General features: G+C 47.2%; 56 protein-coding genes and 1 pseudogene (2 of these 57 cut by a window edge). 25 read left to right on the forward strand and 32 right to left on the reverse strand.

Going from position 1 to position 57,671, the window contains the following annotated elements; genetic code table 11:
* The 3 genes in view from liaF to ASF99_RS01700 are tightly spaced (at most 59 nt apart) and all read right to left on the reverse strand, a layout consistent with a single transcriptional unit that may run on beyond the window.
* Positions 1-308, reverse strand: partial view of a cell wall-active antibiotics response protein LiaF gene (gene liaF, locus ASF99_RS01690; RefSeq protein WP_023467258.1) — the 5' portion only. Its footprint begins 412 nt before the window's first position; the window shows 308 of its 720 coding nt (coding positions 1-308); it begins with the start codon at positions 306-308; its stop codon lies beyond the left edge, outside the window.
* A 59-nt stretch (positions 309-367) separates the two neighbouring features.
* Complete coding sequence (locus ASF99_RS01695; protein WP_023467259.1) at positions 368-985, reverse strand: hypothetical protein; 618 nt, start codon at positions 983-985, stop codon at positions 368-370.
* A gap of 51 nt (positions 986-1,036) precedes the next feature.
* On the reverse strand, positions 1,037-1,414 hold the full coding sequence (locus ASF99_RS01700) for a lmo0954 family membrane protein (protein WP_023467260.1): 378 nt from the start codon (positions 1,412-1,414) through the stop codon (positions 1,037-1,039).
* A gap of 273 nt (positions 1,415-1,687) precedes the next feature.
* Between ASF99_RS01700 and rsgA the strand changes: the two genes are divergently transcribed.
* Positions 1,688-2,737: a ribosome small subunit-dependent GTPase A gene (gene rsgA, locus ASF99_RS01705; RefSeq protein ID WP_055966661.1), complete on the forward strand. Its 1,050-nt coding sequence runs from the start codon at positions 1,688-1,690 to the stop codon at positions 2,735-2,737.
* Between the two features lie 72 nt (positions 2,738-2,809).
* Here the strand turns inward: rsgA and abc-f are convergent, their stop codons facing one another.
* The 4 genes from abc-f to pflB are packed head-to-tail and all read right to left on the reverse strand — an operon-like array spanning position 2,810 to position 7,788.
* On the reverse strand, positions 2,810-4,510 hold the full coding sequence (gene abc-f / locus ASF99_RS01710) for a ribosomal protection-like ABC-F family protein (protein WP_055966666.1): 1,701 nt from the start codon (positions 4,508-4,510) through the stop codon (positions 2,810-2,812).
* A gap of 20 nt (positions 4,511-4,530) precedes the next feature.
* Complete coding sequence (locus ASF99_RS17195; RefSeq protein ID WP_156357178.1) at positions 4,531-4,791, reverse strand: hypothetical protein; 261 nt, start codon at positions 4,789-4,791, stop codon at positions 4,531-4,533.
* Positions 4,785-5,504 (reverse strand): pyruvate formate-lyase-activating protein, encoded by a 720-nt coding sequence (gene pflA / locus ASF99_RS01715; protein ID WP_023467263.1) that lies wholly within the window; start codon positions 5,502-5,504, stop codon positions 4,785-4,787. The genes ASF99_RS17195 and pflA overlap by 7 nt, the downstream gene beginning before the upstream one ends.
* Positions 5,505-5,538: 34 nt before the next feature.
* Entirely contained in the window at positions 5,539-7,788 is a 2,250-nt protein-coding gene (pflB, locus tag ASF99_RS01720) for a formate C-acetyltransferase (protein WP_055966668.1), read from the reverse strand.
* Between the two features lie 339 nt (positions 7,789-8,127).
* Here pflB and ASF99_RS01725 point away from each other — a divergent pair, with 339 nt between their 5' ends.
* Genes ASF99_RS01725 through ASF99_RS01735 form a run of 3 tightly spaced genes read left to right on the forward strand, consistent with a single transcriptional unit; the run spans position 8,128 to position 10,398 of the window.
* Positions 8,128-8,556 carry a hypothetical protein gene (locus ASF99_RS01725; RefSeq protein ID WP_023467265.1) on the forward strand — a complete coding sequence of 143 codons (429 nt, stop codon included), beginning with the start codon at positions 8,128-8,130 and terminating at the stop codon, positions 8,554-8,556.
* 28 nt (positions 8,557-8,584) lie between these two features.
* Positions 8,585-9,757 (forward strand): DEAD/DEAH box helicase, encoded by a 1,173-nt coding sequence (locus tag ASF99_RS01730; protein WP_023467266.1) that lies wholly within the window; start codon positions 8,585-8,587, stop codon positions 9,755-9,757.
* Entirely contained in the window at positions 9,754-10,398 is a 645-nt protein-coding gene (locus tag ASF99_RS01735) for a hypothetical protein (protein ID WP_023467267.1), read from the forward strand. The genes ASF99_RS01730 and ASF99_RS01735 overlap by 4 nt, the downstream gene beginning before the upstream one ends.
* Positions 10,399-10,453: 55 nt before the next feature.
* On the opposite strand, the gene ASF99_RS01740 is transcribed toward ASF99_RS01735, so the two are convergent.
* From ASF99_RS01740 to ASF99_RS17405, 7 genes are all read right to left on the reverse strand, one after another.
* Positions 10,454-12,241: a GGDEF domain-containing protein gene (locus tag ASF99_RS01740; protein WP_035398791.1), complete on the reverse strand. Its 1,788-nt coding sequence runs from the start codon at positions 12,239-12,241 to the stop codon at positions 10,454-10,456.
* 10 nt (positions 12,242-12,251) lie between these two features.
* Positions 12,252-14,093 (reverse strand): GGDEF domain-containing protein, encoded by a 1,842-nt coding sequence (locus ASF99_RS01745; RefSeq protein ID WP_023467269.1) that lies wholly within the window; start codon positions 14,091-14,093, stop codon positions 12,252-12,254.
* A gap of 171 nt (positions 14,094-14,264) precedes the next feature.
* Positions 14,265-16,166, reverse strand: a complete 1,902-nt coding sequence (locus ASF99_RS01750) for an ABC-F family ATP-binding cassette domain-containing protein (RefSeq protein ID WP_055966670.1) — start codon at positions 16,164-16,166, stop codon at positions 14,265-14,267.
* A gap of 1 nt (position 16,167) precedes the next feature.
* Positions 16,168-16,866: a lysophospholipid acyltransferase family protein gene (locus ASF99_RS01755; RefSeq protein WP_023467271.1), complete on the reverse strand. Its 699-nt coding sequence runs from the start codon at positions 16,864-16,866 to the stop codon at positions 16,168-16,170.
* A 78-nt stretch (positions 16,867-16,944) separates the two neighbouring features.
* Entirely contained in the window at positions 16,945-17,202 is a 258-nt protein-coding gene (locus ASF99_RS01760) for a hypothetical protein (protein WP_023467272.1), read from the reverse strand.
* Positions 17,203-17,240: 38 nt separating this feature from the next.
* Positions 17,241-17,546, reverse strand: a complete 306-nt coding sequence (locus tag ASF99_RS01765) for a hypothetical protein (RefSeq protein WP_023467273.1) — start codon at positions 17,544-17,546, stop codon at positions 17,241-17,243.
* 125 nt (positions 17,547-17,671) lie between these two features.
* Complete coding sequence (locus tag ASF99_RS17405) at positions 17,672-17,839, reverse strand: hypothetical protein (RefSeq protein ID WP_023467274.1); 168 nt, start codon at positions 17,837-17,839, stop codon at positions 17,672-17,674.
* Between the two features lie 233 nt (positions 17,840-18,072).
* Between ASF99_RS17405 and ASF99_RS01770 the strand changes: the two genes are divergently transcribed.
* From ASF99_RS01770 to map, 5 genes are all read left to right on the forward strand, one after another.
* On the forward strand, positions 18,073-18,927 hold the full coding sequence (locus tag ASF99_RS01770; protein WP_023467275.1) for a CvfB family protein: 855 nt from the start codon (positions 18,073-18,075) through the stop codon (positions 18,925-18,927).
* A 332-nt stretch (positions 18,928-19,259) separates the two neighbouring features.
* Complete coding sequence (locus ASF99_RS01775) at positions 19,260-20,819, forward strand: DEAD/DEAH box helicase (protein WP_035398788.1); 1,560 nt, start codon at positions 19,260-19,262, stop codon at positions 20,817-20,819.
* Positions 20,820-20,925: 106 nt separating this feature from the next.
* The gene (locus tag ASF99_RS01780) at positions 20,926-21,192 is read left to right on the forward strand and encodes a hypothetical protein (protein ID WP_023467277.1); all 267 of its coding nucleotides are present in this window, start codon (positions 20,926-20,928) and stop codon (positions 21,190-21,192) included.
* A gap of 72 nt (positions 21,193-21,264) precedes the next feature.
* Complete coding sequence (locus tag ASF99_RS01785; protein ID WP_023467278.1) at positions 21,265-22,455, forward strand: EAL-associated domain-containing protein; 1,191 nt, start codon at positions 21,265-21,267, stop codon at positions 22,453-22,455.
* 13 nt (positions 22,456-22,468) lie between these two features.
* Positions 22,469-23,230: a type I methionyl aminopeptidase gene (gene map / locus ASF99_RS01790; protein WP_023467279.1), complete on the forward strand. Its 762-nt coding sequence runs from the start codon at positions 22,469-22,471 to the stop codon at positions 23,228-23,230.
* Positions 23,231-23,528: 298 nt separating this feature from the next.
* Here map and menC read toward each other — a convergent pair whose 3' ends face one another.
* The 6 genes from menC to ASF99_RS01820 form a co-directional block, all read right to left on the reverse strand.
* A complete protein-coding gene (gene menC / locus ASF99_RS01795) occupies positions 23,529-24,599 on the reverse strand; it encodes an o-succinylbenzoate synthase (RefSeq protein WP_055966673.1) in 1,071 nt (356 codons plus the stop codon).
* Complete coding sequence (gene menE, locus ASF99_RS01800) at positions 24,596-25,969, reverse strand: o-succinylbenzoate--CoA ligase (protein ID WP_055966676.1); 1,374 nt, start codon at positions 25,967-25,969, stop codon at positions 24,596-24,598. Before menE ends, menC begins: the two co-directional genes overlap by 4 nt.
* A 72-nt stretch (positions 25,970-26,041) precedes the next feature.
* Complete coding sequence (menB, locus tag ASF99_RS01805) at positions 26,042-26,866, reverse strand: 1,4-dihydroxy-2-naphthoyl-CoA synthase (protein ID WP_023469886.1); 825 nt, start codon at positions 26,864-26,866, stop codon at positions 26,042-26,044.
* Between the two features lie 18 nt (positions 26,867-26,884).
* Positions 26,885-27,661 (reverse strand): 2-succinyl-6-hydroxy-2,4-cyclohexadiene-1-carboxylate synthase, encoded by a 777-nt coding sequence (gene menH, locus ASF99_RS01810; protein ID WP_055966678.1) that lies wholly within the window; start codon positions 27,659-27,661, stop codon positions 26,885-26,887.
* The gene (gene menD / locus ASF99_RS01815) at positions 27,658-29,301 is read right to left on the reverse strand and encodes a 2-succinyl-5-enolpyruvyl-6-hydroxy-3-cyclohexene-1-carboxylic-acid synthase (RefSeq protein ID WP_055966685.1); all 1,644 of its coding nucleotides are present in this window, start codon (positions 29,299-29,301) and stop codon (positions 27,658-27,660) included. Before menD ends, menH begins: the two co-directional genes overlap by 4 nt.
* A complete protein-coding gene (locus tag ASF99_RS01820; protein ID WP_055966688.1) occupies positions 29,291-30,676 on the reverse strand; it encodes an isochorismate synthase in 1,386 nt (461 codons plus the stop codon). The genes menD and ASF99_RS01820 overlap by 11 nt, the downstream gene beginning before the upstream one ends.
* Before the next feature lie 159 nt (positions 30,677-30,835).
* Here ASF99_RS01820 and ASF99_RS01825 point away from each other — a divergent pair, with 159 nt between their 5' ends.
* The 4 genes from ASF99_RS01825 (at position 30,836) to ASF99_RS01840 (ending at position 34,271) form a co-directional block, all read left to right on the forward strand.
* The gene (locus ASF99_RS01825) at positions 30,836-31,729 is read left to right on the forward strand and encodes a 1,4-dihydroxy-2-naphthoate polyprenyltransferase (RefSeq protein WP_023467284.1); all 894 of its coding nucleotides are present in this window, start codon (positions 30,836-30,838) and stop codon (positions 31,727-31,729) included.
* Between the two features lie 178 nt (positions 31,730-31,907).
* Complete coding sequence (locus ASF99_RS01830) at positions 31,908-32,819, forward strand: PfkB family carbohydrate kinase (RefSeq protein ID WP_029340887.1); 912 nt, start codon at positions 31,908-31,910, stop codon at positions 32,817-32,819.
* A gap of 28 nt (positions 32,820-32,847) precedes the next feature.
* Positions 32,848-33,276 (forward strand): NUDIX hydrolase, encoded by a 429-nt coding sequence (locus ASF99_RS01835; protein ID WP_023467286.1) that lies wholly within the window; start codon positions 32,848-32,850, stop codon positions 33,274-33,276.
* An 86-nt stretch (positions 33,277-33,362) separates the two neighbouring features.
* On the forward strand, positions 33,363-34,271 hold the full coding sequence (locus ASF99_RS01840; protein WP_050677394.1) for a YihY/virulence factor BrkB family protein: 909 nt from the start codon (positions 33,363-33,365) through the stop codon (positions 34,269-34,271).
* Positions 34,272-34,322: 51 nt separating this feature from the next.
* Here ASF99_RS01840 and ASF99_RS01845 read toward each other — a convergent pair whose 3' ends face one another.
* The gene (locus ASF99_RS01845) at positions 34,323-36,272 is read right to left on the reverse strand and encodes a heavy metal translocating P-type ATPase (protein WP_023467288.1); all 1,950 of its coding nucleotides are present in this window, start codon (positions 36,270-36,272) and stop codon (positions 34,323-34,325) included.
* 185 nt (positions 36,273-36,457) lie between these two features.
* Between ASF99_RS01845 and ASF99_RS01850 the strand changes: the two genes are divergently transcribed.
* Both ASF99_RS01850 and ASF99_RS01855 read left to right on the forward strand, forming a co-directional pair.
* Complete coding sequence (locus tag ASF99_RS01850; RefSeq protein ID WP_023467289.1) at positions 36,458-37,387, forward strand: DMT family transporter; 930 nt, start codon at positions 36,458-36,460, stop codon at positions 37,385-37,387.
* 163 nt (positions 37,388-37,550) lie between these two features.
* Positions 37,551-37,838 carry a hypothetical protein gene (locus ASF99_RS01855; protein ID WP_023467290.1) on the forward strand — a complete coding sequence of 96 codons (288 nt, stop codon included), beginning with the start codon at positions 37,551-37,553 and terminating at the stop codon, positions 37,836-37,838.
* Positions 37,839-37,879: 41 nt separating this feature from the next.
* Here ASF99_RS01855 and ASF99_RS01860 read toward each other — a convergent pair.
* The 3 genes and pseudogenes from ASF99_RS01860 to yfkAB all read right to left on the reverse strand — a co-directional run.
* Positions 37,880-39,031: pseudogene (locus ASF99_RS01860) on the reverse strand (MFS transporter); the annotation flags it as partial.
* 71 nt (positions 39,032-39,102) lie between these two features.
* Positions 39,103-39,285 carry a hypothetical protein gene (locus tag ASF99_RS01865; protein WP_023467292.1) on the reverse strand — a complete coding sequence of 61 codons (183 nt, stop codon included), beginning with the start codon at positions 39,283-39,285 and terminating at the stop codon, positions 39,103-39,105.
* A gap of 87 nt (positions 39,286-39,372) precedes the next feature.
* A complete protein-coding gene (gene yfkAB, locus ASF99_RS01870) occupies positions 39,373-40,485 on the reverse strand; it encodes a radical SAM/CxCxxxxC motif protein YfkAB (protein WP_055966694.1) in 1,113 nt (370 codons plus the stop codon).
* An 84-nt stretch (positions 40,486-40,569) separates the two neighbouring features.
* On the opposite strand from yfkAB, the gene ASF99_RS01875 reads away from it, so the two are divergent.
* Positions 40,570-40,782, forward strand: coding sequence for an SE1561 family protein (locus tag ASF99_RS01875; protein ID WP_023467294.1), 213 nt, complete (start codon positions 40,570-40,572; stop codon positions 40,780-40,782).
* 40 nt (positions 40,783-40,822) lie between these two features.
* On the forward strand, positions 40,823-42,208 hold the full coding sequence (gene rlmD, locus ASF99_RS01880) for a 23S rRNA (uracil(1939)-C(5))-methyltransferase RlmD (protein ID WP_055966696.1): 1,386 nt from the start codon (positions 40,823-40,825) through the stop codon (positions 42,206-42,208).
* A 50-nt stretch (positions 42,209-42,258) separates the two neighbouring features.
* Here the strand turns inward: rlmD and ASF99_RS01885 are convergent, their stop codons facing one another.
* From ASF99_RS01885 to ASF99_RS01915, 7 genes are all read right to left on the reverse strand, one after another.
* On the reverse strand, positions 42,259-43,137 hold the full coding sequence (locus tag ASF99_RS01885; protein ID WP_055966699.1) for an aldo/keto reductase: 879 nt from the start codon (positions 43,135-43,137) through the stop codon (positions 42,259-42,261).
* A 31-nt stretch (positions 43,138-43,168) separates the two neighbouring features.
* On the reverse strand, positions 43,169-43,735 hold the full coding sequence (locus ASF99_RS01890) for a TVP38/TMEM64 family protein (RefSeq protein WP_055966702.1): 567 nt from the start codon (positions 43,733-43,735) through the stop codon (positions 43,169-43,171).
* Positions 43,732-45,126: a sensor histidine kinase gene (locus tag ASF99_RS01895; protein ID WP_055966705.1), complete on the reverse strand. Its 1,395-nt coding sequence runs from the start codon at positions 45,124-45,126 to the stop codon at positions 43,732-43,734. The genes ASF99_RS01890 and ASF99_RS01895 overlap by 4 nt, the downstream gene beginning before the upstream one ends.
* On the reverse strand, positions 45,123-45,806 hold the full coding sequence (locus tag ASF99_RS01900; RefSeq protein ID WP_023467299.1) for a response regulator transcription factor: 684 nt from the start codon (positions 45,804-45,806) through the stop codon (positions 45,123-45,125). Before ASF99_RS01900 ends, ASF99_RS01895 begins: the two co-directional genes overlap by 4 nt.
* A 127-nt stretch (positions 45,807-45,933) precedes the next feature.
* Positions 45,934-46,494 (reverse strand): GNAT family N-acetyltransferase, encoded by a 561-nt coding sequence (locus ASF99_RS01905; RefSeq protein WP_023467300.1) that lies wholly within the window; start codon positions 46,492-46,494, stop codon positions 45,934-45,936.
* 230 nt (positions 46,495-46,724) lie between these two features.
* Positions 46,725-47,864, reverse strand: a complete 1,140-nt coding sequence (locus tag ASF99_RS01910; RefSeq protein ID WP_055966708.1) for an amidohydrolase — start codon at positions 47,862-47,864, stop codon at positions 46,725-46,727.
* Positions 47,865-47,882: 18 nt separating this feature from the next.
* The gene (locus ASF99_RS01915) at positions 47,883-48,791 is read right to left on the reverse strand and encodes a TIGR01777 family oxidoreductase (protein WP_055966711.1); all 909 of its coding nucleotides are present in this window, start codon (positions 48,789-48,791) and stop codon (positions 47,883-47,885) included.
* A gap of 133 nt (positions 48,792-48,924) precedes the next feature.
* Between ASF99_RS01915 and ASF99_RS01920 the strand changes: the two genes are divergently transcribed.
* The 5 genes from ASF99_RS01920 to ASF99_RS01940 all read left to right on the forward strand — a co-directional run bounded on the left by ASF99_RS01920 (position 48,925) and on the right by ASF99_RS01940 (position 54,514).
* The gene (locus ASF99_RS01920) at positions 48,925-49,743 is read left to right on the forward strand and encodes a RecX family transcriptional regulator (protein ID WP_035398763.1); all 819 of its coding nucleotides are present in this window, start codon (positions 48,925-48,927) and stop codon (positions 49,741-49,743) included.
* A gap of 318 nt (positions 49,744-50,061) precedes the next feature.
* Positions 50,062-51,789: an ABC transporter ATP-binding protein gene (locus ASF99_RS01925; protein WP_055966714.1), complete on the forward strand. Its 1,728-nt coding sequence runs from the start codon at positions 50,062-50,064 to the stop codon at positions 51,787-51,789.
* Between the two features lie 14 nt (positions 51,790-51,803).
* Positions 51,804-53,864 (forward strand): ABC transporter ATP-binding protein, encoded by a 2,061-nt coding sequence (locus ASF99_RS01930; RefSeq protein ID WP_055966716.1) that lies wholly within the window; start codon positions 51,804-51,806, stop codon positions 53,862-53,864.
* Positions 53,865-53,924: 60 nt separating this feature from the next.
* Positions 53,925-54,245, forward strand: coding sequence for a DUF1811 family protein (locus ASF99_RS01935; protein ID WP_023467306.1), 321 nt, complete (start codon positions 53,925-53,927; stop codon positions 54,243-54,245).
* Complete coding sequence (locus tag ASF99_RS01940) at positions 54,242-54,514, forward strand: YfhJ family protein (protein WP_023467307.1); 273 nt, start codon at positions 54,242-54,244, stop codon at positions 54,512-54,514. Before ASF99_RS01935 ends, ASF99_RS01940 begins: the two co-directional genes overlap by 4 nt.
* Before the next feature lie 47 nt (positions 54,515-54,561).
* Here ASF99_RS01940 and ASF99_RS01945 read toward each other — a convergent pair whose 3' ends face one another.
* Positions 54,562-55,545, reverse strand: coding sequence for a metal-dependent hydrolase (locus tag ASF99_RS01945; RefSeq protein ID WP_023467308.1), 984 nt, complete (start codon positions 55,543-55,545; stop codon positions 54,562-54,564).
* A 103-nt stretch (positions 55,546-55,648) separates the two neighbouring features.
* Between ASF99_RS01945 and mutY the strand changes: the two genes are divergently transcribed.
* From mutY to ntdP, 3 genes are all read left to right on the forward strand, one after another.
* Entirely contained in the window at positions 55,649-56,665 is a 1,017-nt protein-coding gene (gene mutY, locus ASF99_RS01950; RefSeq protein ID WP_023467309.1) for an A/G-specific adenine glycosylase, read from the forward strand.
* Complete coding sequence (locus ASF99_RS01955; RefSeq protein ID WP_023467310.1) at positions 56,665-57,090, forward strand: SRPBCC family protein; 426 nt, start codon at positions 56,665-56,667, stop codon at positions 57,088-57,090. Before mutY ends, ASF99_RS01955 begins: the two co-directional genes overlap by 1 nt.
* 116 nt (positions 57,091-57,206) lie before the next feature.
* On the forward strand, positions 57,207-57,671 hold the 5' portion of the coding sequence (gene ntdP, locus ASF99_RS01960) for a nucleoside tri-diphosphate phosphatase (protein WP_023467311.1). 78 nt of this gene lie beyond the right edge of the window; only the first 465 of its 543 coding nucleotides appear in the window; it begins with the start codon at positions 57,207-57,209; the stop codon falls past the right edge of the window.

Here is a 57,671-nt window from a genome sequence, read left to right on the forward strand (position 1 = left end):
AATTCGCGGACAGAATGTCGTGTCACGAGAATGATCCCAAGGTAGAGCAAGATACCAGCAATGACAAAACCGATGGCAGCCGAACTAAGGACGACGCCAGCAAGAATGATCGTACCGACGATGTAGAAGAGGATTGCTAATTTTTCATGATTGCGTCGCCGGAAATGAATCCCGACATAATACAGCAGGAACGGAAATAAGACACCAAACAATACATTTCCTGCACCGGACAATAGGTCATAGAACAGACCGAGGGCGAACAGGATCGATACGTAACCGACCAGTTGTTTCGTACTTAATCGTCGCACGATCAATCTCCTTTCTAACATGACAAAGGGAGGCATACGCCTCCTTCATCATTGACTGCTTATTGGTGAATGCGGCGTTCGAGTTCAGCGATACGCGCATCGATATCATCTTCATCAACGGCTGGTTGTTTTGCTTCAGGCTCTTCTGCCGTGAACGGATGTGCTTCTTCTTTTATAGTAGCATTTGGTTCGCGATCTAGCACCTGGTTCATCTTGTTTTTTAAGTTCGAGACGTTTTCGCGCATCATCCATTCGTACCGTTTGTTTTGTAGATCTTCGAGCTTTAACTTCAATTCGAGGGCTTCACGTTCCAATTCGTTCAGCTCGCGTTTCGTCTCAGCGACGAGTTCTTCAAAGAACCGGTACTGCTCCCCGTAATGCTTCGATTCGATGGCTGCACGCTCAGCCAGTTGTTGTTCACCGGCTTCGTTCGCGATTTCGACTTGCTTGAAGCGTTTATCGGCTAAATCCTTCGCTTCTTCCTGTTTTTGTGTCAGTTCCAGCAGCAATGTCCGTTGACGCTCGAGTAGTCGATCAATCTCTTTTAAATCAGCTTCTGTTGATCGGATATGACGAACAAGTTTCTTAGCAGGTACTTCGCCCTGTTCAGCAGCTTTTTTGACTTCTGTCATCATTTGTGTCGCAAAATCGTTGAGTTGATCAAATACGTTTTTCATGAAAAAATTCCTCCTTGGAAGTGGCGAATGATATCGGGTCACACATTTTGATTAGAAACGTTTTTCGTCTAGGTCTTTCCAGTCTGCTTCGAAATGTGTCGTTGATGTACGGCGACGGTTAAAGAGATCTTGAACATTGACACGTTGTAGTTTCATACGCATGTAACCGACGTACAATGCGATGGCTGCTGCGATTCCGATGACTGCCCAGATGTTCGAGAGGGCAAGCCCGATTCCGATGGCTGCTAGGAATCCGAAGCCGAGTTTCGCTGGCCATTTGTTCGACTGCATGAACTTACTGATCGAATAGAACGCGAGTAACGCCCCTAAACCAAGTCCGATCATATGCGGTAATGTTCCGATGACGACGGCAAGTAACGCCAGTCCGGCGAGAATCATCACCAGTTGTTTTCCTTTCGATTGCTTCATGAGGAAGCCTCCCTTGTGTTGATACCTTTATGATACGGGAGTCCTTCTATTCCTACGACACTCTTTGGACCGTATTTGCTCTCGGGCTTAAGGCGGAGAGAAGGTCTGACTTTAAGGGAAGCGCTATCAGCACCAATGATTCATGTGATACTCTATAAGGGAATCGAATCGAGAGGAGTGATGTTGATGAGTGCAACAATCAACGTAAACCAAGTAACATGTGTCGGAAACCAGGGAGGGGTTTCCCTCCCTTAAATCAGAGGAGGAAACCATTTGAACGAATGGGGTACACCACCTGTCTACGAAACGACAGGAACAGAACGATTAGGACGGATCATAGCCGTCTATCAAACACATTATCGCGTCATGACGGAAACAGGAGAATCGCTGAGCGAACTGTCTGGTAAATTGCGTTTTCAATCGGGAACGAAAGCTGAATTGCCAGCGGTTGGTGACTGGATCATCCAAACAGAGCGAGAGCCAGGCAAAGGACGGATCGAACGTGTCTTGCCACGATCTTCTCAATTTTCCCGAAAAGCGGCAGGAACGGAAACCGAGGAACAAATCATCTGCGCGAATGTTGACGTCGCCTTGCTCGTCATGGCTTTTGGACATGACTTCAACGTCCGTCGACTGGAACGTTATTTAACGGTTGCTTGGGATGCAGGGGTGACACCAATCATCGTCCTGACGAAAAAAACTTTGATGCCGTCGATTGAAACGGAAATACAGGCTGTCGAAGCGATTGCGTTCGGAACACCAATCCTTGCCGTTGATTCTTTAACTGGTGACGGATTAGAGGAGTTGCGTGAACAGTTACAAATCAAGCAGACAATCGTGTTAGTTGGGTCGTCCGGCGTCGGGAAGTCGACGCTCGTCAATGCTTTAGCTGGAGAACAGTTAATGGAGACGGGTGGCGTACGAGAAGACGATGAACGTGGACGTCACACGACGACACATCGCGAACTGAAACGACTATCGAACGGTCTATTGCTTGTTGATACACCGGGGATGCGAGAATTGGCCTTATGGGATGGCAGTGACGGTTTATCGTCGACGTTTTCCGATATTGAGGAGCTTGCTGAAAACTGTCGTTTCCGAGACTGTGAACATGATAAGGAACCGGGCTGTGCCGTTCGGACAGCTTTAGAAGATGGCACACTAACTGCTGAACGCTGGAATAGCTTCGTCAAGCTAAAACGAGAAATCGCTTATGCGGAACGCAAGCAAAATGTGGCGTTGCAGGCGGCGGAGAAAGAAAAGTGGAAAAAAATCCACAAGCAGGCCCAAGCGCATACGAAAGTGAAGTATCAAAAGCGATAATACGACTGAAATATGAAAAGCATCTGCAACGGAAAAAGGAGTCTCTTTTTCTATGCAGATGCTTTTTTCTCGTTATTCTTTTGAAAGGAATTCATTTGGTTCTGTATGGAACGGCACGTTACCCGTCAACGCATCAAGACGATGTAAGTCGGATTGAATCGCTTCAGGGTCACTTCGGCGCGCGTTTCGTACCGTGGCCGTTCCGACCGGATGATCGTTGAATCCAGTCGTTAAATCAAACGTCCGATTCGACAGCCGATCAGTAAAATAACGATCGTGGGAGACGAAGAGGAGCTCACCAGGGAAAACATCGAGGGCGGCTTCGATTTGTTCACGAGTCGCAAGGTCCAAATAGTTCGTTGGTTCATCGAGAATAAGCAAGTGAGCACCAGAAAAATACAGGCGTAAGAAAGCAATCCGACATTTCTCACCCATACTGGCGTCGGAAATCGACCGGTAAACATCATCGCGACGGAATAAAAAACAGGCGAGCAACGTCCGGGCGTCCGTCTCACTCATCGTGCCGTACTCAAGTAATGCCTCTAACAACGTACCTGATGTCGGTAAGTGGGAAAGGGCTTGTGAAAAATAGCCGGTCTTCAATCGAGGATGACGGATTATGTTCCCTTGATGAGGAGCATATTCGCCCTCAATGAGACGCAGTAAGGTCGTTTTCCCGCTTCCATTCGGTCCGATGACAGCAATTCGGTCGCCACGTTCTACCGTAAACGAAACATCCTTTAGGATCGGTTTCGTCTCATGCCTAAACGAGACACGTTCGAACGAAATCAGTCGTTTCGCACGAATCGCTTCATGTTCGAATGCGACGTGAACAGTCGGTGCAACTTGTGGTTTTTGTACACGATCCTCGAGTAGACGCTCGAGTTGCTGCTCTTTTGCCTTGACCTTCGTCGCATGTTTAGCAGCCTTCTTTTTCGCATACGGATCCCGTTCACTCGCTTGATTCGAGGCTTTTTGATGCCATTGCCGGTATCCTTGAATCATGCGTGTCAGCTCTTTGCGGGTGCGTTCTTGTTTTTCGTACGCTCGTTGTTGCGACAGAGCTTGATGTTCCTTTTGTTCTTTATAGGACTGATAGTTTCCGTTGTATCGCGTTGCCCCTGATTCAGATAATTCAATGACGGCATCAGCTGTTGCGTCGATGAAGAATCGTTCGTGTGAGACGTAGAGAATCGAGGTCCGTGACATGTTGACCCATTCCGTGAGCCACTCGAGCGTCTCTTGATCCAGATGATTCGTCGGTTCATCGAGAATGATGAAATCAGGTCGTGACAGAAGCAGGCAGGCAAGTTGGAGGCGCGTCTGTTCACCACCGCTTAAACTGGATGCTTTGTGTGTCCAGAGTGCTTCCTCTAATTTGACTTCTTTTAAGACGCGTGCTGCATCTGCTTCAAGCGAGAAGGCGTCCTGATCGAGTGCTTGTTGATAGATCGTCAAGTCACCATTCATGGCATTAGCGCGAAGTTGATAACGAACCGCATCCGCTCTTTCGACGACATCAAGAACGGTGTGATCGCCCGCTACGAAGTGTTGTGATAGTAGACCGAGTTTTTTGTAATGACGCTTGATCGAACCGTCAGTCGGCTGAAGTTGGTCAGCGATCAAGTGTAACAGTGTCGTTTTTCCGATGCCGTTCGGACCGATTAAGGCGACATGTTCACCGGTATGAATATGAAAAGAAACGTCCGAGAAAAGACGTCGTTCGTCGTAGTCCATCGATAGGTGTTGGATCGTAAGTGTTTCAGTAGGCATAAAAGCAGCTCCTTTAGTGTTCATTTCCGATAAGATGAAATGAAAAACACACCATCCGAAGCGAGCGGATGGTGTGCCGGAGTGTAACTCAAAGAAGGTGCTGGCCAGAGGTTGGTCACACCGAAATAGAGCAGACTCGTAGCGTCAGACATCCGCAACTGCATTGCGAAAGAGATGATTTCATTCATCAAGCGACGTGTACGAGTGATTGCTTCATTTCGGTGTTGTACCTCCTGTTCATAGTCTATGCCGTCATTGTAACAAACTGGAAACGTTAACACAAGTACGATTCAAGTAAGGTTTGCGCAGTATCCGTTTCTTCTGATGAAGGGGGAAGCACATCAGTTAACGGATATGCGAGACCGAGGTTTTCCCACTTATAGACACCGAGTTGATGATACGGGAGTACTTCAACGCGCTCGACGTTTCCGAGCGTCCGGATGAACTCGCCGGTCTGACGGAGGAAATGTTCCGACATCGTAATACCTGGAACGAGAACGTGGCGAATCCAGACGGGAATGTTTCGCTCGGCTAGGCGTTTTGCGAAGGCGAGTGTATTGGCGTTACTCCGTCCAGTCAAGACGCGACAAGCGGCATCGTCGATATGTTTGATATCGAGTAGTACCAAATCCGTCGCATCGAGAATCGCATCGATGTTTTTTGGGACGACGGATCCCGCGGTATCGATGACCGTATGCAGTCCATGGCGTTTTGCTTCTGTTAAAGCAGCCTCCAAGAATTCTGGCTGAGCGAGTGGTTCACCTCCAGAGAAGGTGATTCCACCACCCGTGGCCTCGAAAAAGGAGCGATAGCTGATCGCTTCTTTTACGACTTCGTCTGCTGAGACACGCCGTCCGCAACCGAACTCCCATGTATCCACGTTATGACAGTATTGACACCGTAGTGGACATCCTTGCGTAAAGACGATGAATCGAATGCCAGGACCATCGACTGTTCCACATGATTCAACGGAATGGATCATACCATAGGTCATCCTGCTCACTTCCTTTCACATACTACACATCATTTTAGAGAGAACCGTGGAACGTTCGATTGATGACATCGATCTGTTGTTCACGCGTCAGTTTAATGAAGTTGACTGCATAACCGGATACCCGAATCGTTAACTGTGGATATTGTTCTGGATGCTCCATGGCATCGAGTAACGTCTCACGGTCAAAGACGTTGACATTCAAATGGTGTCCTTTTGAAGTCGTACCACCCATATATCCGTCAAGTAATCCGACTGTATTGCGAATGCGTGTGGCTTCATCCTTACCAAGTGCTTTTGGCACGATCGAGAACGTGTAGGAAATCCCGTCGAGCGCATGTTCATATGGTAATTTTCCGACAGACGTCAAGGCGGCGACAGCACCACGGGTATCACGTCCATGCATCGGGTTAGCACCCGGTGCGAATGGTTCACCCGCACGGCGTCCGTCGGGTGTATTTCCTGTCTTTTTACCGTAGACGACGTTTGAAGTGATCGTCAGGACAGACTGCGTCGGAAGGGCATTGCGATACGTTGGATGTTTACGGATTTTCTCCATGAACAGTGTGACGAGATCGACCGCCATCTGATCGACCCGTTCATCGTTATTCCCGAACTTCGGAAACTCGCCTTCGATCTTGAAATCAACTGCAATCCCATCCGCATCTCGGATTGGACGAACTGTTGCGTAACGGATGGCAGATAGACTGTCAGCGACGACCGATAAACCAGCGATACCGCATGCCATCGTCCGTAAGATTTCTGGATCATGTAAAGCCATCTCAATCCGTTCGTAGCTGTACTTATCATGCATGTAGTGGATGACATTCAGTGTGTTGACGTACAGTTCTGCGAGCCAATCGAGTTGACGATCATAAGCCGCCATGACGGTTTCGTAATCGAGTACTTCATCAAGCATCAATGGACTTGCTGGGGCGACTTGGATTTTGAGCTTCTCGTCCATTCCGCCATTGATCGTATAAAGTAATGCTTTTGCCAGGTTTGCTCGCGCACCGAAGAACTGCATCTGTTTCCCGATCTTCATCGCGGAGACACAACAAGCGATGCCGTAATCATCTCCATAAACCGGTAACATCAAATCATCGTTTTCATATTGAATCGAGCTTGAAACGATCGACATCTTCGCACAGAATTCCTTGAATCCTCGTGGAAGCTGAGTAGACCAGAGAACGGTTAGATTCGGTTCCGGTGCCGGACCAAGTGTCGAGAGAGTGTGTAAGAAGCGGAATGAACTTTTCGTGACGTTTGATCGTCCATCTTCACTCATTCCACCGATTGATTCCGTTACCCACGTCGGATCACCCGAGAATAGATCGTTGTAGTCTGGTGTCCGTAAGAACTTAACGATCCGAAGCTTCATGACGAAATGATCGACGAGTTCTTGTGCAGTCTCTTCCGTCAAGCGACCAGCCGCAAGATCACGTTCGACATAAATATCAAGGAACGTCGAGACTCGACCGAGTGACATGGCTGCCCCGTTTTGCTCTTTGATGGCAGCAAGATAGGCAAGATAGACCCACTGGAATGCTTCTTGTGCTGTTTCTGCAGGGCGGGAGAGATCGAAACCATAGCGAGCTCCAAGCTCGGTCAATTCCGTTAATGCGCGCAACTGTTCATTCATCTCTTCACGGTCGCGAATCATCGATTCAGATAAGAACCCGCCACGTGCCTTTAAATCCTTCTTACGTTCTTCGATCAAGCGTGCCGTTCCGTACAAAGCAACACGACGATAGTCACCGATGATCCGTCCGCGACCATAAGCATCAGGTAATCCGGTGATAATACCGGCTTTACGTGCAGCGCGCATTTCAGGGGTATAGGCATCGAAAACCCCTTGGTTATGTGTCTTCCGGTACTCGCTGAAAGTTTTCGTGACGGTCTCGTCTGCTTCAAAGCCATACGCAGCTAGGGCATCATTCACCATCCGAATCCCACCGTTCGGATGAATCGAACGTTTAAACGGTTCGTCTGTCTGTAAACCGACGATTTTTTCAAGTGAGCGATTCAGATACCCTGCATCATGCGAGAGGATCGTTGATGGTGTTTTAGCATCGACGGCATATACACCACCACGTTGTCGTTCTTCATTCGTCAGCTGTAGAATTTGTTGCCAGAGACGTTCCGTTGCTTGCGTCGGACCGACTAAAAAGTGATCATCTCCTGTATATTCCGTGCGATTGAGTCGAATGAAGTCTGCGACATCGATCGTCTTTACCCATTCACCAGACGTAAAGTTCGTCCAAGCACTCGTTTTTTCTAATAACATGGATACCACTCCTTTAATATTGAGCTAATCATCAGTTCCTTATGTGAATAGTGTAACAAAAGGAAGGGGTGATTCCCTTTACGTTCATGTGAATGTTTTAACAAGTGGACAAACGTTGATATGACGGGCTTTCTTTATTTCTGTATTCATATGAAAATAGTTTTAAAAAAACAGTTTTAGATTGCTAATTCAAGGTTTTTTGGAAACTGTATGAGTTGATTTGAAAAAGATTCACTAGAACAGTTGAAACTGTGAGGAATGTCACGCTACGGTGCCTTGTATTTTTAAGACGTATCGTTGACAATGAAAAAGGGAATATAGAACGTGGAGGTGTGCCAAATGGAGTATGTATCATTAACACAACAAGGAGAGTATCAGTCGGGAGACTGGGTCTCGCTGAAAATCGGATCGGACGGTTCAACGCGAACGGGAATGATCACGGAATTCGAAAATGATGGATTCTGGATTCGATTTGAAGATGATTTTGATTATGAAGACTTTATCGGCTATGATGAATCGTATTGGATTGCGCTTGTTCGTCGTCCGGTTGACGTAAAAGCGACGTATGCGAGTCTTGCGGAGTACCCGGCACTCGCTGCAGAATTACAGGATCGTGTCATCCAAGGATTCGAGATTTTAGAAGAAGAAGCCGGTGAAAGCGAGATTCGATTCCACATTCGATTGCTCGACGCAGGAAATGAATATACACAGACATTACGGGGATACCGTGATGCATCAGGAGATCATGTCGAATACGTAACGGCATGATGGAATTAAGAGAGTAGGAGAAATCGTTATGAACTTTACAAAACCATTTTTACAGGAAGCATGGGAACGGGCGCGCTTTACCGAGTTGATGCCTGTTCAAGAACAAGCGATTCCGTTGTTGCGCGAAGGAAAAGATGTCCTGGCTGAAGCGCCAACAGGAACAGGGAAGACGCTTGCTTATGTCATTCCAGCTTTAGAAAAGATTGAAGTAGAAGAACCACACGTGCAAGTCGTGATCACGGCACCAACACGGGAACTCGTCATGCAAATTCATCAAGTCATTCAATTGTTTGCTCAAGGAAGTGGTATCAAATCCGGTGCATTCATTGGTGGTGTTGAATTAAAACGACAATATGAACGATTGAAGAAAAAACCACAAATCATCGTCGGAACGCCAGGGCGTCTCGTTGAGTTGATCGATTCGAAGAAGCTAAAGATGCATAAGGTGAAATTGATCGTCTTGGACGAAGCGGATCAAATCTATGAGAGTGGTATGAGTGACTCGGCGACGCGAATCGCAAACAGTGCACTACGCGATCGTCAGTTAGCATTCGTCTCCGCGACATTGCCGGAACGGACAGCAGAATGGGGACGGACGCTTGCAAACAACCCTGAGACGATTCGGGTTGAGCGTGCCGTCAGCACACAAGTGACATTCGGTTATTTGGAGACTTCACGTCGTCAGAAGCCGGAATTGTTACGTCGCCTGGCGAACATGCAAGGATCAAAAGTGCTGACATTCATCAACAACCGCTCCTTCCTCGGACCATTAAATGGTGAGTTGAGTAAATTCTCATTGAAATATCGGATTTTGGATGCTGAAAAAGGAAAACGAGAGCGAATGGAGACATTACGTTCTTACAAAAAAGGAGAGTTTCCTTTACTCGTCACGACAGGTCTTGCGGCACGTGGTCTAGATATCGAAGCAGTCACGCATGTCGTCCATTACGATTTACCGGAGTCGCTTGACGATTTCGTACACCGTTCAGGTCGGACGGGACGTGGAAATGCGAACGGAATGGTACTTGCTCTTGTTACGGATCAAGACTTAAAACACTTAAAAACACTTGCGAAGCAAATGGGCGTCGAGATGGAAGCAATGGAAATTTACCGTGGGGAAGTCATTCCAAAACGTGAATTCACAGCACCTCAGACGATTAAACGACCGGCTACTCCTCACCGGAAAGGGCGATCGAAATGAAGAACGATCGAAAAGTAATTCCGTTTCCGACGACGGTTTCTGAAGCGGAAATGAATGCAGCCTTGAAGAAGATGTATCAAGAAGCAGCGACAGCACGTAGTACGGATTGGGTCGCTTTCATAGAAGAGATTGCAACGGAGGGACGTTGGTATTTAAAAGATGCTGAGTTGTTCCGGGACTTATTCGTAGATTGGGCCATCTTCTATGAGACGGATGATCAAGGAAAAACGCCGCACGGTCGTTTTCTTGAGCAGGTCAAAGAAGAGTTATCGCCTAGCCTCTATCGTGCCTTGCGTGGATTAGCGGACCCGATGCCCTCGCTGTTTCAAGTCGAGGCGGATGGTGTCGTTGATTTGATGTCAAAACAGACGTATCAAACGGATTTGTCTGAGATTGAAGTCGAACCAGGTGATTTGTTGATTGGAAAACTGCTCTACATTTCTGGGAAATGGCGCTTTGCGATTGCCTACATGAAAGTAGCGCGCGCACTGGTACCAGAAGTCCTCGCCTTGTTGACAGATTTCGTGGATGAAGTAGGAGAAGACGCGTTGCTTCGCCAGTACCCTGAGTTTTGTGCGGAATTGATCGACTTACTCCTCGATATCGAAGAAGGCAACATTGCGCCGAGACCAGAAGAATAATCGAAAAAACCTAGGACACATGACCGATTATGATCAATGTGTTCTAGGTTTTTTTTCAAGAATCTGCTCGATATAGGGCGACATCGTTTTTATCCCGATGTTTCACGCGATACATGGCAAGGTCGGCTTGCTTTAAGCATGTTTCAAGATCAGCTTTATGACACGCGGTCACACCGATGCTTGCAGAAACGAATAAGGATTGTCCTTTATAGACGTAAGGACGTCTTAAAAAGTGTAAGAAGGATTTACATTTTCGACGTAAGGACAGTTCATCATCGGCGTGTAAGAGGATCGCGAACTCATCTCCACCCAGTCGATACACCTGTTCTAAAGAATTCGTATGCTCGCTCAATCGTTTCGCGACCTCGATCAATACGTAATCACCTGCTTCATGACCATACGTATCATTGACTTGCTTAAAACCGTCTAAATCGACTACCGCAAGATAATTCATCTCGAGGAGATGGTTCGAAAAATCTCGCTCTAACGAACGACGGTTTCCGATACTTGTCAAGGCGTCATGGTAGGCGTGGTATTCGATCCGTTTTTGCCGGAGCTTTCGTTCAGTGACGTCATGTAAAATCGTGAAACGTCCCATCGAGGTGGCAGCAATTTGAATCGGAATATCAATGATCTCATATCGTCTATGTTGTTCATCTTCATACTCATCGATATCTGTCTCAAGTGTTTCTAATAGGTGACGCATCGTACGAGGAATATGTTCAATCGTCATGTCGGGTAAATGAAACAGACGTTGGGCAGCTAAGTTCGCGTATAGTGCCGTTCCGGATTGATCGAGTCGAATCATCGGATCAGGGTGACCGAGAAAGAGTGGGATGACTTGCTGTTCGCTATCTTTAATTTGTTGTTTTCGATGTTCGATGCGTGAAGCGAGTTGTTCATTCCGTTCGTGTAATTGTGCGACGATCAACCCATGCTGACGAGCAATCAAGATTTGTCGAATGATTAGTAAAACTAAAATGATAAAGATATCGAGCTTTCCGCCTTCTCGTTCCACCATGTAATGAATGAATAAAGGAACGGCCAGTAGAGGGAGCCAGGAGCGGGGAATGACCGTCGTTCGAGTGGTTCCTTCTTCGATATGATCAATATGCCATAGAATAGCTGCACTTTGCACCAAACGGATCAAGATCGGGAAAAACAATAGATAATTCGCTGAGAAGTCCGGGAAATAAACACTTGAGACTTCGTAGATACCGCGAATAAAAATGGATAAAAACAATAAGAACAATGCCATCCTTGATACCCAATGGGTTTCTTGGATGAACGTGAAATAGAAGAAAACGAATAAACCGAGTGATGTATTCGTGATGACGATGATGGCATAAGGAACAGTTTGCAGTCCAGGATTCGTCAATTCATTGAGGACGTGAAACGCGACAAGTCCAATGAAAACGACGATGATCGCGGCATCGACGAAAGCGAGTACGTGTTGTCCGAGTGTCCGTTTTGTGATGATTCGGTAAAAAATCGCGTATAAGAATACGTAATGGGATATTGAAAATAAAATTAGGCTATAAATAGATGGAACTGGAAAGTCTGGATTGAAGAAATGTAATGTCTCAAGAACGGAACCGATACAGGATAAAACTAGTGATCCTAAAGCGATCAGCCAGAATTTTCGTCTTGGTACGACTAATGCTTGTTCCTTACGATAAGCAGTAAGAATAAAATAAGCAATCAATCCAAGAGAGGCATACTGTAGTACTTGTTCAACGATCCGATTAGAGATGGAAGGGGTCCATGTGGCAAGGATCATTAGAGCAAAAGACATGACGAGCATGGCAGGAAACCAACGGATGAAATAGTTCGATTTAAGCATGGACTCCCTCCTAACGTTTAATTTGAGTAGCGAACAAAAAATTGTTTTTTTCGGTCTTCTTAATATGGTACATGGCTTCATCTGCTCGAATCAATAATTGTTCTGAGCTTTTACCATCTTCAGGGTATAAGGAAATTCCGATTGATGGTGTGACTTGAAGCGTATGTGTCTGAATATAGAACGGATGATTTAGAACTTCGAGAACGTGTTCGGCAAACTGACGTGTTTCCGAAGCAGATGCCTGAATGAAGATCAAGAACTCATCTCCTCCAAGACGTGCAACGAGATCAGTTGACGTCGTCATCGATTGAAGGCGGCTCGCCGTCTCTTGTAACACGAGGTCACCAACATCATGCCCATAAGTGTCATTGATTTGTTTGAAACCGTCTAAATCAATGAATAGTAAGGAGCCGTATTCTAACGTCGGCAGAGTTAGATAAAGTTGTTCCTCGAAGTAACGTCGGTTTGGCAAATGCGTGAGCGAATCATGGTACCCCATACGTTCTAGCCATACTTCCTGTTGATAATCTTCCGTGATATCCGCCAAGATGACGAAATAGCGTTGTTGATCCGGGATATCGATGATTGTCGTATTCAAAAAGATTTCCGGATGTTCCTCCGTGGCCGGTACATGTAGCAAATGAGAGGGATAAATCAGCTGCGCTTGTTGAAGCAATGGAATGAGTCGATCGAGTTGTAGCCGTTGGCTCGGTCCGAGCGGTAAATCGCTCCATCCAGCTTCGACAGCAGCTGGATTGACAGATCGAATCTGATACGTAGCATCGATTTCAAGAACAACTTCTGGATAAGATAGAAAAAGCGACGTTAGTTCTTTTTCACGTAACTGTAAGAGTGCTGTCTTTTGATGGACGATGTCTTCTAGATTCGTTTGCAATGCTGTTGTTTCCTGTAACAACCGCAGATTTTCCTGATATGAAAAAAGCTGTCGTGTTAAAAATAATAAAAACGTAATGCCGACGGAAAGTGAGAAAAAGGTTTGGGAGACAGGGAAGAATGTAATATAGAGAATCAGTACAGATAATAAGATGTACGACATCAAGGAACGCGTAAGTGTTTCGACCCGAATAAGAGTTGCTTGTTGTTCATGACTGATGGGAAGAGCGCGAGTATTCATGAAGGCAAGGATGAAGAGTCCGCTGAGTGGGTATAGCGGAAGCAATAAACCAGCTATTCGCGGTTCACCGTTCAATAACAACGTATAAAAAATAAAGTTCGTCATACCGAGCACGAACGTTCCGAGTACGAGAAAGAGGAATCCTAATCTCGATACGTTTCGCTTTAGTCCAGAAGCATAAAGTAAGAAAAAGAACAGCGTCAACAGAATCGTCAAGAAGGCATAGAAGGTCCAACTGATTTGCTCGAGCACCGTTCGCGTATAAGAGGGGACAAAGCGGAAAATAGCGATGTATCCAGCAATCATCGATACAGTGAACAATGTTAAAGAATCAAGAATCAATAATTTTTGTTTTTGAAACAAAGTCAAATCCAACTGCCGAAATAAGAAGATGACTATCATCGTTAAATGAACCGTGTAAGGCAAATCCAGTAAGACGTTCAGGTTAACAGCGTTCCATTGAAAAAGACGACCAATCATATTGAGGAAATCGCCTAGAAAATACGAGAAAAAGGCGACCGATAACCATTTATATGGAATGGAAGATTGTTTGAAAGCCTTCGATTGACTAAGTAGGAAAATGACGAAAGAACCGACTAGACTAATGATCGCTGAAAGTTGTAACGAGCGATCTTGTGGTAATAGCCAGAGCAGGGTGTACGTGACAACTAAGTAGAATGCGACGGTAGGGTAGATGTTTTGAACGATCCGTTTCACCGGAACTCCTCCTTTCGCAAGCCTTCCATAAAAACGAAATATGCTATAACATTACCCGATATTTAGTTTGAATTCACATTTATTTTCAGATTTAAAATGAAAATAAGAGGTGATTCCCATTTCATGAAAAAAGCGGGGTTCTTCTTTAAGGAAGAACTCCGCTTATCGAAATTATTGATTAGATTGACGATAGTTTTCAAATGCCTCGATTTTTTCAGAAAGGTACGTCCAATACTCCATCCGTTCATCAAGCATCGCTTTCGTTTTTTCAATGGCTTGATACAGTTCATTGACTTTACCAAGATCGCTTCCTGCCGAAGCAAGTTCGGCTTCTAATTGCTCCAGTTCTGTCTCACTTTCTTCGATTTGTTGTTCAATGATTGCCCAATCTTGTTGTTCCTGATAACTTAGTTTTTTTGGCGTCTCTATCTTTGGTGCTGTAGCAACCTCAACCGTCTTTTCAACAACGATTGATGGAACGGGTGCTGTCATTTGCTCAAGATAGTCTGTATATTGTCCATAATAAAAGACGACATTCCCGTCTTCAAATGCAATCAAGCGATTGACGACCCGGTCGAGGAAGTAGCGATCGTGGCTGACCGTGATGACGGTGCCTGGGAATGATTCTAAATAATCTTCGAGGACGGATAACGTCTCAGTATCCAAGTCGTTCGTCGGCTCATCAAGGAAGAGGACGTTTGGTTCTTCCATCAAAATCGTCAACAATTTCAGACGTCGTTTTTCGCCGCCGGAAAGCTTACCGATTTGTTTATATTGGGCTTCCGGTTTAAAGAGAAACTGTTCGAGCATCTGACTTGCCGTGATCTCCTCACCAGCGAGTGTCGTGATGACTTTTGCGATCCGTTCGACCTCATCGATGACACGGCGTTCGGGATGCGTGAACTCGGCAAATTGCCCATAAAAGCCGATCTTCACCGTTTCGCCGTGAATGATTTCACCGGTTGTTGGTTCTAAGCGTTGCGCAAGTATTGAAAGAAGTGTTGATTTTCCACTCCCGTTTCGCCCTACGATGCCATACCGTTCTTTCCGTCCAATCAGAGCGTTAAACGATTCAAAAAGGGTCCGTTCACCAAATCGATGGGAGACGTCATGCGCTTCGATGACTTTTTTACCAAGACGGGTCGAACCGACCTGTACTTCGAGTGTTGATTCTTCTTCCTCGTACGAGAGGTCTTGTAAAGCATCCACGCGCTGGATCCGAGCTTTTTGTTTCGTCGTCCGCGCCTTTGCTCCGCGACGCAACCAGGCGAGTTCGCGACGGAGGATGTTTTGACGTTTTTCTTCCATAGAAGCTGTCCGTTCACGACGTTCGGCACGTTTTTCAAGAAATGATTCATAGTTTCCGACATAGAAATAAGCTGTACCGTTCGCGATCTCCATCATATGATTCGTCACACGATTCAAGAAATAGCGATCGTGGGTGATCAGTAGAATCGCACCACGGTATTCCTTGATTTGAGTTTCAAGCCAGCTGATCGTTTCGGCATCCAGTTCGTTCGTCGGCTCATCGAGCAGGAGAAGATCGGCTTCATCGAGTAAAGCTTCAGCGAGTCCGACACGTTTGCGTTGTCCTCCGGAAAGCGAGCCGATCAACGCGTTCAAGTCGAGGATACCGAGTTTGTTTAAAATCATCTTTAAGCGTGATTCCGTGTCCCAAGCTTGCGCAGCATCGACTTCTGTCTGAGCAATGATGAAGCGATTGAGTAACGTTTCACTCGTCGGATCTTGTTCGAGTGCTAGACGCGCCGTTTCATAGTGACGTAAGGCGTTAATCGTTGGTGTATCACCAGACAATAGTACTTCCATGACCGTTTGGTCTTCCGGATAATCGGTCGTTTGCGATAGCAAGCGGATCCGATAATCATTCGGGTGATGCATCGTACCAGCGTCTGCCGTCTCTTTACCTGCCAAGATATGCAGGAGAGTCGACTTACCGGTACCATTGACGCCGATGATACCAATCCGGTCGCCAGGTGAGACGGAGAATGTCACATCTTCGAAGACGATTTTATCGGCAAATTCTTTTTTGAGATTTTCTGCTTTCATTAACATATTAGACACCTTCTACAATCTGTTTGATTTGCTGTTCGACTGTCTGGACGAGTTCTTTCTGTGTCATCGTACTCGGATCAATCGACGGTAAAATCGTAACGTCGACCGTGGCAGGGCGAATTTTACCCGTTTCCTCCATAACGCGATAGCTCCCCGAAATTGCGACGGGTACGACACGAGCACCACTTGATGTCGCGAGTGTGAAGCTTCCCGCTTTGAACTCCGCCATTGGACCGCCTTTAGAGCGTGTTCCTTCCGGGAAGATGATCATCGATTGTCCGTCCTTGATCGTGTCGACACCAGAACGGATTGCTTTCAGCGATTGACGTCGATCTTTTCGATCAATCATGACACACCCCATCAGATTCATCCAAACATTGACGATCGGAATTTTATTCACTTCGATTTTTGAGATGAATGCTTTCGGTTTATCGATTGTTCCAAGTAGAATCGGGACATCGAAGTTCCCTTGGTGATTCGAGATGAAGACGACGGGTTCGTTTGCCGGGATATGCTCACGACCCGTCACGTTGACACGAACGCCAGCGAGTCGGAGAAGAGAGTTTGCCCAGACGCTCGCTACACGCTGAACGAATGCATAGCGCGCGAGATGCGTTCGACGTTTTGCGCTTGGTAAAAACGGTAAGGTACAGGGTAAGACAAGTCCAAAATAAATGAACCAAATGACAGTACGGATCATGGTGAAGTGACAGCTCCTTTTTTCATTGCTGATGTTATTGTACAAAAAAAGACCGGGCGTCGCACCCAGTCTGCGTGATTATTCCCAGTAACGAGGCTCAGATTCCTCTTCGCTTTCTCCAAGTTCAAAGGTGAGGCGACGTGTCGTCGGATCAACAGAGAACGTGGCGTTCGTATTGTCGATCTGTTTGATTTCCATCGTTTCCTCATCCAAAATGAGAGTCAAGCGGACCTTATCTTCGTGATCTACGAGCAGTACGCCATCTTCCTTCAACCATAAATCGATGACAGGAGAGTAGCGAAGTGTCCAACCGTTTGATAAAGGGATTTCGTTCATAATGAATCTGTTCCTCCTAGGTGATGAAATCGTGTTCTTTACTTATCATGCTGGTCTGTCGCGGAGAATGCAAGTGGTGTACTCGAATCTCGATGAGGATAGCCGATTTGATAAGATTGTTCTCGTTTCTTCATCCGTTCGTACTGTTTTTTGACACGACGGTGTTGAATGTATTCAATGTAAGTCAGATAGGACGTACGGATCAACTGGCGGATCGATGATAGTGACAGACAAATCGCTAGTGTAAAGACGAACACACCGATCGAACTCGTATAATAACCGGTAACAAAACTTAAGTATGTAGTGATGAGACCCGTAATCGTCGTAAATAAGTAGAAGAGCACGTCCGTTTCCTCCTCAAAAATTAAAATGATGGCATGTTCATTTAATTCGAGGTCAAACGCAATTTTCCTTTATCGTCCTGTAAATGTCCGGAAAAAATAAAAAATCCACACGGAAGGTGTAGATTTTAAGGGCGATCGATTTGCTGAAGCGCTGGTGTCTTCGGTGTCATATCCGTACTGTTCGATCCTTCTGCGAAGACAATTCCAATCGTAGCAAGGAACGCAAAAAATGCAAAAACCAATGTTTTCGTGAAGCGTCGTGCGAACGAACGCGATTGAATGTTATGAAACATTTTTATCCCCCATATTTACCTAAACTAAACCTTCTTTTTCCTGTTATTTAATCATATATCTTTTTTTCAAAAAAATCACGCAAATGTGTTCCGTTCACAAATATGTCACAACTGTCACCATTGTGTCGATATCAGAGATGAATGGAAAAAGAGTATAGTATGGTAGGGAAAGAACAGCAGAACGATTCACAAGAACTGGAATCGATTCAAATACAGAGAGGAGATGACCCGAAATGGGATTACGCGCAGGACAGGTTGTCACATTAAAAGTAGAACGCGAAGCAGAGTTCGGAGTGTTTCTGACAGATGGAAATGAAGACGTGTTGTTGCATAACAATGAACAAACACGGAAAGTAGCCCTCGATGAAGAGGTAGAAGTCTTCTTGTATCAAGATAATGAAGGGCGTCTAGCATCATCGATGACGATTCCAGAAGCTTCATTTGAAGACTATGTCAAGACGACGATTAATGGAACACGCTATAACACAGGAGTGTTCGCGAACATCGGTATTCAAAAAGACGTTCTCGTCTCACTCGACGATTTGCCGCAGCGCCGGATGTTCTGGCCAGAAGAAGGCGATCAACTCTTCATTCGTCTGAAACATGATCAGAAGCTTCGGTTACTCGGAGACCCTGCACCTTATGCATACTTCAACTTACGTGCGAAGCCAGCTCCAGAGGAGTGGAACAACATGGACGTCGAAGGTCTCGTCTTCTCACAACGTGAACCAGGCGTTAACGTCTGGGTCAACGATCAATCGATCGGATTCTTGCATGAACGTGAGATGGAACGTTGGCCGCGTCTTGGAGAAGTCTTGAAATTACGAGTGACAAATGTAAAACCAGATGGTACAGTATTACTTTCAGCACGACCACGTGCCTTTGAAGCCATTGATACAGACGCGGAGTTGATTCTGAACCATCTACTTGAACATGATGGTCAGATGCCGTATGGTGATAAGACAGCTCCCGAGACGATCGATGAAGTATTCGGTCTCAGCAAGGCAGCATTCAAACGAGCGCTCGGTCGCCTGTTGAAAGATAAAAAAATAGAAAAAAATGAAACGGGTATTCGGTTGACGAAATAATCGGACCGAGTAAGCCTGCGTTTCGAATAGATAGTAAGGAATTCATCATTTTGGTGGTTGCGGCTGGTTTGATTACCGGCGACCATTTATTGAATATACCCCATCACTAGTGGGGGCACGCGATGACGTACATCGCACGGTCCGGGCACTTCGCCTTTCCCTCGCCCTTATGGCAACGATTATGATGGTGACTTCCCTAAACATTATTATAAGAGAAACCACTCTATCTTTATGTGATAGATTCTGTTATAATAGGTAGTCGATTGTATTCGTTACGGTAGCGTCTGTTTAGTGGCAGACGCTTTTCATATGACAAAGGAGAGTATTTAGCATTGACAACATTTCGTGAATTAAATCTTAGTGAGGCACTTATCAAAGGTGTCCTAAAAATGGGCTTCGAAGAAGCAACACCAATCCAAGCAGAAACAATTCCAGTCGGACTCAGCGGCGTTGACTTAATTGGTCAAGCACAAACAGGTACTGGTAAAACTGCAGCATTCGGTATCCCAACAATCGAGCGTCTTGACGCAAAATCACGCAACATCCAAGCGTTGATTCTTGCTCCAACACGTGAGCTCGCAATCCAAGTAGCAGAAGAATTGAACCGGATCGGTGAAGTAAAACGCGTTCATGCACTTCCTGTTTACGGCGGTCAGCAAATCGATCGTCAAATCCGCGCACTTCGCAAAAATCCACAAATCGTCGTTGCGACACCAGGACGTTTGATGGACCACATGAACCGTAAGACGTTGAACCTCGATCACGTTCAAACGGTCATCCTTGACGAAGCAGATGAGATGTTGAACATGGGATTCGTCGAAGACATCGAGAAAATCCTCGGTGCACTTCCTGAAACACGTCAAACACTCTTATTCTCAGCAACGATGCCACCACAAATTCGTAAAATCGCAGATCGTTTCATGACGACTCCGACACACATCAAAGTCAAAGCAAAAGAAATGACAGTTGAAAACATCGACCAGTCATTCATCGAATTGAAAGAAAGCCAAAAATTCGACGTTCTTTGCCGTTTGATCGACACGGATTCTCCGGAACTCTCAATCATCTTCGGTCGTACGAAAAAACGTGTTGACGAAATGACTGAAGGTTTGATCCAACGTGGATACACAGCTGACGGTTTACACGGTGACTTAACACAAGCAAAACGTGACCAAGTCATCCGTCGTTTCAAAAAAGGAACGATTGATATCCTCGTCGCGACAGACGTTGCAGCACGTGGTCTTGACATCTCTGGTGTCACACACGTCTACAACTTCGACGTCCCACAAGATCCAGAGAGCTATGTTCACCGGATCGGTCGTACGGGTCGTGCTGGTAAAACAGGATCGGCTGTCACATTCGTTACACCACGTGAATTCGGTCAAATCAAAACAATCGAACGTGTCACGAACAAAAAAATGTCACGTCGTCATGCACCAACACTTGATGAAATCTTAGAAGGCAACTTGAAGCTTGCTGCACAAGAACTCATTAAACGCGTTGAAGCAAAAGACTCAAAAGAATATACGACACTTGCACAAGAACTCTTAGAAGAGTACGAAGCAGTGGAACTTCTTTCAGCAGCACTTAAAGGATTGACGAAAGAGCCGGATGCAACACCAGTCCAAATCTCTTCAATCGAACCAATCCGCGTGAAACGTTTCGGTAGCAACGGTGGTGGAAACCGTCGTCCTTACGGAAACAAAGGTGGAAGTGGAAGCGGCAACCGCAGTGGCGGATACCGTGGAAACAACCCACGCGGTGGCGAGCGTCGTGAAGGTGGTCGTTCATCTTCTTCATCAGATCGTCGTGAAGGCGGTTATGCTGGACGTAGCAACCGTAGCGAAAGCGATCGTAACCGTGGTGGACGTAAACCACGTTTTGAAAAGTAAACGATTCGAACCGATTTGTCACAGACAAGTCGGTTCTTTTTTATGATTTATCTGAGCGGTCATGATAAAATGAGCCATGAACGATAGGGAGAGGGCTGAATCATTCGTGTATACCATTTATGTAGCAGCATCCGTCTGTCTCGTTGCACTGATCGTCGCGACGAAAAAGATTTGTGAGCGGACGACAAAAGGACATTTTCGTTATATTCCGTTGGCGACCTTATTATTTGGCGGCATCATCTTTCTTGTGCTAGCCATCGGTAAGGGAGGAGCCGTCGGAATCCAATACGGTGTCCTGAGTATCATCTACTTGACGGCGACATTCGGTGTGTACTTGTATATCGCATTGCGGAAAGATACGACGTTATCGTAAAACAGGGGCTCTCTCGTTACAGAGAGGCTCTTTTTTTGTTAAGATAGAACAAGAGTACAAGGGGGGAATAGAATGGATGCATTAGATGTCATCGTTCATCCCGAAGAGATAGAGGCATGGTTTCAACCGATCGTAGGCGCTGCCCCTTTTAAGGTGGAAGGGTATGAAATCCAGTCCCATTTTCGTGGAGAACCGTTAAAACCATTTTTTCAGGAAGATGATGTTCCAATCGAGTATCAACTCGAAGTCATGGGGCATGTCGTCCGTCAAGCATTCCAAAAAGTACCCTCCGATGCACAAGCGTTTATTCTGATCCGTTGTCGTCCAGCTTGGCTGTTTGAAAACGGTGGGGAGGACTTCTTGCATGTCTTACGGACGGTCGACTCGTCGTTTCCAAAAGAGCGGATGTACGTTACTTTGACGGATGTCCAAGTCGATGATTTTGACCGTCTGGGTCGGATCGTCGCGTATTACCAGAACTCTGGACTGAAGGTAGCGCTGGACCGTGCGGAAGCAACGAGTCTTGAACGTGTCTTTTCGATGTCGCCGGATATGTTGATCGTCGATTTATCCTCCATGATTGAAAAAAAGACCGTCTCAGCGTCGTATCCACATCTCTTACAGACGATGGAGCATCTTTGCGACCAGCTTGGAGCGCCACTTTTGTATAAGAATATCAGTCATCTCGGTCAACTTCGGTATGCGTGGCAACACGGAGGACGTTACTACATGGGGAATCTACTTGGAGAAGCATCACCTGAATGGGTCATGACCTGTCCTGGTATGGAAGTGTTGATCCATGAAGTCCCGATGTTTTATAAATATGATCGCGAGCAGATGAATCGCTTGTTTCAGCTAGAGCAAGACTGGACGGTTCGATTTAATGAAGATTGTCAGTCCTTGAAGCCGGAGCAAGATCTCGATCAATGGTTGCTGACGCTCGCCCGGAAGATGGAGCCGGAATTCATCCGGTTTTATATCACGGATGCGAATGGATTCCAACAATCTTCAAACGTCAGTAAAAAGAGTGGGGAGTGGAAGCTGTATTCCTTCTACAAAGGGTACAACTGGAGTTTCCGTCCTTACTTCATCCGGACGACGGTAGCGATGGAACGACGACATAGTGGATATTTATCCGAACGGTACGTCGACTTCAGCTCGAGTGAACAAACGCGGACATTTAGTATGCCGCTCAGTAATGGGATGTTCTTATTTGCGGATATCTCTGCAGATTATCTATATCAAGAACGATTGAGTGAATGAGGAGGAAATGAAAGTGTTAGATTATGATTACGAGGCATTACGAGAAATTGGACGAATCGTCGCCATGGCACGCGATGAGATGGCGGATGCCGTCAAACCGGGAATCACGACAAAGGAACTCGATGACATCGGAGCACGCATCCTGAAGGAACAGGGAGCAGAGTCTGCTCCAATCGTCATGTACGATTTCCCAGGAGCGACATGTATCAGTGTCAACGATATCGCAGCACACGGTATCCCAGGGAAGTATGTCATTCAAGAAGGTGATATCGTCAATGTCGATGTCTCGGCTGTGAAGAACGGCTACTACTCAGACACAGGGAAGACGGTCATCGCAGGAGAAGCAAAACGTCCGGAAGATGTCCGACTCGTTGAAGTGTCATTGACGGCGCTTGAGAAAGGACTTGAAAAAGTCAAAGCCGGAACGAAGGTCAACCAGATCGGAAAAGCAATCTATGCCGAAACACGTAAGAGCGGTTTCACGGTCATCCGTAACTTAGCGGGACATGGTCTCGGTAAGACACTCCATGGTGAGCCAGAATCCATCTCGAACTACTTCAATCGTGAAGAGAATGATTTGTTGAAGGAAGGGCAAGTCATCGCTGTCGAGACGTTCATTTCAACAGGAGATGAGTTCTGTATCGAAGATGAGCGGGACGGTTGGACGTTATACACACCGAACCGGAGTCTCGTCTCACAATTCGAGCACACGGTCGTCGTCTTAAAAGACGGGTATGAGATTTTGACGAAAGTCGAAGGCAAAGAATCGTTCTAAGAAAAGCTCATATAGTAAAATACGAGAAGGGGGCTGACTCAAAAGTCAGTTTCCACAAAGGTAAGGGTGGCAGAATGATAATCTGCCACCCTTATCTCATAACAAAAAGAATGACGCGTTTCACGCAACTCCTACAGGAAAAAGCGCATCTTTGCGCTGTCAGAGACAAACAAGACCCGCTTTCCTGCTTGAATAAGGCAGGAAAGCTGGCTTGTGTTGTGTCTTGCCTGAGGAAAGGGCGTGAAAAGACGCGTCATTCTTTTTTGAGTCAGCCTCCTTTTTCGTCGTAGTGCTTCTATTATAAGGATATCCGGGACGTTGCCAATTTGTTTAACTGTGACTCGGATACGGCTGGAGCGGAATAACGAATGTGTCCGTGTTCGACATGATACGGGGTCTCAAGCAAATCTTCTTCGAAATAATCGGCAGTACTTGCCATATCAATCGGATAAGCGAGTCCAGGAAGTGTTGCAAAAGCAAGGGTCTGACGACGCCCGATACCGCTCTCGAACATCCCACCGAGCCAGTAGGGTGCTTTTGTTCGAAGGGACAAAGCGTTCGTCAGTCCACCGACGCGTGCCGGCTTGATGTTCAGAATCTGACCAGCTTGGAGCGTCTTCATCAACTCGGCATCCACTGGAGCGACGATGGATTCATCCAGACAAATCGGTGTCTGTAAGAGTATAGCGAGACGTTGATGTCCGGACCAATCCGACGCTGCGAGCGGCTGTTCCATCATAACGAGACCGAATGAATCCCACTGCTGTAATAGAGGGAAGTCTGCTTCAGTGAAGCTGCCGTTAGCGTCAAACATCAAGGGCGCATCAGGGAAAGCGGCACGTACTTGCTCAAGAACGACGGTATCCGTCGGAGCGAGCTTCAGCTTGATCCGTCCATATCCGGAAGCGATCGCTTGTCCGACGGCTTCGACGGTCTGTGCTGCAGAAGCCCGTCCGAGTGCTTTCCCGCAAGGTACGAGAGATGATTCATCACCTCCGAGATACGTGGCGAGCGATTGACCGGTAGCTGCTGCAAATAATTCATAGATCGCTCCTTCGAACATCGCCTTTGCCATCGGATTACCTTGCACGATGCGGAAACGATTCGTAACGTCTGCTGGATGATGGAGCGGTTGTTCAAGTAACCGATACAGCAGTGGAGCAATTCCTTGGAGGGAGTGTTGTGTTTCCGATGTATACCACGGTGTATCGAACGCGACACCTTCCCCGTAACCCACTCGTCCTTCCGAATCGGTCAGACGCAAAATCGTCGTCCGGCGTACTGTCAGCGTCGAGTGGGCGGTTTGCATCGGACGACGAAAGACGAGCGGAACATCGAACAGTTCGGCAGACCGGAGAGTGATACTCATAATGACTCCTTCAGTTGCTTCCGCAATAGTTTACCGTTCGCATTGCGTGGCAGCGCGCTACGATAGATATAATCAACCGGACATTTATATTTAGCGAGCAATTGACTGATTTCCGTTCGGACGATGACTTCATCGAGTGTACTGACAATGAAGGCGACCGGAACTTGTCCCCATTTAGCATCAAATCGTCCGACGACACCTGCTTCTTGAATTCCATCAATCGAGAGAAGTGCTGATTCGACTTCAGCTGGATAAATGTTTTCCCCACCTGAGATGATGAGGTCGCTTCGACGATCGAGGACATAGAGGTATCCATCGGCGTCCAGACGTCCTAAGTCACCAGTCTTGAAAAAACCATCTGCCGTAAAGGCGTCTGCCGTTTTCTCTTCCTCATGAAAATAGCCTTTCATGATCGTCGGTCCTTTGACTTCGATTTCTTGATGACGTGTAATGCGAATTTGTGTCGGATGAATCGCTTGTCCGGCCGATCCAATCTTTCGTAAGGCATCCTCAGGCAAGAGGGTTGCGATTTGAGAAGCGGTTTCCGTCATCCCGTATGTCTGCATGACCGGGATATTGCGGTCGAGTGCACGCGTCAGAATCGGTAATGGTACAGGACCGCCTCCTGTCAGTACGACGCGAAGTGCGTGGCGACGTAGCCCGGCTTCGAGCAGCCGATCAAGCATGACCGAGACGAGTGAGACATGGGTGATTTTTTCCGTCGTAATCCAGTGTAAGGCGCGTTCTGGCGAAAAATGTGGCTCAAGAATGATTGGTACTCCATAGATGACTGCCCGGTAGACGACAGCTAATCCACTCATGTGGAACAGCGGCGTGACGATCAAAAAACGATCCTCTGGCAGTGATCCGATATGACGCGCGGCGTTCGTCGCACTCGAGAAATGATTCAACATCGTTTGTTCGACGGCTTTCGGATGTCCGGTCGTACCACTCGTAAAGAGCATCGATTGGACGTATTGCTTGGGCATATGGCGTATTAACAGGTCAGGTGCTTCTTTTTCATAAGAGAAAGCCACGCACGGGATCTTTGTATCAAGTGTCCGGTCCGTCACGATGAGTCGTACATCTGCCTGTTTGAATTGACGTAACACTTCTGTCTGCGTCAAACGTGTGTTGATCGGGACGACGGTCAATTCAAGCAATTGAGCTGCGTGAAGAGCGACGATGTAGCGCGCACTCGATGGACCGTAAAGGGCGATCCGGTCTCCGCGTGTCACGATCGTCGCCCAAGTACTTGCTAAGCGATGTGCGCGTGTATATAGTTCGGACCACGACCAACGCTCTGTTTCCGTAATGAGTGCGATGTCATCCGGCTGTTCTTTTGCCCGTGTATAGATCCAAGGATACAAAATAGTCACTTCCTTTTGAGATGAATATACGAAAAAGGTTCAATGTCGTAAGACGATTGAACCTTTTTTTCATTATGGGAAACGTGGGAACTGTCCGAAGTCCGGGTTGCGTTTTTCTTTGAACGCATCGCGTCCTTCTTTTGCTTCGTCCGTTGTGTAGTACAACAACGTTGCATCTCCTGCGAGTTGCTGAATCCCTGCAAGACCATCTGAATCAGCATTGAATGCCGCTTTGAGAAAACGAAGAGCCGTTGGCGAATGTTGAAGGATTTCAGCGCACCATTGAATCGTTTCTTGCTCGAGATCTGCGAGTGGGACGACCGTGTTGACGAGTCCCATATCAAGTGCTTGCTGTGCGTCATATTGACGGCAGAGGTACCAGATTTCACGCGCTTTCTTGTGTCCAACAACGCGTGCGAGGTAACCAGAGCCATATCCAGCATCGAATGAACCAACTTTTGGACCAGTTTGTCCGAAGCGAGCGTTGTCTGCAGCGATCGTCAAGTCACACACGAGGTGAAGGACGTGTCCGCCGCCAATCGCATAACCTGCGACCATAGCGATGACTGGTTTTGGGATGACACGAATCAAACGTTGAAGATCAAGAACGTTCAAGCGTGGAATTTCGTCGTCACCGACATATCCACCATGTCCGCGTACCTTTTGATCTCCGCCAGAACAGAATGCGAGATCGCCTTCACCTGTTAAGATGATGACGCCGACATTTTGATCGTCACGTGCACGTGAAAATGCGTCGATGAGTTCGTGGACCGTGTGTGGTCGGAACGCATTGCGAACTTCAGGACGGTTGATCGTGATTTTCGCGATCCCGTTCCATTGTTCATATTTGATGTCTTCATAGCTGCGGGCTGATACCCATTCCGGAGCATATTTCATGTGAATTCCCCCAATATGTTAGTGATGAATAAGTAGATTCTCTACCATTGTAACAAACTTTTGCGGTTGGTCGATATGTGGGGCGTGCGAAGCGTGCAAAATCACGTGAATTTTTTCAGGTGATGCCGCTCGTGAAGCGATGGCACGGAATTTTTCATCCTCTGCCCCGACGATCCAATCAATCTCTTTCGGAAGGCATGACCATAGGGATGGCATGCTTCCTGTACCTTGTGCACGTAACGAAGCACTCAGACCTTCCACCGTTTGGGACAGGCGCTCCTGACGCAGTCGCGTACGTTGCGATTCCGGCAGAAGGGCTTGGGGTTTAAATAGTCCAAGTGTCTCCCAGTGATCGATGAAAGCTTCGAGTCCGCCTTTTTCGAGTCGCTCCGCAAGCACTCGATCGGATGTACGACGTACTTTTCGCTCGATTGCCGTCTGGATACCCGGTGTCGTACTAACAGCGATCGTCCGAGCGATTTGCTCAGAGACGACGCTCAGCATTAAAGCGATTCGTCCACCCATCGAATATCCGAGGACGATCCATGGCTCGGATCGCATAGCGAGCAGTGCCTCGAGATCCTTGACCTGTTGCGTCAAACGCATTCGTTGCTCAGACGCCGGTGTCGTTTTTCCATGCCCCATCAAATCAAGGCGATAGACGGTGAAGTGAGGCGATAAATGCTCACTTAGCATGTCCCACGTCGAGAGCGAGCCTGTAAAACCATGAAGCAATAGGAGCGGTGGACCCGATCCCTCGATTTTCACATGATACGTATGCCCACGCAAAATCATTGGAACACCTCGGCTAACGCATGATTCGTCACGTCCCAGATCGAACGGTGCATCTGTACGTTTTCTGTTCGTGTCGTCTTGACTTCAAGAATCCGAGTGACGTTCGTCTCTTCCGCAAGTGCTTGACGTAACGCGGCGATGGAATCGATCGCCTGATAGGTTACGCCATATCCGGAAGCGAGAGAAGCGAAGTCGAGATGCTGCGGTGTACCGAAAAGTGGTTCGAACACCTCTTGCTCGAGTTGCTGTTGTGGTAAAAAGCTAAATATGCCACCACCCGCATTGTTGACGAGAATGATCGTTAACGGAAGCGTCCGTGCTGTCATCAGACCGTTGATATCATGAATGAACGCTAAGTCGCCGACGAGTAAATAGCGGTGTGTGGCGTCAAACGTTGCTCCTAGAGCGCTTGAGAGAATGCCGTCAATTCCGTTCGCACCTCGGTTCGCGAGTAGACGAAGCGGTGTTCCTGTCGGTAGGAACGTATCGACATCCCGTATCGGCATACTGTTCGAAACAAAGAGACTTCCGTCCTGTAACGTCGTCAACGCACGGACGACGTTATACTCCGTCATCTCCTCTTGATCGATTGTCGCAAAAGCAGCGGCGACGCGTCGCTCCGCCTGTTGCAACAGTGTCAGATACGCAGGATCATGCGGAACAGATATATAATGCGCGAGTTGTCGCGCGTGACCAATTACGAAATCCGAATGGAGTTGAGGGTCACGCCAGTTTCCTGGATGACCGACGACCGTCGTCGGAATATCCCGAGACCAAAGCAGATAAGGTTTTGACGTCGGCATGGCACCGAAACGAATGATTCGGTCTGGTCGGACGTACTGAGCGGTAGCTGGATGTTTGAGCCATGTATCGTAATAGGCAAAAACGTGAGCATCATGCGATTGTCGTCCTTGACTGAGTGGATCCGCCAATACCGGAATCCCTGCTTGTTTCGCATACGAGATGACAACCTGACTGTCCGCCGCAGTAAGTTGTGGTCCAAGTACAAAAAGAAGACGCTCTTCTTGAAGTGCGGTCGCTAAAGCGTCGTTTACGCCCGGTGTCGGTTCAGGTAAAACACCGACCGGGCGTCCTGTCCGTAAGAGATCGAGTTCCGGCACGAGTGGTTCACGTAACGGAACATTGATTTGAACCGGACCAGCTGGTTCCGTTAGAGAGAGTAGGGTTGCGCGTTGTGCAACATGAGCGACGTAAGGAAGGCTCGCTTCTTCTGCTAACGGAAGATCAAACGCATGCCGAACCTGCTTCCCGTACAGACCAACCTGATCAATAGCTTGTGGCGCACCGACATTCCGTAATTCATGTGGTCGATCGGCGGTCAAGACTATCAGCGGAAGTTCAAAAATATTCGCTTCGGTCACTGCTGAATAATAGTTCGTCGCAGCGGTACCGCTTGTACAAATCAACGCAACGGGACGAACGCGTTCTTCCGTCCGTGTTAGACCTAAAGCAAAAAAACTAGCCGACCGTTCGTCAACAAGGACGTGGGTACGGCTAGAAGGATGCAGAAAAGCAGCAATGGCAAGTGGTGTCGAACGGGAGCCGGGACTGATGACGAAGTCCCGGACACCAGAAGCGACGAGCGTATCGATTAACGTGTGCATCCACTTAGTCAACATAAATATCATCCTTTTCAATCGAACCGACGTGTCCAAGTGCTTGTACCATCGGTGATAGTTTAGTTTCCGTCTCTGCCAGTTCACTATCGAGATGAGAGCCTTCGACGAGACCGCAACCGGCGTAAAGAATGACCGCCCGTTCTGTAAACAATCCAGATCGAATGGCAACGATGAATTCCCCGTCATCCTGTCCGTTCATCCAACCAACAGGTGAACCGTACCATCCTCGTTCGAACGTTTCGATTTCTTGGATGGCATCGACTGCTAACTGCTTAGGTTCGCCCCCAAGTGCAGGTGTCGGATGCAGTTTTTCGATTAATTGGAATAACGTCACATCTTCTTTTAAATGAGCTGTGATCGGTGTATAAAGATGTTGAATATGGCGATTCTTCAAGAGAATCGGCGTATCCGGACAATCCAGTTCCTCTGAAAATACAGATAATGTCCGTTCAATCGAATCCGCGACGATTCCGTGCTCTACCCGGTTCTTTTGATCTTGTAATAACGATTGACCGAGTGCTTCGTCCATCTCATCCGTTGCGTGGCGTGGTGCAGAACCAGCGACGGCTGCCGTTTCAAGACGACGTCCACGTTTTAAGACGAGTCGTTCCGGTGTAGCGCCGATAAAGGCTTCTTCCGGATTTGGTTGGAAACAGAAGACGTAGCTGCCGGGCTGCGTATCTTCGAGTTCAGCGACGACAGCGGCTACGTCGAGTGGACGATCCAGCTCATAGACGACTTCGCGCGCCAGGACGATTTTTTCAAGTGTCGTCTCCAAGTAGTGCATCGCTTGATGGAACGAAGCTTCAAAGGCTTCATTCCCATCTCGCGATAGTCGTAAGCGCGTGACGCCTGCGGCAGTCGATGATTGCGGTTGATTGACTTTGGCGAAATCGAGTGCGAGTTCATTTAAGATAGAATCGACTTGATCCATTGGCTCGACGCGAGCAAAAATCGTCACACGTGTCTTGCCATCTTGTTCTAGAAATAAAAACTTCGGAATCGTCATCGAAGCGTCTCCGAAGGAAGACCAACGATAATCCGGTTGTTTAAGTTCGGTAAACGAAAATCCGTTGAACGCAAATAAATCATGACCGACATGATCGCGATTCAAGTTTGCCCATTGCGATTGAATTCGTAAAAAACGATCCGTTCCTGAAGCCTGAAGTTGTTGTACGATGCCAAACCCGATGGCCCGCATCGAGCGATCAGGTGTCGCGAAATAAAATCGTTCCTCGATACCCTGTTCGAGGGAACGCATGTCAGTTGCTTCGATTTCCCATGAATACGAAGCGAGTATAGGTCGTTGTGAGGCGTTCGCCTGACTGACGGCCTGTTCGATACACTGTTTTAGCTCTTGTTGAGCGTAAGCCATACCGCTCATTGCCCCCTAGTCTATAGATACTGTGATATGTTTCACTTAATTTAAGTGTAAACTTTTTGCGGACAAAAAAGAAGGAATAAGCTATCTCGGATTGAACATTGACAGCAAAAAACGAAACCCGATACACTTAGACAGGAAAGGGGTTATTATATGAATAAATCAATCGCTGTCTATTGGCGAATGACACGACCGCATACATTAACAGCAAGTTTTGTTCCGGTCGTCGTCGGTACGGCAGTTGTCGCACCACGCGTGGAATCGATACGCTTGGATTTGTTTGTGGCGATGTTGATCGCATCGATGTTGATTCAAATCGCAACGAATCTGTTCAATGAATACTACGATTACAAACGTGGTTTAGATACGGAGGAGTCGGTCGGAATCGGTGGATCGATCGTTCGTGACGGATTCAAGCCGGGAACGATCCTAGCGTTCGCACTTACATTGTATGGCATCTCGGCATTACTCGGTGTGTATCTGTGCATCGAGACATCGTGGTGGTTACTTGTCGTAGGACTCATTTCGATGTTCGTCGGATATATCTATACAGGAGGACCGCTTCCGATTGCCTATACACCGTTTGGAGAAGTCGTTGCAGGCTTTTTCATGGGGTATATTATCATCGCGATTTCGGCGTACTTGCAAATTGGTTATGTTCCGACAGAAGCCGTTGCGATTTCGGTACCAGTCGCCATCTTGATTGGTTCAATCCTACTTGCGAATAACATTCGGGACTTGGATAATGATAAGGTCAACGGACGAAAAACGATTGCCTGTCTCGTCGGACATCGCCGTGCCGTGTACGTCTTGATCGGATTTTTTGCGGCAGCTATCCTGTCTCTCATTATTGCTGTACTCGCATTTGACGTTTCATGGTTTGCGTTACTCGCGTTATTGAGTATTCCGCTCATGATCAAAGCAGTACGTCTCTTCTGGGAAGACTTACCACCGGAAAAGCTGATGCCTGGCATGGCACAGACCGGTAAAGTGAACACGATTTTCGGACTCTTACTCGCAATCAGTCTCGTGATCGCGAATATCTAATCTTTAATCAAAGCAGCAGGCGATCCGCTTGCTGCTTTTTTAACTTGAAGATAGCGAACAGTTAGAAAAAAACTACTTCGGTTGTCACTGATTTAAAATTTTACTATAATTGAAGCAATGTGCCTGAAAGATCAAACAAGGTCGGAAATCAGGAAATATGGTTAGAGGTGGAACTGAAATGAATAAAATCGCGGTAATCGGAAAAGTATTCGTCGACATAAAAGGAACTTCGTTCGCTCCTTTGCATAAGGATGCGAAAAACGTAGGAGACATCACGTTTTCAAATGGAGGAACAGGACGCAACGTAGCACAAAATCTAGCCGTCCTCGGGAATGAAGTTCGCTTTATCTCGACGGTTACGAATGATCAGATTGGCGTGGGAGTGCTCGATGAGCTGAAATCTTACGGTGCAAATGTGGATCACGTCGAAATGTTAGAAGATCATGGAATGGGCATGTGGCTAGCTGTCATGGATAATGAAGGCGATTTGCAAACATCGATCTCAAAACAACCAGATGCCAAGTTGCTCGAAGAAGCGATCTTACGTCAATCAATCTATGCGCTCGATGGAGTCGATGCCGTTGCGATCGATCTTGATTTGTCTGTTACTGTGCTCGAACGTTTGATTCATTTATGCCGCAAAATGGAGTTACCATTGTTTGGTGTTTGTGGTCACTTGAGCGTCATCGAACGAAATCGTCATCTGTTACAAGGATTCACTGGATTCATTTGTAGTCGAGAAGAAGCAGAAATTCTGTCTGATTTATCGATCGTGACGGTAGAAGATGCGATTCATGTAGCAAACGAGTTAGCAAAAAAAGGAGCTCCGTTCACGGTCGTGACGATGAGTGAACTCGGGGCGGTCTACGTTGATCGTCGTACAGCGACATCAGGTCATGTCGGAACGAAAAAAGTAAAAGTCGTCGACTCGACGGGAGCAGGCGACTCATTTTTCTCTGCTGTCTTGTCTGAATTGACACAAGAAAAGTCAGCAGAAGAGGCATTGAAGCTTGGTATGAAGGTTGCAGCAGAAGTCATCGCTTCGACAGAGAATGGACTCGTTCCTGAAATGCTGGATGCTCTTCAATAAGTCGAAATGATAAAAGGGAGGTGGCGTCATGCCGATTCAACGAAGTGCAATCATTTTACGAAACGAACAGGATCAAATTGCGTTGATTCGTCGGGATAAACTGAACGAAACGTATTATGTCTTTCCAGGCGGTGGGAAAGATGATGGAGAATCGTTAGAAGAAACAGCGATTCGTGAAGCACATGAAGAACTTGGAATCGACGTGGAGTTGACCGGTATTGCCGCCATCGTCCGTTTTAATGGATTTGATAATCCTTATTTTTGGGCGAAAACAATTGGTGGTCGGTTTGGCACGGGTACGGGTGAAGAATTCGAAGAGGAAGGATCGGGTTATACACCGGTCTGGATCAAGCGTTCGGAGCTACCTTCGTTACCGGTTCGTCCACCGTCACTTGCTAAACAGCTGGCAGAAATGACAGAACCATTCTATGAATTGATCCTTTCTGAAAACGAATGAGGTTTTAGTTGAAATAAAATGGGAAAAGTATATTAAAACAATGAGGTGGTCGTTGACTGCCTCTTTTTCATGAAGGAGAGATGACGATGGCGCATTCACGCGATCCAAAAGGGCTTGCCCTGAACTTAAAGCAACGAATGTCCGATCATAACATCACGGATTATGCAGGGACACTCGCTTATTACTGGTTTTTATCCATTTTCCCAGGTATCATTTTCGTCATTTCCGTCTTATCTTTCTTTGACATCGATCGTCAGACGCTCGAATCACAAATTCGCGACTTAGCGCCAGGTGGAGCCGTCAACACATTCACCGATACGATTTTCCAAGCTATCAAGGAACCACAAGGTGGATTGTTATCGATCGGTGCGATTCTTGCCGTCTGGTCCGCTTCCAAAGGGGTCGATCGTTTGATCACGACAGCAAACCATGCCTATGGTGACTTCTCGCCACGTGGTTTCGTCGCAGCACGTGGGATTGCCTTATTGCTCACGATTGTACTCGGAATCGGGATGTTGCTGCTGATCGTCTTGAATGTTCTCGGTGGTCCGATCATCACGTATCTTGCCAATTTCGTGCTTCCGATCGATATGGGGCAAAAAGTCTTACTGACGGTCTTACGGTATGTCGTGTCGACGATTCTATTGATCGGTATCCTGTCGATCTTTTACCGCGTCGCACCAAAGCGTCCGATTACATTCAAAGAAGCAATTCCAGGAGCCGTTTTTGGTGTCATCGTCTGGCAATTATTATCGGTTGGATTCGGATTTTACGTCTCGAACTTCTCGAATTACAATCAAACGTACGGTTCGCTCGGTAGTGTCGTCATCTTGTTATTATGGCTCTACTTCACAGGGCTGATCATCTTACTCGGTTCTGAATTGAACGCATCATGGGAACGATTCATGAAAAAAGCGGATCCGAAGAAAATGGAAGAAAAGCGCTTGAAGGAACAAGCTGAACTTGATGCCATTCCGACGAATACGTTCGGATGAAGATACGAAAAAACGTCTGACTGCCTTCCGGCAATCAGACGTTTTTTCGTGTTAAGCAGCTAATCGTTTTTCAGATGAACGCTGTGGAAGACTTGGTAAAGCATCCTGTTGAAGAAGACGTAAACCGTTCAAGATGACGAGAATCGTTGATCCTTCGTGTCCGACGACGGCGAACGGCATGATGAGGAACTGGGACAAATTCGATGCGATCAATAGGAGGATGACACCGATCGCAAGCGTGATGTTTTGTTTGACGATCCGGTTCATCTTCCGGGCTTTGTGCACAGCATAGGCAAGACGACCTAAATCATTTTTCATCAAGACGACGTCAGCGGTCTCAAGCGCAGCGTCCGTTCCTTCACCCATCGCAATCCCGACATGTGCTAATGCAAGGGCTGGGGCATCGTTAATGCCGTCACCGACCATCGCGACGGTCCGACCTTCTGTTTGGTATTGTTTGATGTAGCGGACTTTATCTTCCGGTAGGCACTCAGCGACGAAGTCCGTCAATCCCGCCTCACGTGAGATAGCAGCTGCCGTGACCGGATTGTCACCAGTTAACATGATCGTTGCGATGCCGAGATCATTTAAGGCAGCAATCGCTGTTTTGGCTTCCGGACGAATCGTATCACGTAACGCATAAAGCGCTACGATCTGTGCTCCATTGCTGACATAAACGATCGTATGCCCTTGCTCTTTCAATGACTGTTCGATCGCGACGAATGGATCGTCTAAACCATCATGGAATGCCCGTTTACCGATACGATACGTGACACCATCGACAGTTGCTTCAATCCCGTATCCTGTCACATCCTTAAACGTTGATGGTTCGCGGACATCGGTTTTTAAGTGATCGACGATTGCTTGGGCGAGTGGATGGTTCGACTGCGCTTCGATGGAAGCAACCGCTTGTTGGACTGCGCGGACGTCCATGCCTTCCGCGTAACGACTTTCAGTGACGACGGGTTTCCCTGTTGTCAGTGTTCCCGTTTTATCGAAGACGATCGTATCGACTTGACCGAGCGTTTCGATGTGGGCGCCTCCTTTAAAAAGAACGCCATTTTTCGCAGATGCGGCAATTGCAGATAAGGCAGCAGGTGTAATCGACGCAACAAGGGCACAAGGTGAGGCGACGACGAGAAGAATCATCGCGCGATAAATACTTGTCTCAAATGTCCAGCCAACGACGTAATGAGGGAGGACCATCATTAGTGCAACGACGAGGAGGACGATTTTGACATAACGGCTTTCGAAACGTTCGATGAACTGAGCAGATGGAGACTGTTCACTTTGTGCGTTTTGGACCATATGAATGATTTTTTGGAACAACGATTCGTCAGCAGCTTTCGTCATCTCAATCGTCAAGACACCATTCATGTTGACAGTCGAGTTATAAACGGTATCACCTGTTTGTTTTTCAACCGGAATCGATTCTCCTGTAATCGATGCTTCTTCGATCGCGGCTTGACCGCGAACGATGACACCATCGACTGGAATCCGCTCCCCAGGACGAACATAGACGAGGTTACCGATCGCTAATTGTTCGATTCCGACGACTTCGAGTTGACCGTTTGCATTCAGACGTGTTGCTTCCTCTGGCTGTAAAGACATCAAGCTTTGCAAGGCACGTTCGTTCTTATTCATCGTGTATGTCTCAAGGGCACCGGATAACGCAAAGATGAAGATGAGGATCGCACCTTCCATCCAGTATCCGATAGCAGCCGCACCGATGGCAGCTAAAATCATCAACAATTCGACGTTCAACGTTTTTTCTTGATACGTCTCCGTCAATCCTTCCTTCGCTTTCGCATATCCTCCGATTACATAAGCCGATAAGTACAATGTGACATAAACGGCAGACGCCGTATTGAATTTTTCGAGTCCGTAAGCAACTAAAATCAATATTCCGCTAAACAATGCTAGAATCAATTCGTGATGCTCATCCCAAGCATGACGGAATACGGAACGCTGTTGAACATCGGTAGTAGTGGAAGTCGTCATATTAAAACTCCTTTCAAAATGTAAATGAGAAATGAAATCATTATAGAAAGAGAATGAGAATGTGATATATCAATGAGTTTAACTGATTGATAATGAGTTTCATTGTCTCTAGATTATAATTATTATTATCTGTAGAATTACTATACCATGCTTCAGTGAAAAGGAACAGGAAAGGAACTAGAAAGATGCAAAAAATTTTAACCCATCGGATTGGACTCGTCGTCTTTGCGTTACTGACGACTTTTTTGTGGGGAAGTGCGTTTCCCTTCATTAAAAAAAGTTATGACTTATTACAGATCACATCTTCCGAATACGGAGAGCAATTACTGTTTGCGAGCTATCGTTTCTTTTTAGCAGGTGTGTTATTACTTGTCGTCAGTGTCTTCGTCTTCAAACAGACGATCACACTGAAGGAGCGGACCTACGCCTATAGTCGTCTCGGCTTCTTTTTGACGTTCTTGCAGTATGTCTTCTTTTATATCGGTCTATCTTTATCAACTGGCGTACAAGGATCAATCATTGCCGGATCGACTTCGTTCTTTCAGATGTTGCTGGCACATTTTCGATATGAAGACGATCGACTGAATCGATTTAAAGGACTCGCCTTATTCCTTGGATTCACAGGTGTCATCTTGGCCAACTGGCCACAAGGTGGGCAAGGTGTCTCGTTTGGAGTAGGGGAAGGATTATTGATCGCAGCAATGGTTTCCGGGGCGTTCGGTAACTTGATTGCCAAAGAATACTCGGCACGTTATCCGGTGGCACCGATGACTGGATGGGCGATGGTCATTGGATCAATCGGTCTCTTTATCGCAGGAGTCATTCTCGATGGTCACGTCGCACCATTCACCTTTTCAACGACAAGTGCTTGGATGCTCGTGTATCTTGCCTTCTTATCAGCGACTGGATTTACGCTTTGGAACTTACTAATGAAATATAATCCAGTCAGTAAAGTGTCGTTGTTCATGTTCTTCGTACCGATCTATGGTGTCAGTTTATCGGCCTTGATTCTCGGCGAGACGATTCCACCGCAAGCGTTGCTTGGGTTACTCTTCGTCGTCAGTGGTATCTTAGTCTCGACGTACCTTCCTGTATGGTTTCAAAAGCGAGGTTGACGAAGATTCAGAATCGTGCAAGAATAGTTTCAATCAAAGTAACTCCCAATCGTTCGTTGCTCAAGCCGACCCGTTCGGCTTTTTTCTGTACGGTCAAGTGAAGACCGATTCGGCCTTGTCTGAAAGGCTAGTGCGACTATAAAACGAAAGGAGATGAAAACGAATGGAACGGAATGAGATCGTTCGAAAGATCATTGCCACTCGTCGTCCACGTGATGAGTTTGCCCGGTTCGTCGTAACGTGCGTCAGTCAACAATTGAAGGAAACCCATGGAGATGTGGATGTGGAAATCATCGAGGCGGAGAGAGGTTACGATTCAGTGTGGTCAATCAACGGTCGAGAGGTCGTCGTGCTGCTCGAGACAGAAGAGCTGAAGCGTGCAAAAGAACAGCCGTATGCGATCGACGATAAGCTCTGGCGGAGTTTTCGGCAAGAAGGAATCGTGAAATAAAACAAAGGATCTTGCGCATCATTAGCGCAAGATCCTTTGTTTTAGATCCGGGATGATTCGTGACGTTTCGCGTATCGTAAGAGAAACGCAAGTGTCGCTAGAACCAGAACGAATAGACTGAAATAAAGCATAGCTGGAAGCAGAACGAACAAGCTGCCAGCAATCGGTCCAAGGATCGAACCAAGACTAAAGGCAATCCCTGCAAGCAAGTTGCCCGTCGGAAGAAGGTGTCGCGGTAACTGTTCCGTCATATAGGCGACACCGAGCGAGTACGTCGAGCCAAGTGCCATCCCGCTAATAGCAAAAATCGCGAATAACCAACCATATCGCTCGAAGACGAAGCAAGCGATGAGGAAAGAAACGGAGCCAATCGAAAGAACGGTTACTAACGTCCGACGTTTTCCGAAGTGATCCGCAAGTCGTCCAAGTGGAAGTTGCATGATCAACGAGCTGACGACGAATGTCGTGATCAAGGTACTCGTCTCAGATAGACCGTACCCGTTACGCGTCGCAAAAACGGGAAAACTGGCATTCAGTGTGGCTTCGAGAAAACCATATGTAAAGCCAGGAAGTAACGTGAACCAAGCAGTTGATAGGACAAGTTTATACCGTGAGGCGGCGCTTTGCAGCTCCTCCGGCATGACGGATGACGGTTTTTCGTTAGGCATACGCGATAATAAGATCAGGACGATGACAGTCAATGTACCAGTCAACACGAATGGTAGCCAGTTGATGACATCGACGAGAGGTGCCGCAAGAGGACCGAGAGCAAAACCGAGACCGAATGCCATCCCGTATAGTGACATCGTTCGTCCTAACCGTTCATTTGGGGTAATGGACGTCACCCAAACCTGTGATCCATAGTGTAACGTCTGATCACCAAATCCGACGAGGAACCGTAAAATCATCCAAGCAATGACGCTTGGAAGAAGTGGAAATAAGAAAACCGCTACTGCAACAAGAGCGAGTCCAAACGAGATGACCGGAATATAACCACGTCGTCGTAGTGGACCTTCCATGAGAGGGGCGGCGACGATGACACCGATATAGAGAACGGCAGCGCTGAGACCGTTGATGAAAGCGGGGGTTCCTTGGCGTTCAAGTAAAATAGATAACAGTGGAATCAGCAGACCTTGCGTGAATCCGGAAATGAAGACGATCGATAAGATAAGAGTAAAACGACGTGACACAAGTAACGACGACCTTTCTTTTTTCTTTTAGCATAACACGCCCCGGTCTCTGAAACGGGAGACCGGGGCGTGCTTCATTTATTTTCTTGTTCAAAACGTGTCGGACGCGGCATATGCAGAAGATGTTCGTCCCAGTCTGTCTGATCGAACACTTCATCATGTTCGATGCTGTGTGAAGCGCGAATACCAACCATCATGACGAACAAGACCATACTGAACGTACCGATGATTGCGACAATACCTACGAGCCATTCCATCCCGGTCACCCCTTTTAGAAAAACAGAATGTGTCTACTTTGTGACATTTTTCCCGGGATGCCATCGTTCAAAACCTATTTTTGATTCTTAAAGCCGACTCGATTGTTTTGTGAAATCAATCTCAGGGTAATATGCGTTTTTCACAAGCGCGTTCGGTCCAAGGCATTGCACCGCAGGGCAGTGACATGACAAGCTTTTATTCAGTTCTGTCTCTTGCCACTCGGCATACGCATCATTGAAGGATGTCTCATGAATCGTACCTAGCGAAGCAAGTTCGTCACCGAAATCCGTTACGATGATCTCGCCATCAAAGATGTTGACGTTGAGACGGGAACGTCCATCAGGGTCATTGCGAACCGATACGTTTTTTTCTTGACGCAAGCGACGGTGCAATTCTAAATCTGCCTCTTCCATCGAACATGCGTAGAAAGGAAGTGTTCCGAATAACATCCAGACGTTCGGATCCCGGACGTCAAGCAAACGATGAATCCCGTCGCGAATTTCAGATAAACTAGCTGCTTCGATCATCGACGCGAAGTCAGCGGGGTACATCGGATGCACCTCGTGGCGGACACACCCCATGTCGACGATTTCCTTATGAATCGCTTCAAGGTGTGGTAATGTCCGTTTATTGATCATCGTCTCTGCAGAAACGATGACACCACGTGCATTTAGAACACGGGCATTCTCTTTCATCGTCTCGAAAAGTTTCGTCCGTGCTTCACGTGACGGTTTTCGTTCCATCATCGCAAAGCCACCATCGATGAAATCATCAGCTGTTCCCCAGTTATGTGAGATATGCAAGACATCTAAATAAGGAATGATTAATTCGTAGCGAGATAACGGAAGTGTTAAATTTGAGTTGATTTGGGTTTTAGCACCACGTTCGTGGGCATACTTAAGTAAAGGGACAACATACTCCTTGACGGATTTCATTGAAAGCATCGGTTCGCCGCCGGTGATTGAGAAGGCACGCAGATGTTCGATTTCATCCAGACGTTGAATAAGTAGCTCGACTGGGATTTCAGGTGACTCGCTACTGGATAACATGTAACCGACGGCGCAATGTTCGCAGCGCATGTTACACAGTTTTGTTGTCGTGACTTCAATGTTCGTCAAACGGACGGTGCCGTATTGTTCAATGTCGCGATAAGCTTCCCATGGATCGTTCGCAATCGTGATGGGTGATGAATGTGACATAGATACTCCTCCTTTTTAGTGCTCCACTTCGTATCGTATGCTAAAATAACGTCGGAATCCAGCGGAAGAAAGGAAGTCTGAATAATGGGAAAAGCAAGAACTGATAAACTTGGTCAAATGAATGTGCTAAAATCAAGAATGCAGCTTCTCTGTCATACAATCGATTCACTCGATGAATCATCAGATATCGAAGATTTGGAACGACTGATCGTATCACTGGATCAACTCAAGGCGAAGGTCGTTCGATATGCGAAGGATATGAAAGAACAAGAAGAAACGAAAAAAGCGGTAGATTGAGACCGCTTTTTCATTTGCACAAACGGAAAGGATGAAATCAATGGCAACAAAAATCAAATTAAAGACAGGTGAGGTCCGTTCGGTCACGTGTCTTCGGATGGGGATCAACGGTGAAGGGATTGCAACACTCGAGCGACAAATCGTCTTCATCCCAGGACTGCTCGTTGGGGAAACGGCACAAATCGAGATCACGGAAATTCATGCGAACTATGCGAATGCAAAAATCTTAAAGCGTGACGATCGTTCACCGGACCGTGTTACTCCACTTTGCCCGGTCTATAGTGTCTGTGGCGGCTGTCAATTACAACACATGAGTTACGATGGACAATTGCGTTATAAGGAAGAAATGCTTCGCAACGCTTTCTTGAAATCAACGAAGTTGAATGTCGAAAAAGCCGATATCCGCCCGACGATTGGTTCGAAGGAGTGGGGATACCGCAACAAGTCGCAATTCGTCGTCGGGAAACAAGGCAATGAAATCGTTAGCGGTCTCTATTCTGCGAATTCGAATCGTTTGGTCGCAATCGATGATTGTGTCGTCCAAAATAAGGATACGCTTCGCGTCAACCAAGCTGTTACGAAATTACTCAACGACTATAAAGTACCCGTTTACCATGCATCAAAACAAGATGGTGTCATGCGCCATATCGTCGTCCGGACAGGAATCAAAACGGGCGAAATTCAAGTCGTGCTCGTTGCCTTTAAAGACGGCTTCCGTGATCTAGAGGGCTTATCGCGCGATATCATGGACATTCCAGGTGTCGTCTCGGTTGCACTGAACATCAATGATAAGTTGACATCACGTGTCTTCGGAGAAGAGACGGAAGTCTTGCGTGGCGTGGAACGGATCGAGGAAGAGATGGGGGAATTCACGTATCAATTGTCTCCGCGTGCCTTCTTCCAATTGAATCCGGAACAAGCAGAGCGGATGTATGAAGAAATTGCGCGTGCTGCTGCTTTGACAGGCGAAGAACGTGTCGTTGATGCATACGCAGGTGTTGGTTCAATCGGACTTTGGATCGCTAAAGGAGCAAAAGAAGTCCGCGGTATGGAAATCATTGAAGAAGCTGTCGAAGATGCCAATGCGCACATGAAGCAATACGGATTCGACCATGCCCACTACGTCGTCGGTAAGGCAGAAGCGTGGATTCCGCGTTGGGTCAAAGAAGGCTGGATTCCGGATGTCTTCATCGTCGACCCACCACGCTCAGGTTGCGATACACAATTGTTGAACGCGATGATCTCGTCTAAAGCGAAAAAAATCATCTATGTCTCGTGTAACCCGCAGACGCTTGCACGCGATTGCGATCACTTGATGAAAGCGGGATACAAGGTATCGTACATTCAACCGTACGATATGTTCCCACAAACAGCGCACGTCGAAGCAATCGTCGTGCTCGAAAAAAAGAAAAAGAAAAAGTTCTAAGTAACAAGCCCGTATGCACTCTTTGAACGAGTGGACATACGGGCTTTTTATCATGTTTGCGAAAGATAACCGAACGTCGCGTCACACTCAGCGAAGCGTTCCTTCAACCGAGCAACACGATCAACAGGAAGTGGACCGCGCTCGATCAGTTGCTGATTCAACGCGAGGTGTTCTGGTCGAGACGTACCGATGATGGCTGTCGTGATCCCTGGCTCAAAGACCGTGAAACGAAGGGCAGTTTCAAGCCAACTGGATTCCTCGAGTGGATAAGCGAGTTGTTGCGCACGTTCCCAGTAGGGTTCGACGTACTGTCCGACCGGACGCTCCGTGAAGCGCCACGGGGCGTTACCGATTGGACGCTTGGCGATGACACCGTGATCTAGAAGGGTGGGCAGGACTTCATCGACATGTTGATCAAATAGATTGAATGACGTTTGGAAACTGTCGAAGCGATTCGTTTCGATAGCATATGTTAAGTCTTCCCGATCACCGGAATAAGCGATGACGCGGACTTTTCCAGCTTGTTTTGCTTGTTCAAGCGCTTCGATGACATCTCCCTGGGCGAGAACTTCTCGACTACAAGAGTGGAGGTGTACGATGTCGAGATAATCCGTTTGCATCGTTTGTAAGGCTTGATCGATGCCACCATGGACCGCTTCAAAGGTCCAGTCCTGCGCACCGGGCACATCATAGCCGACTTTCGTCGACAGAATGACGTCGTGCCGACGATTCTTTAGAAATTGTCCGACGCGTTGCTCCGATAAGCCATAGCCGCGTGCTGTGTCGATCAGATTGATGCCGAGATCACGTGCTTGTTCGAGCAAATAGACTGCTTCGCGGTCCGTCATCTGTTCTGCACCGATGTGACCGGCTCCGAACCCAAGCGGGGATACGAGTAGGTCGGATGTTCCAAAACGTCTTAACTCCATGAACGATACTTCCTTTCAGACATCTGTAGTTTTATATCGATGATGCTCGTTTTTGTTGAATACGATAGATCAGATAACCAACGAGTGCCACGCCTGCAATCGACCATTGAACGATGGATGAGGATTGCATGAACTGATGGACGGCAAGCACTTCGACTAACATGGCTGGAATTTTTCCAATCGTACTGGCAGTCAGGAAAAGTAGAATCGAAATACCACTAGCAGCACTGACGATGTTGACGATGCCAGACGGGACGAACGGTAACAGCCGCAGCAAGATGATCGTCAAAAAAGCTTCGCGTCCTCGTTGTGCTTGTAGTTTTTGTTGCAAACGAGCGAATCGATCCGGAAGTGGGCGACGAAGGGCATACCGCAGTCCTTTTCGGTAAAGTAGAAACGCACAAACCGCACCTAGGACTTCACCGATGAAAGAGAGCAATGTGCCCATCCATAGACCGAAATAGACGAGATTCGCAGCGGTGACGAACGTACTCGGTAGGACACCAAGTACACTGACGACGACGCCGAATAAGATACTAACGAACGGAGCGAACGGTCCGAAGAGTTCAAAGGTTTGGATGACATGATGTTCCATCATTCGAATCCATCCTCTTCATCCGGAAGAAGCGGTAACTCGATGTGGACAGTCGTTCCTTCTCCAAGAACGGAGTCGAACCGGATCGTTCCATCATGACGATCGATGATGTGTTTTGTGATCGCAAGACCAAGACCGGTTCCGCCATCTTTACGCGTCCGTGATTTATCGACACGGTAAAAACGTTTTGTCAGTCGATCAAGGTGCTCTCCCGGAATGCCTTCTCCTTCGTCCCGGATAAGACAATGCGTCCGGTCGCCGATCGTTTCAGTCGATAAGAAAATCTGTTTACCAGGCGGTGTGTACCGTAAGGCGTTATCGAGTAAATTGCCGAAGACTTGCTCAAGGCGGTCCGTATCGCCTAAGACAATTTGATCCGGGTCGAGATTCATGACGAACGTGACTCCTTTTGACTGGGCGATGGGTTCCATCCGGTAAATGACATCTTCAAGTACTTGACTGAAGACAAGTGGTTGTTTCGACATCGGATAGGAATCGCGTTCAAGTTGAGCGAGATCGAGTAGATCATTGACGAGACGTTGCAGACGTTCCGTTTCCCGCTCGATGATTTGGTAATACTGCGCACGCTTTTCTTCCTCGAGCGAATCATCCTGCATCATCTCCGTATAGCCACGGATGTAGGAGAGTGGTGTCCGCAATTCATGACTGACGTTCGCGAGGAACTCCTTCCGCTGCTCGTCGACTTCTCCGAGCGATTCCGCCATCTTATTTAATGTTTCTGCGAGTTCCCCGATCTCATCGTCCGATTGAATCGGAATCCGATAATCAAAGTCACCTTGTGCATAAACAGTCGAGGCGCGCTTCATGTCGATCAACGGACGGATGATCGTATCGATGATTTGTCGTCCGAAGATGACGAGATTCAAGACGATCAGTCCGATCATGAAGAAGATCATCAGGCGGAGTGGGCGGAATGGTTCACTGATTTGACCGAGTTCTAGATATAAAATCAATGTACCGACCAGTCGATTGTTTTCGATGATCGGAAATCCGGTCATCAAAATGTCCGTTCCTTCAATCGGATGGGTCCGACTGGAGACGACGGTTTCACCGTTTCGAAGTTCTTCGATATCCGCATTCGTCAAAAAGCGCAGTCCAGCTGGATTTTTCTTCAGGAAATCGATAAAGAAGACTTTCGATTCCGTCAACTCATTCGTATAAGTCATTCCATCGTAAAAAGCACCAGATAATCCTTCAGATTCATAAATGTTGATCAGCTTTTCGCCTCGGTTCAATAAGATATCTTCCTGCGTCTGAAGATAGAACCGGTCGTAGAGATAGAACGTCAGCAGGACGAATAAAATAGCGGAAAAAACGCTTGTGAACCAAATCGTGATCCAAATCCGGCGCCGGATCGTATAGCGCTTAATCATACTTCCTCGAATTTATAACCGATGCCCCAGACCGTTTGAATCGAGCCACCAGCTTCCCCGAGCTTTAAGCGAAGTGTTTTGATGTGTGTATCGACCGTCCGTAAGTTCCCGATATAATCCGCACCCCAGATTTGATCGAGTAACTGTTCACGAGAAAAGACCTTATCATTATTTTGAGCGAACAGGTGCAGCAAATCAAATTCCTTACGTGTCAGGCTGACCGGCTTGCCATTGACGTGGACACTCCGACTTTCAGTGTCGAGTTCAAGCATGCCGAGCGTCAGGGTAGCCGATTGATCAACTGTAAAGCGATGAGAACGACGAAGCGTCGCTTCGATGCGAGCAAGCAGTTCTCGAGGGCTGAATGGTTTTGTAATATAGTCATCAGCTCCGATTTTCAGCCCGTGAATGCGATCGAGTTCATCCGAACGTGCCGTCAGCATGATGATCGGAACGTTTGAGAACTCACGGATGCGCATACATGCTGTCAAGCCGTCCATTTCCGGCATCATGACATCGAGTAGAACGAGATGGAATGTATTTTGTTGAATGAGATGGATCGCTTCTTGTCCGTTAGAAGCTGTCATCGTCGTGTAGTGTTCTTTTTCAAGATTCGAGACGAGAAGATCACGCATTTGTGCTTCATCATCTACTACGAGAATGTTAAACGATTCTGGCATTAGTCTTCGCTCCATTTCCTGTAGAAGAAAGTGTTTCTTCCATAAAGATGAGTTTTCTTATTTATCATACCATTTCAAACTTTAGAAGCGCATGCGTGGACACAAAAAAGCATGAGAGACAAGGCTCTCATGCTTCGAGTTGTTGGTGATCGTATAGTGTTTCGAGCTCCCGACCATGAATGTACATGTGGAAACTAGATTTTGAGACTTCATATAGCGTGAACTGTGTCTCGCCGGCATTCAATTGCTCAAGAAGCGCAGGACGCAACTCATCCGCACAGAACGCATACGGCAATTTTTCAGCTGCTTTTTGTGACCGAATATTGCTTTTGCGAATTTTCATGAAGACACTCTCATATCCAAGCTCAAAGAACAGCTCAGAGAAGAAGGCTTCTTTCGCTAAATGATTGTATCCTTTACCATGATACGGTTTACCTAACCATGTACCGAGAAACCCATATTGTCCTTCGATATCGAGTAAACTAATCGTACCAATCGGTTGATCGAATTCATCTAGGATGGTACGTGATACGATTTCACCACGTTCTTCCTCTTCGATTGCCTGCTTTGTAGTAAACAGAAATTCATCAAAGTACCGTGTTTTTTGGCGGACGTACGGATATACGTCTTGATGCTGCATCAGTTCGAACAAATCAGCGCAGTCGCTCAGCTCCCGTTGCTTGAGCATACTTCCATTCCTCCTTTTAGGACCGCAAGAATGATTGTCGAAAGCTACCTGTCTGACTCGTTTGAACCGCGCATGGTATGCCTTCTTCAGTTGTCGGATAAGATAATATTACCTTCTTTTTTTAAAATTGCAAGAAAATAATTTTTGTGAAAAAAGATACAAAAACAAGATGTTTTCCGTAAGCGTCTAAAACCCCCGAAAGGTGCAAAAAACACCTGGCGGGGGTGGGGTTAAGTCAAGTTCAGTTGAGCGTGTTCAAAAATGATTTTTCCGTCAATCATCGTCATGAGCGGCTTCGCTAAATAGTCGAGTGGGAAGTGACTCCATAGGACGAGATCCGCGTCTTTTCCGACCTCGATCGATCCGACGCGATCGTCCACACCGAGCGAGCGGGCTGGATGAATCGTGATCGCGCGCAAGGCGACATCGACCGGTAGACCTTCTCGTGCAGCTAGACCGGCACAGAGATTCAAGTACTGGACAGGGGTGTACGGATGATCGGTCGTAATGGAGATTTCAAGACCATGCTCATGAAGAATTCGATACGTTTCCCATGTCTTATTCTTCAGTTCGATTTTAGACTTTCGCGTGAAGGTGGGTCCGACCGTCACTTTTTCAATCGGTAATTGTTCCATCTCTTTTGCGACGAGATGACCTTCCGTACAATGTTCGATACGTAAATCGAGATCGAACTCTTCCGCAAAACGAATGGCGGAAAGGATATCATCTGCTCGGTGCGCATGTACACGAAGCGGCATTTTATGATCAAGGACCCGTTTGATCATCTGATGGGCGAACGTTTCGGAAACTCGTTGTGTCCGAACTTCAAGAAAGGCTTCGCGCAACATCCCCATGATGCCCATCCGTGTCAGTTCACCGGCGCGACCAGCACTATGGACACGCTTCGGGTTTTCACCGAGCGCCACCTTCAGACCCGCATACTTTCGAAGAATCATATCATCGATGAACCGTCCGTGCGTCTTGATGACACTCGTGACGCCGCCAATGATGTTCATGCTACCAGGCATGACTTGAACGGTCGTGATCCCGTGTTCGACGGCTTCCTTAAAGCCTTCATCCAGCGGATAGACGCCATCAATGGCACGCAGATGAGGAGTCATCGCGAAAATCGTCTCATTCGCATCATTTCCGACGGTTCCGGTACCTTCGTCATATAATCCGAGATGTGTATGGGCATCGATGAAACCGGGCAATAAAAAGTGACCTTCTGCTTCAATGACTTGATCGTTGTCTAAATGATCCAGTAATTCACCGATTTCAATGATTTTTCCATCACGAATACGGATGTCCCCGTAAAAACTGTCCGAAGTAATCGGATAGATATGTGCATTTCGAATTAAGATATCCAAGTATCGTCCACCCCTGTACTAGTTTGAATGCTCGATTGCTCGCAATGCATCCTTTAGTTCAGCATACCGAAACTTGTATCCGTTTTCGAGCGCTTTTTTCGGGATGACACGAGCTCCTTCTAGTACAATCGTACTCTTTTCACCGAGTGCGAGCTCTAACGCGAAGCGTGGCGCCGGGAGCCAGTGTGGGCGATGTAAGACTTTTCCGATCGTCTGTCCAAAACGGCGCATCGTCTCCGGGTGAGGCGCAGTGATGTTCAGTGGTCCTTCGACTGTCGGGGTCTCAAGTGCGAATAGGAATAAATCGACTAAATCATCGATGTGGACCCAGGAGACCCACTGTTTTCCGTCGCCCATCGTCCCACCACCAAACAAGACATAAGGCAGGCGCATTAACGGATAAGCGCCACCGGCTTTCGTTAAGACGACACCGATTCGTGGATGGACGAGTCGAATGCCAGCGTCGGCAATCGGACGGGCAAGATCTTCCCACGCGACACAGACATGACTTAAGAAGTCAGCGGTCGGTGGAAGGGGGTGATCTTCAGAGAAGGTTTGATGCCGATCTTGTCCGTAAATGCCAACCGCAGAAGCAGACAATACGACATTTGGCTTTTGATCGAGTGCTTCAACGATTCGAACGAGCTCCTTCGTCGTGCTGACGCGACTGTCGAGAATGACGCGTTTGCGTTCATCCGTCCAACGTCCGTCGTTGATCGAAGCACCAGCCAGATGAATGAATGCATCAACGCCCTCTAAGTGCTGTTCCGGTTTTGCGTCTTCTGTCATCCACTTGATATATGTGACATGCGCGTCATTTGCTTTCGGATGACGCGTTAAGATAAAGATATGATGTCCTTGCTCGAGTAAACGCTTCGTCAAGGCTTGACCAATCATACCGGTTCCACCGGTAATCGCAATGTTCATGTAATCCATCCTCCCTGAAATAAGTAAAAGTAGCTTCTTTCCATTTGTTCCCGTTCCATGGTTTCACTCAAACATAGACCTGCCTGTTCATGATATCGTAGAACTACCGAATCAGGTTAGGGGAGGGAACGACATGAAGATCAAACGGATCTCGACGCAGAAAAAGAACAGCGAACGATTCAACATCTATGTCGAGCGTGATGGCAAAGAGGAATATGCCTTTGCCGTAGACGTCGATATCTTAATTAAATACAATCTACAACGCGATAAGGAACTCGATGACGATTTCGTCAAGGAAGTGTTGACGGCTGAAGAACAGCAAAAAGCGTATCGTCTCTCGTTGAATCATTTATCGTACCGCATGCGGGCGACGAGTGAAGTCGTCGCCTATTTAACAGAGAAAGAGACACCGGAGCATGCGATCAAACATGCAATCGATCGATTGACGGAGCAACGCTATTTGGATGATCAACAGTTCGCACTTGCTTATACGGCAACGAAAAAAGCGACGACACCTCAAGGTCCGGGACGGATTCGCCGCGACCTTGAGGCATTGAAGATACCGAAGACAGCGATTGATGAAGCGATCGTGACGTTTACGGATGAAGAGGAATACGAAAAAGTCCTGAAGTTTTTGCGGCAAAAGCAAAAAGAGCTGCAACGGCGTTCCGTACGGGAACTGACACAAAAGTTGCAGTTAACGCTCATGCAGCGTGGGTTTTCGTCCGATTTGATTAAAGCGGGCATTGAAGAGGTCTTTCGAGCTGAAGAAGGTGACGAAGAAGAACAAGCGGCCCTTTATCAAGCGCGCAAGTATTATCCGAAATACCGGCAACTTGAACCGTTCGAACGCGAACAGAAAGTGAAACAAGCGCTCGTCCGAAAAGGATTTCCATACGGTCTAGCGGCTCAAGTCCTCGAACAAGTCAAAGAAGAAGAGGCGGAACAATAAAAGCAAGACGAAAAATTGACAATTATCCGACAATTGTGCTATTCTACGCACAGACTAAGAAAAGGAGGAACCGTCCTATGAAAAAGCCAATTGGTTTCACTCATATCCAACAGCTGAATACGACGGAGACTCTTGAGCACGTATAAGTAATTCATTTCATGTGCGAGCAAGGGGATTCGTCTCCCGAGCGCGCAGACGAACAAGAATGCATCATGCCCATTTCAAGGCATACTGATTCTCGGACTGCATCCGGAAATCCGTATGCCTTTTTGCGTGCTCGGAAAAAGTACTTCATTTCACAGTAAAGGGGGGACCCTCATGCGTTTATTTCGGCAATTGAGTTGGTTTCTAAAAGAACACAAATCATCGTATCTCGTAGCAGTCGTCTTATTGATCATCACCGGCTTCATCGATTTAACGCCGCCATGGCTGATCGGTAAGGTCATCGACGGATTGCGGTCGGGATCGATGGACCAGGCGACGCTCTTGCAATACGTCATCGGATTAACAGTCATTTCCATCGTTTCCTTCATCTTGACGTATCTGTGGTTAGCGAAATTATTCGGAACGGCATTTTTATTAGAACGGACACTTCGGAGTCGCTTCTTTACGCACTTATTGAAACTGACGCCGACGTTCTACCAAAAGAATCGGACGGGAGACTTGATGGCGCTCGCGACGAACGACTTGAAGGCGGTCGAGCGGACAGCCGGATTTGGTGTCTTGACGCTCGTCGACTCGTTGAACATGACGGCAATCACGCTCGTCGTCATGGGGGTGGCGATCGATTGGAAGTTGACGCTTGCTGCCTTGTTACCGATGCCCCTTCTCGCCTACGCGATGAATAAGCTCGGAAGTCAAATTCACGGACGTTTCATCACTGCCCAGGATTCATTTGGAACGATGAATGACCAGGTCGTCGAGTCGATTTCCGGACTGCGTGTCATCCGCTCGTTCGTACAAGAACCAGTCGATGTTAAACGGTTCGACGATGTCACGACGGATGTCTTTGAGAAAAATATGCACGTCGCAAAAATCGACGTCTTATTTGAACCGATCATCAAGCTGCTCGTTGGCTTCAGTTACTTGATCGGCTTATCGTTCGGGACATATCTCGTCTTTACGAACGACATCACGCTCGGACAATTGGTCGCCTTTAACATCTATCTCGGGATGCTGATCTGGCCGATGTACGCCTTTGGTGAATTGATCAATGTCATCCAGCGCGGAACAGCGAGTCTTGACCGCTTAGAAGCAACGATGCGAGTCAAACCGTTGATTGCTTCGACACCGCGGGAACACGTCGATCGCCCTGAACGGATCGAGATGAACGATTTGACGTTTACGTATCCAGAGACAGCCCATCCGGTCTTACGAGATTTGAATATGACGATCGAACAAGGAACAACGATCGGTATCGTCGGACCAACAGGATCCGGGAAAACGACGTTCTTGCGTCAATTCTTACGTGAGTATCCAATCGGACGGGATATGCTGACGGTCAACGGCGTACCGTATGAAGATGTTGCGCTAGAGACGGTTCGCGGATGGACCGGTTACGTCTCACAAGAACATTTATTATTCTCAAAATCCGTTCGGGACAATATTCTATTCGGTGCAGGTAAAGCGACAGAAGAAGAATTGCAGGAAGCGATTCGTCTCGCATCGTTTGAAAAAGATATCGAAACGCTGGAACAAGGACTTGAGACGATGGTTGGTGAACGTGGCGTCACGTTGTCGGGAGGACAAAAGCAACGTCTCTCGATCGCGCGGGCGATGTTAAAAAAACCAGAGTTGCTGTTGCTTGATGATTCACTATCAGCGGTAGACGCGAAAACGGAATCACATATCATTGATTCGATTCGATCGAATCGCCACCAATCCACGACATTGATTGTTGCCCATCGTTTATCGGCAGTAGCACATGCGGACGAAATCATCGTCTTGCAAGACGGAATGATTTCTGAACGAGGAACACATGACAGCCTGATGGCACAAAATGGCTGGTACGCTCAACAATTCGAGCGACAAAGTGAAGAGATGTAAGGAGGTGCCTCTGCATGAATGAATTAGAATTATACCAACTCGATCCGGCACGTCGGAAGACGACGATCCGTTCGTTGATCCGCTATGCGATGCATGAGAAACAAGCGATTTTATTAGGGTTGTTTCTACTCGTACTGGCAGTCGGAGCGGAATTGACAGGTCCGTATATTGCCAAAGTCATCATTGATGAACATATCGTGGCAATTGAGAAGGACTGGGTCGAAGTTAAAGCGGACGGAGCGGTCACATATGACGGTCGTCAGTTCGCCAAAGCACAAGACGTCTCGAAAAGTCAGATCGTTCAGTCCGTCTCGATCGTTCAAACGACCAACGGCTACTTTTTCGTACCGAAACAAGTCGTCAGTGGAGGAGAGCGGAAAATCAGTGGAAATACGATGACGGTCACGCGTGGAGACGACGTCTACACGTATGATAATATTCAAAAACTGACACAAGGACAGGTCTATGATTTTTATTCAAAAGACTTAAAAGCAATCGGCTGGTTGTCCTTGATCTACGTCCTTTTGCTGCTAGTAGCAGCTGGTTTGAACTGGATTCAGCAAATCTTGCTCCAGCGATCTGCTCATAAAATCATTAAACGGATGCGTCTTGATGTCTTTACGCATCTGCAACGGTTACCGGTTCGTTATTTCGACCAGACACCGATCGGGAAAATCGTCAGTCGCGTCACGAATGATACGGAAACGATTCGCGATCTATATCTCGGTGTGCTCGCCCGGGTCTTCTCGGGGATCATCACGATGGCGGGGATTCTGGTCGCGATGTTCTTCCTCGATTATCGCTTAGGACTAGTCTCACTAATCATCATTCCGATCGTCTATTTCTGGATTCAGCTATTCCAGAAACTCGCGACGAAGAACAACTTCAAAGTCCGCTCCCTCGTTGCCGACATGAATGGTCAACTGAATGAGAACATCCAGACGATGCCGATCATTCAGGCTTATGCACGTGAGAAGGAAGTTCTTGCCGAATTCGAACAAAAGAACGAAGAGAACTATCAGACACGGGCAAAGTTGTTACGACTTGATGCCCTGATGTCCCACAACTTATCCTACTTTTTGAAAAACTTGACGCTCGCCTTGTTGATTTGGGTCGTCGGTGGGAAAAGTCTGACGAACGGCTCGTTTTTATCGCTCGGGATCTTATATGCGTATATCGATTACGTGTCCCGTTTATTCGAACCGGTCACCCAAATCATGAATCAGCTGTCACCGCTACAACAAGCACTCGTGTCAGCGGACCGAATGTTCCAGTTGCTCGACGAAAAGGGAGAGCCGGTCGAACAAGGTCGTGTTGCTCGGTTTAAAGGGGCGGTGTCCTTCAAGGACGTCGAATTTAGTTATGAAGCGGGAAATCCCGTATTACGTGAGATTCAAATTGATGCTCGTCCTGGCGCGACGATTGCCCTCGTCGGACACACGGGCAGTGGGAAAAGTTCGATCATGAACTTGCTGATGCGTTTCTATGATCCGTCAAAAGGACAGTTGTTGATTGACGGACAGGACGTGACGACTTTACCGAAACAAGCGGTCCGTGAGCATATGGGGATCGTCCTACAGGATCCGTTCCTCTTCACAGGAACGATTCGCTCGAACATCACACTCGGCAATCCTGATATTTCCGAAGAACGAGTACGACAAGCGATTGAAGCTGTCGGTGCGGATCGGTTCATTGATCGTTTACCGAACGGGCTCGATGAACCAGTCATCGAAAAAGGTGCCACGTTATCAGCGGGGGAACGGCAGTTGATCAGTTTTGCCCGTGCGCTAGCGTTCGACCCTGCGATCCTAGTTCTTGACGAAGCGACAGCGAGCGTTGACTCGGAAACGGAAGCGGTCATTCAGGATGCTTTGCTGACGTTAACGAAAGGGCGGACGACGTTCATCATCGCCCACCGCTTGTCGACGATCAAGGATGCGGATGAGATTCTTGTTCTCGATCATGGTCGGATCGTCGAGCGAGGATCCCATGATGTGCTCCTTGCAACGTCCGGGATTTATGCGAAAATGTATGCGTTACAAAGTAAACGGAATCTTGAATTGAAATCAAGCTAATCCATCCAGTTTCTCCTCCTTTTCGTTTATACTGAAAAACGAAGAGGGGGAGTTTTTGTAATGGAGACACGGATGAGTCAATTATCGAAATACGAGCTTGAGATGTTGATCACGAAATTAAGTGAACAAAAACGAAAAGCGGAGCAACACGGGAACGTCAGTGAAGTGGAAGTCGTGACGCGAAAAATCGCCATTGCGAAAAGTTATTTGATCGATCCGGCACGATTCGAACGGGGAGCCTTTTACCGAATCGAAGGAGAAGAGGCACGATTTGAGTTACACTTCGTCAATGGCGTCATGGGCTGGGGACATTTTGAAGGAACCGCTCAGGAAGTCGCGATTCCGCTCGCGTTATTCACAGGAGAGGGAGAACAGACATGACGAATCGAGAACAAGCCCTTCAGCAACTGGCTGAAGAATTATTGCAAGTGAATGAAGTATTAACCCCGGAAGAAGCACTGACGTGGGTCGAAGTGCTGTGGGAAGATTTCGAAGCGACACTCGCGCGCGCAGGTGAGAAATATCAAGGTGAAGCCGTCGCGGTTCATTTCGTCGAGCAACAGATCAAACAGCACGGGGCAATGTTACACCGATTTAATACGACGAACGAAAAATTCAAACATTTGATGACAGGTCGAAACGTCGAATGAAAAAAAAGCTCCGCACATCGGGATTTCCGTTGCGCGGAGCTTTGTCTTTATAATGCAGGGATGAACAGTTTTTTCTGCAAGGTCCGTTCGCTGAACACCCAGCCGGTATAGGAGCTGACGATCTCTTGTGTGGCAGCGTCGATTCTGACGACGGCAACGAATGGATAGACTTCCTTCGTGAAGTAACGTAAGTTCGTAAAGCGGTATTCGACAATGCCATCCTTTCGTGAGACCGTATACGTATGAATCTTCGAAAACTCAAGAAACGCTTGCAAGTCCGCGTTTTGTTTGACGATTTCGTACAAGGCGTCACCGTGTGGTTCGTCCTTGATCCGGAAGTTTCCGCATTCGACGACGGTTCCACTATTGATCTTAACGACGGAATACTCATCGCGTAACCGTGCCGCGACATGCCACTCATCCCATTTCATGCCAGGGGAGATGAACAGTTTATGCGCGCCGCGATAATAGCGGGCTGCGGTCGCGAGGGCATCGTTTCGTAACTTGAATTGAACAGCGTAGTAGATAATGACGATGGCGATTAAAATCGGGAAGATGACGATCGTCGCTCTCGTTAGTAGCCAAATCCCGAACGCGGCATAATACATCGTGAACAGATATGGATCAAATGTATTGATGACACCCCAACCGATCCAGGATTTTTTGAACGGGTGTAAGGCTTGTGTTCCGTAAGCGTTAAACAGATCGACGAAGACATGAAGAGCGACAGCGATCTGCGCCATCAGCCATAATGAAGTCGGAGGTACACCGAATAACGTGCCGATGACGATTGAAAGTAATAACGGCCAGGCGAGCAAAGCGATCAACCCGTGCGATTTTCCGCGGTGTTGACGCAAGTAGGCGCTGTTTCCTTTAAACTTAAAGACAGTATCGAAGTCCGGTGCGTGTGAACCGACGAGCGCCGTCGTCGTCACGGCAGCAAACATCGTCGTGCTCGCTGCGACGTCAGGGTGTAGCGTCGAGATGGCGGCGAGACAAAGTCCCATGCCGATATGCGTACCAGTATCCAATGCGAATTCGCTCCTTCTATAAAATCGTGATGGTGAATCCATCGAGGTTCTGCCGAGTAATTTTTAATAAATATATCGTATCCAAGAGAAAAGAGGTAACCTTTTGACTGTCGTTCAAGAATATTTCACAAACTTTAATAAAACACAATTTACCACAGAACTGATTGCCTGGTTCCTTCGTGAACAGCGGGATCTCCCGTGGCGAAGAACCAAAAACCCATATCATATCTGGATTAGTGAGATCATGCTTCAACAAACGCGCGTCGATACAGTCATTCCGTATTACGAGCGCTTTACGAAACGTTTTCCGACACCGCATGATTTGGCAGAAGCGGATCAAAGTGAAGTTCTGAAGCACTGGGAGGGCTTAGGGTACTATTCCCGTGTCAAGAATCTTCAAATCGCGGTTCAGGAAGTTGTTGAAAAATATGATGGAATCGTTCCGGACGAAAAGGAATTGTTCAGTCAGCTGAAGGGCGTCGGTCCGTATACGACAGGAGCGGTTCTATCGATTGCTTATGGGCAAGCAGAACCAGCTGTAGACGGAAATGTGATGCGCGTCCTCTCGCGTGTACTTGGGATTTATGAAGACATTGCTGCACCGAAGACACGGAAATTGTTTGAGGCGGCGGTACATCAATTGATTGATCCGGCTGACCCGTCCAGCTTCAATCAAGGTTTGATGGAACTCGGTGCGATGGTCTGTACACCAAAGTCTCCGATGTGTGGACTCTGTCCTGTTCAAGACGTTTGTTTTGCATATGATCGAAATGCACAGGAAGAACTACCTGTGAAGACGAAGAAAGGGAAGACGCAAATTATTCCGTATGATGCTCTCGTCTATGAAACGAACGGAAAAATCGCAATTGAACAACGAGCAGAAACAGGTTTGCTCGCAGGGATGTGGCAATACCCACTTCGAGAAGCAGAAGAAGATCGTAATGGGACGCTTGTCGGGCACGTTCGACATATCTTCTCACACCGGATTTGGGAAATTGCCGTCTATCGCGTGACGGAACAGCCGGACCAGACGGTACTAGTTGATCAGGAAACGTATGCGACGCATCCAGTATCTGTCGCGCAAATGAAGATTGATCGACTATTAAAGGGGGAAATCTAATGCATACTTTTCGTTTTGAGACACGTGTCGATACATCAAAGGAGCAAGCGTGGGATTTTTTAAGTGACGCCAAGGCCTTAAGTCGATTGACAGTATTTCCGCAAGTGAAGACGTCGGGTGATACGCGGACGCGAGCAGGAAATACGATTCGTCTGCGCGTTGGTGTTCCTCCACTATTTGTCTCGTGGACGTCTTGGATTCCTTTCGTAGAAGAATATGTCTTCGTCGATGTCGGTACAAAAGTGCCGTATCCATTCCGGGCATGGTGCCACGTGCACCGAGTCGAAGAACGTGAATCTGGCGTCTATTTCGTGGATGAAGTGACGTACGCATCCTTCTTGCCAGCCTTCGTCATTGAAGCATTCATCTTGAAACCGATGTTCAAACAACGAAAAAATGCGATTTTGAATCACTTTCAAGCCTGAATTCCGTCATTTTTCTGAAAAAATACCCTTTCGTTTTTCATGCGTTCTGAAAATGGGTATAATAAGCACGAGAGTATAACAGAATGGAAGAAAAACGCTTTAGAAAGGAGTAGCACATGAGTCGATTCCCAAAAGAAAGTAGCAAGATTGAGATTCAAAGTTTCAAACATAACGGGAGCTTACACAGAGTTTGGGAAGAAACGCTCGTGCTGAAATCGACGGAAGAAGAATTGATTGGGTTCAATGACCGCATCATGGTCAGTGAATCGGATGGTCGTCAGTGGCGAACACGAGAGCCTGCAATCTGTTACTTTTCAACAGAACTCTGGTTCAATGTCATTTGTATGATTCGGGAGGATGGCATTTACTATTACTGCAATCTTGGATCACCTTCTACGTTCGATGAGAAAGATCGAGCAGTCAAGTACATTGATTACGATTTAGATATCAAAGTGTATCCGGACATGTCCTACATGATCCTCGATGAGGACGAGTATGAGAAGCATCGCCGCGAGATGAACTATCCGAAGGCGATCGATCGTATTTTGAAAGACAATGTCCAAATCCTGATTCAATGGATC

Source organism: Exiguobacterium sp. Leaf187 (assembly GCF_001423925.1).
GTDB lineage: Bacteria > Bacillota > Bacilli > Exiguobacteriales > Exiguobacteriaceae > Exiguobacterium_A > Exiguobacterium_A indicum.

Bases quoted from the DNA above. Each gene is read 5' to 3' on its own strand.
- ASF99_RS01695 (WP_023467259.1), bottom strand. From the start codon at position 985: ATGAAAAACGTATTTGATCAACTCAACGATTTTGCGACACAAATGATG.
- ASF99_RS01700 (WP_023467260.1), bottom strand. From the start codon at position 1,414: ATGAAGCAATCGAAAGGAAAACAACTGGTGATGATTCTCGCCGGACTG.
- abc-f (WP_055966666.1), bottom strand. From the start codon at position 4,510: ATGCCTACTGAAACACTTACGATCCAACACCTATCGATGGACTACGAC.
- pflA (WP_023467263.1), bottom strand. From the start codon at position 5,504: ATGACCTATGGTATGATCCATTCCGTTGAATCATGTGGAACAGTCGAT.
- pflB (WP_055966668.1), bottom strand. From the start codon at position 7,788: ATGTTATTAGAAAAAACGAGTGCTTGGACGAACTTTACGTCTGGTGAA.
- ASF99_RS01725 (WP_023467265.1), top strand. From the start codon at position 8,128: ATGGAGTATGTATCATTAACACAACAAGGAGAGTATCAGTCGGGAGAC.
- ASF99_RS01730 (WP_023467266.1), top strand. From the start codon at position 8,585: ATGAACTTTACAAAACCATTTTTACAGGAAGCATGGGAACGGGCGCGC.
- ASF99_RS01735 (WP_023467267.1), top strand. From the start codon at position 9,754: ATGAAGAACGATCGAAAAGTAATTCCGTTTCCGACGACGGTTTCTGAA.
- ASF99_RS01740 (WP_035398791.1), bottom strand. From the start codon at position 12,241: ATGCTTAAATCGAACTATTTCATCCGTTGGTTTCCTGCCATGCTCGTC.
- ASF99_RS01750 (WP_055966670.1), bottom strand. From the start codon at position 16,166: ATGTTAATGAAAGCAGAAAATCTCAAAAAAGAATTTGCCGATAAAATC.
- ASF99_RS01755 (WP_023467271.1), bottom strand. From the start codon at position 16,866: ATGATCCGTACTGTCATTTGGTTCATTTATTTTGGACTTGTCTTACCC.
- ASF99_RS01760 (WP_023467272.1), bottom strand. From the start codon at position 17,202: ATGAACGAAATCCCTTTATCAAACGGTTGGACACTTCGCTACTCTCCT.
- ASF99_RS17405 (WP_023467274.1), bottom strand. From the start codon at position 17,839: ATGTTTCATAACATTCAATCGCGTTCGTTCGCACGACGCTTCACGAAA.
- ASF99_RS01770 (WP_023467275.1), top strand. From the start codon at position 18,073: ATGGGATTACGCGCAGGACAGGTTGTCACATTAAAAGTAGAACGCGAA.
- ASF99_RS01785 (WP_023467278.1), top strand. From the start codon at position 21,265: ATGGATGCATTAGATGTCATCGTTCATCCCGAAGAGATAGAGGCATGG.
- menC (WP_055966673.1), bottom strand. From the start codon at position 24,599: ATGAGTATCACTCTCCGGTCTGCCGAACTGTTCGATGTTCCGCTCGTC.
- menB (WP_023469886.1), bottom strand. From the start codon at position 26,866: ATGAAATATGCTCCGGAATGGGTATCAGCCCGCAGCTATGAAGACATC.
- menH (WP_055966678.1), bottom strand. From the start codon at position 27,661: ATGATTTTGCGTGGGCATACGTATCATGTGAAAATCGAGGGATCGGGT.
- menD (WP_055966685.1), bottom strand. From the start codon at position 29,301: ATGTTGACTAAGTGGATGCACACGTTAATCGATACGCTCGTCGCTTCT.
- ASF99_RS01820 (WP_055966688.1), bottom strand. From the start codon at position 30,676: ATGGCTTACGCTCAACAAGAGCTAAAACAGTGTATCGAACAGGCCGTC.
- ASF99_RS01825 (WP_023467284.1), top strand. From the start codon at position 30,836: ATGAATAAATCAATCGCTGTCTATTGGCGAATGACACGACCGCATACA.
- ASF99_RS01830 (WP_029340887.1), top strand. From the start codon at position 31,908: ATGAATAAAATCGCGGTAATCGGAAAAGTATTCGTCGACATAAAAGGA.
- ASF99_RS01835 (WP_023467286.1), top strand. From the start codon at position 32,848: ATGCCGATTCAACGAAGTGCAATCATTTTACGAAACGAACAGGATCAA.
- ASF99_RS01840 (WP_050677394.1), top strand. From the start codon at position 33,363: ATGGCGCATTCACGCGATCCAAAAGGGCTTGCCCTGAACTTAAAGCAA.
- ASF99_RS01845 (WP_023467288.1), bottom strand. From the start codon at position 36,272: ATGACGACTTCCACTACTACCGATGTTCAACAGCGTTCCGTATTCCGT.
- ASF99_RS01850 (WP_023467289.1), top strand. From the start codon at position 36,458: ATGCAAAAAATTTTAACCCATCGGATTGGACTCGTCGTCTTTGCGTTA.
- ASF99_RS01855 (WP_023467290.1), top strand. From the start codon at position 37,551: ATGGAACGGAATGAGATCGTTCGAAAGATCATTGCCACTCGTCGTCCA.
- ASF99_RS01865 (WP_023467292.1), bottom strand. From the start codon at position 39,285: ATGGAATGGCTCGTAGGTATTGTCGCAATCATCGGTACGTTCAGTATG.
- yfkAB (WP_055966694.1), bottom strand. From the start codon at position 40,485: ATGTCACATTCATCACCCATCACGATTGCGAACGATCCATGGGAAGCT.
- ASF99_RS01875 (WP_023467294.1), top strand. From the start codon at position 40,570: ATGGGAAAAGCAAGAACTGATAAACTTGGTCAAATGAATGTGCTAAAA.
- rlmD (WP_055966696.1), top strand. From the start codon at position 40,823: ATGGCAACAAAAATCAAATTAAAGACAGGTGAGGTCCGTTCGGTCACG.
- ASF99_RS01885 (WP_055966699.1), bottom strand. From the start codon at position 43,137: ATGGAGTTAAGACGTTTTGGAACATCCGACCTACTCGTATCCCCGCTT.
- ASF99_RS01890 (WP_055966702.1), bottom strand. From the start codon at position 43,735: ATGATGGAACATCATGTCATCCAAACCTTTGAACTCTTCGGACCGTTC.
- ASF99_RS01895 (WP_055966705.1), bottom strand. From the start codon at position 45,126: ATGATTAAGCGCTATACGATCCGGCGCCGGATTTGGATCACGATTTGG.
- ASF99_RS01900 (WP_023467299.1), bottom strand. From the start codon at position 45,806: ATGCCAGAATCGTTTAACATTCTCGTAGTAGATGATGAAGCACAAATG.
- ASF99_RS01905 (WP_023467300.1), bottom strand. From the start codon at position 46,494: ATGCTCAAGCAACGGGAGCTGAGCGACTGCGCTGATTTGTTCGAACTG.
- ASF99_RS01915 (WP_055966711.1), bottom strand. From the start codon at position 48,791: ATGAACATTGCGATTACCGGTGGAACCGGTATGATTGGTCAAGCCTTG.
- ASF99_RS01920 (WP_035398763.1), top strand. From the start codon at position 48,925: ATGAAGATCAAACGGATCTCGACGCAGAAAAAGAACAGCGAACGATTC.
- ASF99_RS01925 (WP_055966714.1), top strand. From the start codon at position 50,062: ATGCGTTTATTTCGGCAATTGAGTTGGTTTCTAAAAGAACACAAATCA.
- ASF99_RS01930 (WP_055966716.1), top strand. From the start codon at position 51,804: ATGAATGAATTAGAATTATACCAACTCGATCCGGCACGTCGGAAGACG.
- ASF99_RS01935 (WP_023467306.1), top strand. From the start codon at position 53,925: ATGGAGACACGGATGAGTCAATTATCGAAATACGAGCTTGAGATGTTG.
- ASF99_RS01940 (WP_023467307.1), top strand. From the start codon at position 54,242: ATGACGAATCGAGAACAAGCCCTTCAGCAACTGGCTGAAGAATTATTG.
- ASF99_RS01955 (WP_023467310.1), top strand. From the start codon at position 56,665: ATGCATACTTTTCGTTTTGAGACACGTGTCGATACATCAAAGGAGCAA.